The sequence below is a fragment of the Imperialibacter sp. genome (assembly GCF_040222385.1).
GTDB lineage: Bacteria > Bacteroidota > Bacteroidia > Cytophagales > Cyclobacteriaceae > Imperialibacter.
In genome coordinates this window covers 1-57,671 of record NZ_JAVKDF010000067.1, presented here as the reverse complement: position 1 = coordinate 57,671, position 57,671 = coordinate 1, and the positions used below count along the sequence as shown (strand labels likewise).

The following is a 57,671-nucleotide window of genomic DNA, read 5'->3' as shown; positions in this document are numbered from 1 at the left end:
ACTTGATGGTGACCTTAACACTATCAAAGGAGTAGCATTTGATCATAAGTCGGAAACACCAGGGCTTGGCGCCAGAATCACAACCCCGGAGATTCAGGGACGCTACGTTGGAAAGGAAATATTTGAAAATGGCGATTTGGTGTCTGTTACTATGGTGAAGGGAGAAAGTGGCAAGCCACAGGATGCCCACCATGTAGATGGAATGTCGGGTGCAACACTAACAGGAAAAGGAGTGAATGCGATGCTCGAAAATTACCTTTCGTCTTACACTGCATTTATTAAAAAGCAAAAGTCAGCTAGCGGGCAATCTGCAATGGCTTTTTGATTAGAAGAGATTAATAAACACTAAAATCAGTTTGCGATGAGCACTGAAACGCTAGAAAAACCAGTAGTTAAAGAAGCGGAACCTTTATTTTCAAAGAGGCGGAAGAAGTTTGTTACTGATCCTCTGAACGACGATAATCCGGTTACTGTTCAGGTGTTGGGTATTTGCTCGGCATTGGCAGTGACGGTGAAAATGCAGCCTACTCTTGTGATGGCGATTGCCGTTACGCTTGTAATTGTATTTTCTAACCTTCTTATTTCGCTCATGCGTACCCTTATCCCCAACAGGGTGCGAATCATCGTGCAGCTAGCAGTAGTGGCAACGCTTGTTACATTGGTAAGTGAGGTGCTAAAGGCCTATGCTTTCGATATGTACAAGGTGTTGGGAGCTTACGTCGGCCTGATCATCACTAATTGTATTGTGATGGGCCGTCTTGAGGCGTTTGCCCTGGCTAACAAGCCTTATGATTCAATGCTTGACGGTTTGGGCAGTGGCTTGGGTTATTCATGGATTATCCTTGCCGTGGCTTTCTTTAGAGAGCTTTTTGGATCGGCTTCTATATTTGACTTCAAAGTATTTGCCGCCATGGGACTGGACTTTCCGACCAACGGATTGATGGTTGACCCAATCGGAGCATTTATGATACTTGGGTTGATCATTTGGGTACAAAGAACTAAAAACGGTTACGTAGAACACTAAGAACATGGATGCATTAAATATATTCATTAAGAGCGCATTTATCGACAACATGATATTTGCCTATTTTCTTGGCATGTGTTCATTCCTTGCCGTTTCCAAGAAAGTGAGTACGGCAATTGGTTTGGGTGCTGCAGTAATTTTCGTTTTGGGTATTACCGTGCCGATCAACTGGGTGATGCAAACTTTTATACTGAATGAAGGTGCACTTAGCTGGCTTGGGGCTAGTTTTGAAACGATAGACCTTAGCTTCCTTACCTTTATCATGTTTATTGCTATCATCGCTGCTATTGTGCAGTTGGTGGAAATGATCATTGAAAAAGCTTCTCCTGCGCTTTATGGCTCTTTGGGTATTTTCCTTCCTTTGATTGCTGTAAACTGCGCAATACTAGGTGCTTCTCTTTTCATGATTCAGAGAGACTACACCATCGTGGAGGCAACAGCTTACGGTCTTGGTTCAGGGGTGGGTTGGATGCTGGCCATCGTGGCACTAGCTGCAGTTAGGGAAAAGCTGAAATATTCCCATGTGCCAGATGGACTTAAAGGTCTTGGTCTTACTATGCTTATCACCGGATTGATGGGCATCGCATTTAAGTCATTTATTGGAATTGCTATTTGATTGCAGCAAAAACGTAACAAAACTTCTATAACACAGAGGGCTTTGCATTAACTTGCAAAGCCTTTTTTATTGCATATGAGTAGAGTAGTAAGTTATTTCTTAAAGGGATTGGTGTTTGTGGTGCCCCTTGCGCTCACCGTTTATGTGAGTGTGGGGGTGGTGCGATGGCTTGATGGGCTGATTCCAATCGACATTCCTGGCTTGGGCATCCTGGCGATACTAGCAGGTACGCTGCTGATAGGTTACCTGGCCACTTACTTTATCACTAAACCTTTTTTTGAGTATTTTGAGAAGATCCTGAAAAGGCTGCCGCTGGTCAATATGATCTATTCGTCGTTTAACGACCTGATGACGGCTTTTGTAGGTGACAAGAGAAAATTTGACAAAGCGGTAGTGGTCAATATGGATGCGCACGGCATACTTCAAAGAATTGGTTTTATAACTAATGAGGATCTTAAAGCAATCAATTTACCAGGGAAGGTGGCCGTATATTTTCCCATATCTTACAGCATTGCAGGCGACTTGTATATTGTGGACAGGGCGAATATCACACCGTTAGATATTCCTGCGATGGAGATCATGACCTTTCTCGTGTCAGGAGGAATGACTGACTCTTTCGGGAAATACAAAAAGAAATTTCGGGATACTACCAAAAAATGAAACAATTGCTTGTATTGATTCGTTGACCGACATACATTTGTGCCCATAATTACTAAACAGTTGTTTACAATACTTACATATTGTCCTTCAGTAAACAATTTTAGGCCAAGTACTCCGAGGCCATAGGCCTTGCTATACCCCAGTGGTACCTACGTGGTATCCTCTTCTCCCCCAGTCTGTTTTTTTCTTTTTTTCACAAAACTATTATCCGTAGGGTTTTTGTACAATGACACAATTTTCTGTCAGGGTAGCTACAGCTGCCGACGTTCCGTTTGTTGAAACAATCTGCCAGCAGATCGAGGAAAGTGCTCTTAAAAGGGGCACGGGTATAGCCAAGAGGTCTCCCGAATACATAGCTAAAAAGATGCTGGAAAATAAAGCAATTGTGGCCTTTACTAAAAGTGGGGACTGGGCTGGCTTTTGTTATATCGAAACCTGGAGCCACGGCAAGTTTGCTGCCAACTCCGGTCTTATCGTTCATCCGGATTTTCGCAAGGAGGGGCTCGCCAAGAGAATCAAAGAAAAGGCGTTCGATCATTCACGGAAAATGTTTCCGAATGCGAAGCTGTTTGGTTTAACCACCAGCTTGCCGGTGATGAAGATCAACTCCGATCTTGGATACGAACCCGTAGTCTATTCAGAACTTACCGAAGACGAGGATTTTTGGAAGGGATGTGCTAGCTGCGTGAATTACAGCATTCTGATGAGTAAGAACAGAACCAACTGTATTTGCACGGCTATGCTTTTCGACCCAAAAGAGCAGTCAGAGAAAAGGTGGAATTTCATTAAGAAATCAAAGGTTTATGAGCGGTTGGTAAGGCTCAAGCGGGCAGCTTTTCTTAAATTCACGGGTAAGAAAACTGCTGAGCGGGTAAGCTTACAAAGAGCTTAGAAAATCATCGGGTAGCATCGTACAAAATATTAGTAATGAAGAAGAAAGTCTTATTGGCCTATAGTGGAGGGCTTGATACCTCCTATTGTTTGATCTATTTGCAGTCGTTGGGTTACGAGGTGCACACCGCTCTAGCTGACACGGGAGGATTTACCAAAGAGGAGTTGGATGTATTGGCAACAAAGGCCAACAAACTTGGAGCGGCCAGCCATCAGGTGCTCAATATTGTAGAAGAATATTATCAGGAAGGCATCAGGTTTTTGTTGTATGGCAACGTGCTGAAAAACCAGGCTTACCCGTTGTCTGTAAGTGCTGAGCGGGTTTTCCAGGCCAGGGCCATAGCAAGGCTTGCTAATCAACTGAATGTGGATGCGATTGCTCATGGTTCTACCGGCGCTGGCAACGACCAGGTTCGCTTCGACCTTGTTTTTCAGGCGCTTTGCCCGGGCAAGGAGATCATAGCACCGATAAGGGAGAAAAAACTTAGCCGGGAGGAAGAAATCCAATTCCTGAAAGACCACAAGGTAGAGATGAACTTTGATAAGGCCCTTTACTCAGTAAATCAGGGGCTTTGGGGTACGTCGGTAGGAGGAAAGGAAACGCTTGGCTCTAACGGCTTTTTGCCCGAGGAAGCTTTCCCCAGTAAGGTTACTGAGTCGGCGTCAAAGTCCATTGTCATCGAATTTGAGAAGGGGCAGCCAGTTGGATTGGATGGAAAGAAAATGAAGCCCGTGGAAGTGATCAAGGCGCTCAATGCGCTGGGTGGCAGCTACGGTATAGGAAGAGATATTCACGTGGGCGATACAATACTGGGCATTAAGGGAAGGGTTGGTTTTGAAGCACCGGCACCTGCCATTCTCATCAAAGCCCATCAGGGACTTGAGAAGCATGTGTTGAGTAAATTTCAGCTTCAGATCAAGGAGCAGCAGTCTCTCTGGTACGGGCAGTTGATGCATGAAGGCCTTTGGCTGGATCCGGCTTGCCGCAATTTGGAGGCCTTCCTGGAAAGCTCACAGGCAAGGGTAACGGGTAAAGTCTTTGTGGTGCTGGCTCCTTATCGTTTTCAGGTGCATGGTATCGAGTCGAAGTTTGACTTAATGAATAACCTGTTTGGTAAATATGGAGAAATGAACAGTCTTTGGTCGGCCGACGATGCGAAGGGCTTCGCCAAGATATTTGGAGTGCAACAAATGATCATTCAAAAAGTAGGGGAGCATGCCGGAGAGTAAAGAATTGAAGATAACTGTAGGCATATGGGGTGCGGCGGGCTATACTGCCGGGGAGCTTGTTCGGATACTCCTTAATCATCCCAAAGTGGCGCTGAGCCATTTAGTGAGTGAAAGTCAGGCTGGTTCGCCTATTACGAGTATTCACACCGATTTGTTTGGCGAGACCGACCTGTTGTTTGCTGAGAAGTTTGATGCCTGGCCGGATGTTGTTTTCCTGTGCAAGGGGCATGGCGCTTCGGTCGGTTTTCTAAAAGAGCAGGCCATCCCTGAGTCAACTAAGGTGATAGACCTCAGTCATGACTTCCGGTTATCGTCCAATCCTTTGGGGTTTGTGTATGGACTTCCTGAGCTCAATGCCGATAAGGTGAAGAAAGCAAGACTGATTGCCAATCCGGGTTGTTTCGCTACGGCAATGGAATTGGCTCTGCTGCCAGCTGCTTCTGCCGGGCTTCTTAAGGGTGAAATACACATTTCGGGGATCACAGGGTCTACAGGAGCAGGCCAGTCGCTTAGCCCTACCAGCCATTTTACCTGGAGAGAAGGTAACATGTCTGCCTACAAAGTGATGGAGCACCAGCACCTGGCAGAAGTGGCTGAAACACTTTCTTTTGCCTCGCTGGCGGAGGTTCCACCTATCAATTTTATTCCTTACCGGGGCAACTACACCAGAGGGATTATCACCACGGCTTATTTCGACTATGCTGGTGATGAGGCAAAACTGGTAAAGCAGTACACTGATTTTTACAAGAAAACGCCCTTCACACATGTCTCCTCTGTGAATCCCGATTTGAAGATGGTAGTAAACACCAACAAGTGTGTGGTTTACCCAAAAAAGGCGGGCAGCAAAGCAGTGGTTATTTCTGTGATCGATAACCTGCTGAAAGGTGCGTCGGGTCAAGCGGTTCAAAACATGAATCTTGCTATGGGTTGGGACGAGAGGACCGGCCTCCAGTTGAAGGGAGTGGCTTTCTAGCAAAATAAAAAGCCTTGCAACTTCCCAAAAGTTTGCAAACTTTCGTGACTCATAGTAAACCTACCTAAGCAATGAACAATTTCTTATCCTTAGACGACGTAAGTGACCCGATGGCTTTTGCGAGAGAAGCGATCGAATTGAAGAAGAATCCATTGGCTGATATGCACCTTGGAAGGGGGAAAATGCTGGGGATGGTTTTTTTTAACTCCAGTTTAAGGACAAGAATGAGTGTGCAAAAGGCCGCTTTTAATCTTGGTATTCAAACCATGGTGCTCAACGTGGGGGGCGACTTGTGGACACTCGAAACCCAGGATGGAGCCGTAATGAACGGAAAGGCTGCTGAGCATATCAAAGAAGCTGTGCCGGTAATGGCCAATTATTGTGATATGTTGGCCGTCAGGTGTTTTCCGGGGCTAGAGAACAGAGATGATGATTCCGAAGAAAAAATATTAACTGCTTTCGCTACCAAGTCGGGGAAGCCTGTGGTTAACATGGAATCGGCTACGTTGCACCCACTGCAATCGCTGGCTGACTTGATTACTATACTCGAGCATCAACCAAAGCCGAGGCCAAAGGTTGTGCTTTCGTGGGCACCACACATCAAACCCCTTCCCCATTGCGTTTCCAATTCGTTTTCTCAATGGATGAATAAAGCGGATGTTGAGTTCGTGATTACCCACCCCAAAGGACTTGAGCTTGGGACGAAGTATACTAAAGGTGCGGTAATAGAGCATGACCAAAAGAAGGCGTTTGAAGGGGCAGATTTTATTTATGCTAAAAATTGGTCATCCTATAACGACTATGGCAAATTCATGGATGCACCGGAATGGATCATTGATGCTGAGAAGATGGGGTGGACAAATAAGGCCAGGTTTATGCACTGCCTACCCGTTCGCCGCAATGTAGAAGTGGCCGATGACGTATTGGATGGGCCACATAGTATAGTGGTGAAACAGGCAGCCAACCGGGAATTTGCTACGCAACGAGTTTTGAAGGAACTATTGAAAGAGTTAAAGCATTGATTGTTATTCAATGTATCATTTTCATTTTAATGAAAATGATACTTTTTTAACCTTTTAGGTAATAATTTATCAATATCAGATGTTTTAGGTCTAACCAATTTGCAAAAGTCTAGACTCGTTGGATTTATATTTGGGATTTTTGCATTTAGTAGGTTGAAAATTTCATTTTATACCGATCCGGCGATATTTTTGATATATAACAATGCTCTATTGAAGATCAACACCCACGATCGAAAAAGTAGTTAGGTAGTATATAGTACAGTATAATCCTCTTATCAGATTGGTGATTTAGTGAGCCTAAGCAGTGCACGCTTTTCAGTAGCTCCTGGATCAGGCTCAACACCCGAGCTTTAATACGCAGACATTTTAGCAGCACCCCTCGATCTCACGCCGCATTTGCGGTTCGTGCTTGAATTCTATTGATCTATCTGTAACGAAAACTGTAATCTATGAAAAACAATTCTACGACGTTGATGTTGGCAAGAAGTTTTCTGCTAATGTTATTCATTAAATGCATCTCTGTTTTTCCTGCAAGTGCTCAGGAACGCATTATCAGAGGCAAAGTGACTTCAGAAGAAGACAAGAGCGGTATTCCAGGAGTAAATATTGTGGTCAAAGGAGCTACGACTGGCACCATTTCCGACGGCGATGGCAATTACTCCCTTGGAGTGCCAGCGAACGCTGAAACCCTTGTTTTTTCTTTTATTGGACTTGAAACCCAGGAGGTGGCTATCGGCTCGCAGTCGGTTATCGACTTAGCGATGAGCTCAGATGTAAAGCAGCTTACGGAGGTAGTTGTAACTGCCTTTGGTATGGAGCGTAACAAAGCAGCGCTGGGCTATTCTATACAAAGTGTGGGAGGAGATATTGTTAGCAAAGTACCCAACCAAAACATTGTGAATAACCTCTCGGGCAGGGTGGCTGGCTTGCAAGTGTCGGGCAATAGCGTGCCTGGAGGCAGTCCGGAGTTTATCATTCGTGGCTTTTCCTCGGTAAGCGGTAACAACCAACCGTTAGTTGTCATCGATGGCGTGCCCATTCAACAAACGTCGAATAGTACGTCGACGGAAAGAACTAATAACCAAAGATTTGGAGGCGGTCTTTCGGAAATTGACCCGAACAACATTGCCGAGATCAGCCTTTTGAAGGGGCCAAATGCAGCGGCGCTTTATGGGTCAAGAGCTGCCAATGGGGTTATCCTTGTTACGACCAAGAGCGGGAAGAACAACAAGGGTATTGGTGTTGATGCCAATTTCAGCACCACCTTTGAGAATCCATTGGTTAAACCCAAGTTCCAGAACACCTACGGTGGAGGCTTCGGATACAGATCGTGGTATGCCGACGGGTGGAGCGGTACTGTGGATGGCTTCAAGGGCACCCGTGGTACGGATGAAAGCTGGGGTGCGCCTTTGGACGGCAGACTTGTTCGGCAGTGGTGGACGGGTACAGAAACTGCTCCACTTGTAGCGCAGCCAGACAACTGGGAACAGTGGTGGGAAACCGGCAGAACTACGGTTAGCACAGTGGCTATTTCTGGTGGAAATGATAATGGCAACTTTCGCCTGGCAATTGGCCGCACTGATCAGGATGGAATTGTTCACAACAACAACTTTTGGCGAAACAACTTCAGGCTGAATTCAACCTATAAGTTCACTGATAAACTGTCGATCACAACGATTGGCGAGTATATTAAATCAGGATCTGATAACAGGAACTTCCTGAGTAATCAAACTTTCATTTGGCACCATAGGGATGTTGACTATGATAAGCTTCGCAATTATAAGGACTATGAAGATGTGCATATCCAGAGAGCGGGCAATACCGAGCCACCTAACTGGCAGCACACCTATTTCACCAATCCTTACTTCATCGAAGAGGTGCTTGTGCGGCCCAATGAAAAAGACAGGTTTCTTGGCAATGTTGCATTGAACTATGAGTTCAACGAGTGGCTGAGTTTGATGGTACGGTCAGGGACGGATGTTTGGACTGATACCAGACTGAACATTATTGCCTATGAAAGAACGAGGAACTCGTTTGGAAGAGGCTCTTATAGTGAAGAGGTACTTAGGAGGCAAGAAACCAACTCTGACTTCATCTTTACCTTGAACAAAGATTTGACCCCTGATCTGAAATTGACAGCACAAGCAGGAGGAGTTTCAAGAGTCAACTATTATAAGCGCAACTACTCAGAAGTTCAGCAGCTTACCATTGACGAGGTGTACAACCTTGGAAATAACGCCTCTCCCAATATCGATGCCAGTACGGTAGAGGAATCGCAGGTAAATAGCTTGTTCGGTTCGTTTCAGGTTGGATACAACAACTACCTGTTTCTTGATGTAACAGGCAGAAATGATTGGTCAAGCACCTTGCCAGCCTCTAATAATTCCTTCTTTTACCCTTCTGTATCATTGAGTGGTGTAGTTACTGAGATGCTGGGGATAAAGAACTCAGTACTTTCATTTGGAAAAGTAAGAGCCAGCTGGGCGCAGGTGGGCAACGACGCCGACCCGTATTTACTGCAGCAGGTGTTTAGTCCTACAGGCCTGTGGGATGGAGCTATCCCGAAATTTGCCGAAAGCAAGGAGATTGCCAACTCTAGCCTCAAGCCAGAAATTACCACGGGAATTGAGCTAGGTGCCGATTTGCGCTTTCTTTCCGGCAGGATTGGTCTGGATTTGACCTATTATAATCAAACCACCCGGGATCAGATTCTTGGTGTAGATATTTCAAGAGCTTCGGGATATACCCGCAGAGTTTTGAATGCAGGAGAGATTCAAAACAAAGGTGTGGAGATCCAACTCAACGGAACACTGGTGCAAATTGCCAACAGCCTGAGATGGGATATAGGGGTTAACTTTTCAAAAAACAGAAACGAAGTCGTTGCTCTGGCCGATGGGCTTACCTCTCTGACTTTGTGGTCTGAAAGAGGCGCTTCACTGGAGGCACGTGTCGGCGAGCCTTATGGCAACCTTTATGGTAACAAATTTGCCAGGGCTGATGACGGGCAGTTGCTTTATAAAAATGGCTACCCTTATAACCTCGCCGGACAGCATGTGATAGGCAATATTACGCCTGATTGGCTGGCTGGAGTGTCTAATACATTTAGTTACAAGGGAGTTGCCCTTAGTGTGCTTTTTGACATGAAGAAAGGTGGGGCACTTTACGACATGGGAGTAAGCTTGCAAAGAGTGACTGGTGTGCTGGAAGAAACCGGAGTTGGTCGTGAGGAAGGAGTGATTGGCGCAGGTGTCAAAAATATGGGAACTGAGGAAAGCCCACAGTATGTCACCAACGATGTGGTGGTTCCTGCTCGTAACTTCTACGGGTACTACAGCGGTCGCCAGTACCATGAGGCCGCCGTTTTTGATGGTACTTATGTAAAGCTTAGAGAGGCATCTTTGTCCTATACCCTGCCTGCAAAATGGATGAGCAATAATTTCCTTCAGTCAGTTTCTGTGTCTGTGGTAGGCCGCAATCTTGCTATCCTTTTCAAAAACACGGTTCATGCTGATCCCGAAATTAGCAGTGCAAGCCTGGGCTACAGCTACGGTCAGCTGCCCAGCACAAGGAGCATGGGTTTCAGCGTAAATGTTAAATTCTAAATAGCCATACAATGAAGAAATATATATCAATTACACTGAGTGTTGTGGTGCTGATACTGGCTTCATGCACAGGAGATTTTGAAGAGTTGAACACAAATCCCAACCGGCCTGTAAGCGTAGGTGCGCAGTTTTTGTTACCACAGGCATTGCAAACTACCATCGATAACTACTGGGGAAATAAGACCAGAAACCAAAGGCTCAACTTTGACCATGCGATGTCGTGGGTAGGATACATTTCCAGAAATATCTATGAGAATGAAGGAGACAATTACAATGTGCAACCCTCTGTTAACATCTCTAACTGGGAGGTTTTCTATACGGATGGACTTATCAATTTTCAGAAGATTGTTGAAATAGCAGGCCCTGATGGCGATAAGTACAATCCCAACTACATGGGAATTGGGATTGGTATGAAGGCGTGGATATTTTCTATGTTAACGGATGTATGGGGAGCCATTCCCTATTCCGAGGCAGCCAGAGGTACAGACGCAGAGGCGATTTTCTCTCCGGCCTACGACTCGCAGGAAACTGTGTACGCTGGCATTATTGCTGACCTTGAGGAAGCGAATAGCCTCCTTGACGCTTCAGGGCCAAGCGTTTCCGGAGATATTCTTTTCAATGGAAATGTAGTGATGTGGAAGAAGTTCTTCAATTCGCTCCGCTTTCGACTGTTGAACAGACAAGCGCATATTGTGGCAGGTTCGGGGCCGATAATGCAAGCGATGCTTGATGATCCGGCCACCTATCCGATGATGGAAAGCAATGCTGATATGGCTGCCTTGACTTACGGATCACGTCCGACCAACAACCCCTGGCATGATATCCTCATCCTTCAGGGCAGAACCGACTGGAATATGAGCAGCACACTTGTTGACAAAATGAGCGAAATGGGAGACACAAGGCTGTCAGTTTTTGCGACGCCGGGAGAGTTTGCTGAGGGTGAGATTTTGGGAACGCCCAATGGGCTGCCGGGTTCTGTTGGCTCAAATTACCTGGGCTATAGTGCCATCATTAATCCAGATAATTTTGCTCAGGAAACGTCATCGGTTATCCTTATGAGCTATACCGAACTGCTGTTTTTGAAAGCAGAAGCCGCTTTGGAAGGAGATATCACGGGAGACCCTCAGGTGTATTTTGACCAGGCCGTTCAAGCTTCATTTGACCAATATGATGCAACTATGCCGACGGGATTTGTTGCGTCTTTAGGCCCTGTTTCAAAGGAAAATATTATCACTCAAAAGTGGGTGGCACTATTTGGGCAGGGGATAGAGGCATGGACTGAGCTGAGACGCACCGGTTTTCCAGTGCTTCCTGCGGCCGATCCAAGGGCTTTGTTTCAAAACGACGGTGTGCTTCCTACCAGGTTAGTGTATCCTTCCACTGAGTACTCATTAAATGGGACAAATGTTGAAGCTGGCGCAGCACTCAATGGCGGCCCAGACGACATGAAGACAGCTCTCTGGTGGGTAGAATAATCTGACGTGAAAAAATGATGTTAACTAAATCAAGCGTAGAAAAGATGAAAAATATATATATAGTTGCTCAAATCTTTGTGGTGGCACTTGTTTTTGCAGCCTGTGAAAAAGAGGATGAACTCATTTTGCCAAGGGTAGCGTCGCCAGTGCTGCTGGTGACCGAGGACGGAACGGACAATGTGATGGCGTATTTTTATGAGCTTGACAAGTCCGGTATTTTGAATCAGTCAGTTGGGATTGATACAATTCCGGTAGCCGGGTTGTCGATCGAAGTTTTCGCTGCCGGAGTAGCTTTGGGGAACTTTGAAACGGGAACTGACGGAGCCATTTCGATTGACTTTACAGATACTAAGCCAAATGAATACGCTGGAGAATATAAAGGAATCGCCTTTAGAATCTTCAAATAGCAAAAAAAGAAACTTGTAAACTTTAGCATCCGGGAACCCATGAGTGAAACCTCATGGGTTTTTTTCTGTTTTATTCCTTTTACTACATATAGAAGTATATTTTTGAGGCTGCATTCGAAAGATGATTTTGTAGAGGCCTAAAGAGTAATGAAGAATTTAACGGTAGTGAAAGTTGGTGGTGGGGTGCTGGAAAATGAGGAGTCTTCCAGTCAATTTCTTAAAGCATTTACAGCGCTGGAGGGAAATAAACTGTTGGTACACGGTGGAGGAAGGCTAGCCGACCAGTACCTTCTTAAGCTTGGCCTCAAGCCAAACATGGTGAATGGCAGGCGGGTAACTGATAAAGACACACTTGAAGTGGTGACTATGGTGTATGGTGGCCTGGTGAACAAACAGTTAGTCGCAAACCTGCAAAGCCGCAAGGTGAACGCCATTGGATTGACGGGTGCCGATGGCAACCTGATAGTGAGCGTAAAGCGTCCTTCTGATGATGGAGTTGACTGGGGTTATGTGGGCGATCCTGTCGAGGTAAATGCCGATACCCTGAATGATCTCGTTGAGCAAGGAACGGTTCCGGTGATTGCGCCGCTCACCCACGACGGGAAAGGGACATTGCTTAACACCAACGCCGACACGATGGCAACGGTGGTGTCGGTGGCTTTGGCCCGGCACTATGAAGTGACCCTCATCTTTGCCTTTGATAAGGCCGGAGTGCTCACCGATGTGGATGACGACAATTCTTTGGTTGAAGAGATAGATGAAGCGGGCTTTGCTGAAATGAAAGCCTCCGGACAAATACATTCGGGAATGATACCCAAGCTCGAAAGCGCTTTCGAAGCCCTGAATGAAGGAATAAGGAAAATACGAATTGTGGGCTTCGCTAATATTTCAAATGAAAAGGCGGGCACAACGCTCCAGCTAGAAAAATAGAATACATGACAGTAAAAGAGTTGACCGAAGGGTCAGTCCAGCTATTGAAAGACCTCATTGCTATCCAGTCTTTTAGCAGGGAGGAAGACCGGACCGGTGATGCTATCCAGATTTTTTTTGAGGAGCATGGAGTACCCGTGCAAAGGGTGCAGAATAATATCGTTGTAAAGAACAAGCATTTTGAGCCTGGCAAACCTGCGATCTTGCTCAACTCTCACCATGATACCGTCAAACCCAACAAGGGGTATACCAGGGATCCTTTCCTTCCTCATGTGGAAGAAGGGAAACTATTTGGGCTGGGTAGCAACGACGCTGGCGGGCCTTTGGTCTCGCTCATTGCCACTTTTCTGCATTTCTACTACAAAACTGATTTATCCTACAATGTTTATCTGGTAGCATCTGCAGAAGAAGAAGTGTCGGGCAAGGAAGGGATAGAAATTGCCTTGCCGGTGCTGGAAAATGTGGAAGTAGGGGTAGTGGGTGAGCCCACGGGCATGAATATGGCAGTGGCCGAAAAGGGATTGATGGTGCTTGACTGCGAGGCCACAGGTGTAGCCGGCCATGCAGCAAGAGACATTGGAGAAAATGCTATTTACAAGGCGATAAAAGATATTGACTGGATCAGAGCTCAGAAGCTGCCCAAGACTTCGCAGTGGCTGGGGCCAGTGAAGATGTCGGTGACCGTGATCAACGCCGGGTCGCAGCATAACGTGATTCCAGACTCGTGCAAGTTTGTGGTGGACGTGAGGGTCAACGATTGCTATACTTTGCCTGAGATAGTCGACTTTATAAAGAAGGGTGTTGGTTCGGAAGTGGTTCCCAGGTCGATGAGAATGAACCCATCGACTATTCCCGTTGAGCACCCACTTGTTTTGGCCGCTAAAAACCAAAACATCCATTTATTTGGCTCTGATACCACGTCAGATCAGGCGCTCATGCCATTTAGTACCGTAAAAATGGGGCCTGGACTGTCAGAGCGTTCTCATACTGCCGATGAGTTTATCTACCTTTCAGAAATAGAAGAGGGGATAAAAATATACATTCGTCTTCTGGAAGAAGTGTTAACCAAACCAACGCCTGCTTGACCAGGTGTTTTATCGTACGAAATGAAACTTTGGGATAAGAATATAACCACCAACCAGGCAGTGCATCAGTTCACTGTCGGCAACGATCAGGTGCTGGACATGCAGCTGGCAGCTTTCGATATTTATGGCAACATGGCCCACAGCAGGATGTTGCAATCTATTGGCATTCTTACGGAAGGCGAGTCAAAAGAGCTGCACAATGGGCTGCTGAAATTGTTGGCTGAAGTGGAAGCGGGCACTTTCTCTATTGCGCCCGACACTGAAGACATCCATTCTGAAGTTGAATTTCGGCTCACCGAAATGCTCGGCGATCTTGGCAAAAAGATCCATACTGGGCGCTCAAGAAACGACCAGGTGCTGGTGGATTTGAAAATGTATGTGAGAGCTGAAATTGAGGAGATTGTCCGGCTTATTGAGCAGCTGGTCAGGCTTCTGGGTGAAAAAAGTGAGGCATACAAAGAAGTGCTTCTGCCTGGTTATACCCATTTTCAGGTGGCCATGCCATCTTCAGTGGGTTTGTGGCTTGGGGCTTATGCTGAGTCGCTTACCGACGACCTTGAACTGCTGTTGGGGGCTTACAAGCAGGCTAACAAAAACCCACTTGGTTCTGGTGCGGGCTATGGTTCTTCCTTTCCTTTGGACAGAGACCTTACAACCAGGCTGTTGGGTTTCGATGCTCCCAATGTGAACGTGGTTTATGCCCAAATGACCCGTGGAAAGCTTGAGCGCTCTACACTCTACTCACTGGCAGGGGTGGCACAGTCGCTCGCTAAGCTGGCCTATGACAACTGCTTGTACATGAGCCAAAACTATGGCTTTCTGTCATACCCCGATGAGCTAACAACCGGCTCCAGTATCATGCCCCACAAGAAGAACCCTGATGTGTGGGAGCTGATCCGGGCCAAATGCAACGAAGTGTCTGCGACTCCAACGGTGGTTCAGCAGGTTACCGGGAACCTGCCGTCTGGTTATCACCGTGATTTTCAGGTGCTGAAAGAGTACCTGATGCCATCCATTCAAAAAGTGAAGGACTGCCTGGCGATGACGCACCTTATGGTGTCTAATGTGAAGGTCAAAACGGATTTGGTAGCCAAGCCGGAGTACGATTACCTGTTCACGGTGGAAAAGGTAAATGAATTGGTGCAAGCTGGTGTGCCGTTTCGGGAGGCCTATCGTGAGGTGGCCAGGGAAATAGGTGCAGGCACCTACAAGCCCAACCGGAACATCAAGCACACTCACCTGGGGTCAGTCGGCAGTTTAGGCAACGAAAGAATCAAGGCCATGATGGAAGAGCGGGTAGCTGCTTTCAACTTTGATAAAGTTCATTCGGCATTGGACTCCCTTAAGAACGGGCAGTAGTCTCTGGCGCTAATGTTCACCGGCGCATTATCAGCTTTGCGGAAACCTTTCAATAGTTCATGGTACTTTAATAGAAAGCAAGTACAATGAAATCGATAGGTTTATTCCTCCTTCTTTCTGTTTCTCTGGTTTCCGCTGGCTACGCTCAAAATGCTATGGTAAGTGAGCGCCGGGATTTGAGACCGTTTAGCGCCATTTATGCCAAGGGAGGCATTGATGTGTATATCAAGCAGAATGACTCTACCACCACACTTGTTGAGGGCACCTTGCAAGAGATGAAATACCTTATGACAGAGGTTGTGGAGGATGTTTTGTATATCTACTATTCAGACAAAAGGCTGAAAGATGGGCGAAACCGCAAGGGCCGGGTGTATATTACTATGCCTGCAATAGCCGGAATAAAGAGCAGAGGAGGCTCTGATGTGTATGGAGAAGGCGTTTTTAGATTGGACGCCATAGAACTCATAGCCACTGGAGGAAGCGATATTCGAATGGCAGTAGCAGCGAAGAAGCTTGTTGCCAACTCTTCAGGTGGAGCCGATATTATTCTCAGTGGAGAAACCGATTTCTTTAAGGCTGATGCATCTGGTGGCAGCGACATCAACGCTCATGATTTGAAGGTGAAAAGGGCGGAGCTCCAAGCCGGAGGCGGAGCCGACATACACATATCTTTCGTAGACGAATTGTCAGCAGAAGTTCACGGCGGTGCTGATATTTCTTACAGAGGCACACCTGACAAAGTGTATGTGGTGCAGAAGGGTGGCGGGGATGTAAAGAGAAGGAATTGAAGTTTATCCTACCTTCTTAGGTGCTTGACCTTTATGTTGGCAGCTGAATCCTCAATTAACGTCGCCAGCCTTTTCCTTCGTGTGACTTCCTGCTTGGCACTAATCACCCACCAAATGGCTGGTTTTTTATAAGAAGGAGCCATGTTGTTGAAATTCTGCCTGGCCATTTGGTTTGCTTCAAAAATGGCTTCATACTCCTTTCCTAGTGCAATATTATTCTGCTCAAAGGAATAACCCTCTGACCATTTTTCTTCTCTTTTGCTAAATATTTCAAGACCTGCTGGCAGCATTAATCCCAGTTTTGTAAGCTCTGCAACCTTTTTGATATTCACTGCACTCCAGATGCTCTTCGGTTTTCTGGGTGTGAACCGAATCGAGTATCTCTCTTCGTCTATCGACCTTCTTATGCCATCTATCCAGCCAAAGCAAAGCGCCTGATCAACTGACTCTGGCCAGGTAATGCTCGGCTTGCCTGATGCTTTCTTGTAAAAGCCCACCAGAAGCTCAGTTTCCTGTTGGTGGTTTTTTTCTAGCCATTTTCGAAAATCCGATGGGGTTGGGAAAAAGGTGGGTGACATTTACATACTTTATTTGGTGATGCAATTTAGCGATACTGATCAAGCAAATAAAGTCATGGGAGAATGCGCCCGGCATCCCGTAAGATGGTTCTTCTTACACGGCCCTCATTCTGTTGTTTCTGGGATTGTGCTCAACTTCAGCCAATCCAAGAGCTTCCATCAAAGGCGGCAGGTACATACCAAACCGTCCCCTTAATCCTTTTTTTAACCCATACCATCCGCCCACAGGGTTTTCAGAAGACCTGCCCCAGGCTTCAACTGTGCCATCTTTGGCAGGCTTTTGCTCATCGGCCGAGCCTAAGTCCATCCAGTCGCCGTGCTTTTTGAGCATTTCATGGAGGTCTTTGATGCACCTGAAATCATAGTGCAACACAGTTTTTCCGACTGTGCACACAAGAATTTCCTTACCGTCCTTCACGTCTTTGTGCATTTCGTAGTCCGACGTCAAGGGTGGAGTCTTCAGCTTCCATGGATTTTCTTTGGTTCCTTTGTCAGTAGTCATAATAGGTCATTTTATGGTTGAGATAATTTCTGCTTCTTTCTTTAGATCTGCCGCATATTGTTCGAACGATTCCTTAAAGTCGGGAATGCTTTTCGCTGCCAGAGGAAACATCAGCCCGCTCATGGTTTCCTCCATGGTGAAGTTAACACGTCCGTCGCCCGTGGGGGAGAGAAGATAAGTGCGTGTGCCTTTAAAGAATGGAGCCATTCCATCGGCCCATATCATTTTCCTCTCAGGTTCAAACGCTGTGACCTTTAGCTTAAAAGTGCGTTTTGAGTCAAGCGTTGACTTCAACTTCACCTTTCCACCTTTTTTGATTTCGCCGTGCATCGAGACAATGGTGGAATTCCATCGGGGGAAGTCGGCGGCATTGGTGAGCAGCGCCCAAACCACTTCGTTGGGAGCCTGGATATTGATACTTACACAAGTTGTTCGTTTAAAAGTATTGGAAACTGCTATTGCTTTTCCATTTTGTGCATGTGATTGAAGTGCTGTTGTAGCCGTCATAAATAGCATTGTTTTAATAAGATGCGTCATTCGTTTTTGTTATCCTTTGGACGAATGAGCAACTCAAAACGATAGGCTACAGGTCAGGTTTCTTTCAAATAATTATCCATAACTTTTTTATTATGCTGTAAATGAAGGAGTTGTAACTCAGAGGCGCCGGAGTTAAATGGATCAAGATTTTGCAAGATTTTTGTTCTCATGTCGAAAAGCTCTTCTTTGTCTTTGCTTTGAGCCATACGGGCCATGTCAATCTTCATCACCTCTTCCTGTGCTTTTTGCTTCGGGTTGAAAATACCATTCAACTCTGTACACTGGTGGCAAGCCCCTTCTTTGTTGATGAGTGCGCATTTTTTATCAAAAATGGAAATCATTTTACTGCGGGCCTCATGCAGGTAGTATTTGGCCATGGCCTCAGACACCGAGAGAATCTCTGCAACTTCCTGTACTTTAAACTGATATACTTCCTTCAGCAGCAGGGCAAGTTGTTGCTCTATAGGGAGTGACTTGCCTATGCATGCAAAGCAGAAGGCAATGTGCTCTTTGATTTCGAAGTTGCCTTGCTGCGAGGTCATTCTCACCTGCATCATGTTTTGCAGAAAGTCTCTGTTTCCGAGCGCAGCCTCCCTGCAAATGTCTGTGACTGTCTCAGGCCATCGTTTTTTAGACCTCAGCAGGTCTTTGGCCAGGTTGCTGGCAATAGCGAAAAGCCATGTTTTGAGACTGGATTTTCCTTCGAAAGAGGAAAGCTTCTGATGTGCTTTGATATAGGTTTCCTGTACCAAATCTTCCGTGTCTTCCACACTGGCGGTCATTCTCAAAAGAAACGATTTTAGTTTTGGTCTTTCTTTTTCGAACTCAGTGTTTAACTGCGGCTCCGTATACATGATGTATGGCTTGAGGATGTTTTACAAAACTATAAACAACTCAGATTCCTCAATAACTTATGGCACAGAAAGCAAAGGACGTTTCTTGTCGGGGCGGGGAGCTTTAGATGCTGCCTGCGAGGATTGGAGCGATGATGGTAGTGGATCATCCTCCTTTTTGGGGAGGATGATGGGCTACCGCTAGAGGTTTATCGATTATTTCACCAACTTAACGTTGATGGCATTCGCTCCTTTTGGAGTCATTTCTGTTTCGAAAGTGACTTTATTGTCTTCTTTGATAGGCTCCATTAAGCCTTTGGCATGCACAAAAACGCTTTGTTGAGATTCCAGGTCTTTGATAAATCCGTATCCTTTAGATTCATTGAAGAACGTGACGATACCTGTTCTGGTAGGGTCTATAGGCTCGTTGGAATGTTTGGGAACTCCAATTTCTATATCGCCGGCTTTAGTGACTTTCTTTTTCTTTGGGTCGGGTGGGGTGGAAGTAAAATTACCATCTTCGTCGATATACATCAGCATATCTTCCAGGCTTTGGCCTTTAGATGAGTTGGCTTTTCTTTCTTCTTTCTTTTCTTCTTTTTCCTTCCTCTTCTTTAACTTTTTCTTTTCTTTCTCTTTCTTGTTAAACGTTTCTTGCGATTTACCCATTATAAGTATTTTGGTTTTAGTTGAAATTACCTGAAACAACCCGAGCGGCGATTTTCGGCGTTTTGCAACTCGAATGTAGATCGCAGCGAAAGAAGAAGAGCCCGGGAAAGCAATCCAGCAACCACAGATGTGTGGCTTTTGCAAAGGTAGTGATAAAAGAAATGAACCCCGCCTAATTGGCAGGGTTTATCTGTAGACTGGTTAAGATGCCGCTTACGACTCCGATTTGAGGGTCCTGGCGGGGTTGATGGCAGTCAGCCGGAATACCTGCGTTAACACGATGAAGATTGAAATGATAAGGCAGCAAACAGCAGAAATGGCCACCACCTCAACACTCAGATCGATGTGTAAAGGATAGTCAGAAAGCCAGTTGTCGGTAAACCAATATACCGCTGGCCCTGCGATGAGAACTGCCACGGCAAACAATTTGGCAAAGTCTGAAGATAGCATGTAGGTGAGCTGGAAAACCGAGGCGCCAAGAACTTTTCGAATACTTATTTCCTTGGTTCTGCTTTCAGCCAGGAAGATAATGAGACCAAATACTCCGCAGAGGGCAATGATGATAGCAACGGCCGTGAATGCACTTACGACCCGGAAGAATTGCTGCTCAGATGCGTAGGTACTGGCGAAAGCATCGTCAACAAAGGCCATCTCGAAAGGATCGGTAGAAAACTCTTTCCAGGTAGTTTCTAGCTGTTCCATAAGCCCGGGTAAATTTCCCATCGTTACCCTCATCAACACATTGTCGGGGCTTACCCTGTAACCCGGCCCGTAGACCATGTAGGCCACAGGAGCAATGGTACTGTGAAGCGATGTGTAATGATGATCTTCAACCACGCCGATTATTTTTCTGTTTTTGCCGCCAATCTCCACCACCTCATTGAGAGCTGATATTTTACCCATGAAATCCCTGGCTTTTTCATTGATGACTACCGACCTGCCTGAATCGGCCTCGAAGGGCAACGTAAAGGTAGCGCCTTCGGTCAGGTGAAGGCCAACGACATCGAAATAGTCTTTGTCGACCCCCACAATGTCGATGCCCCTTTCTGTGTCAGGCTCGGCTCCCTGCCAGTAAAATCCCCAGGTGTTTTGCATTCTTGCAGGCAGGGGCTCTCCCGAGGTTGCCGCCTTGTAAACACCCGGGATATTTTTGAACGATTCCTTGAGTACATCTATTCTTTGCTGCAGCCCACGATCATTCACTGCCACGTTGATCAATTGCTTCTGGTCAAACCCCAGGTCGAACGTCTTCATGTATTGAAACTGAAGGTAAACAACAACACTGCCCGTTATAAGGAAAATAGTGATGCAATACTGAATAGTGATCAAGACCTTTCTTGGCAGGCTGCTTGTTTTGCCTGAGGTATGCCCGCTGAGAGCAGCCACTGGCGAATACTTTGTGAGCACAAAAGCAGGGTAGCACCCGGAAAAGGCTCCAATGGTTACTATCCCAATTGCTGACCAAATCACTTCCCTCAGCCCAAAAACAGAGGCGGATAGTTGGAGACTCATCCAACTGTTGAGAAACGGGAGCGCAAGTATGATCAAGGCGATGGCAAATGTCGATGCCACCAATGTGTAAAAAACCGATTCAACGAGGATTTGGGTGATCAAGTCTGCACGCCCGGCACCGATGGTTTTTCTTAACCCAATCTCTTTGGCTCTGGAGAGTGCTCTTGCCGTGGAAAGGTTGACGTAGTTGAGCACAGCTATGAGTAAAATGAAGAAACCTATGGTGGAGAAAATAATGATATTGCCAATGTCTCCGGCGAGCTCATTTCCACCCATATTTTTGCTATGAAGATAAACGTCTTGCATCGGCTGAAAGTCCATCCCCAGCCTCTCCACCATGTCTTTGCCAAGGTATTTCTCAATAATAGCCGGCGTCTGTTCCCTGATGCCCGAATGTGCCAAATCAGGAATGAGGGCATAGGTTCTCACCCAGCTAAACCCCCAATGAGAAGCCAGGGAGGCGTACATTTTCTCAGCAACGGCCATCGAGCCGAGTCCAGAAAACTGGATGTGTGAGTGCTGTGGGGGATCGGCTACCACGCCAGTCACTTTTATGTTCAACTCTTCATTGCTGTCATAGATCTTCACTTTTACGACTTTATTCAATGGGTTCTCCGCACCAAAAAGCTTTTGACTCAGGCTTTGAGTAAGCACAAGCCCGCTGGGATCTGATAAAGCAGTTTTTGGGTCGCCGTGGATCAGTTTGAACGAAAAGAGGTCAAAGAACGTAGAGTCGGTCCAATAGAAATCTTCAACAAGTATTGGGTCGGCATCACCAATTTTTACAGGATCACTTCCCATGCTGCAGACTTTGATACCCGGAAACTCACTGCTAAGCACCTTGCCAAATTGAGAGGAGAGTGCGGCTGTGGGAGGGTCGACGGGGTCGGTTCTCAACACCCGGTAGAGTATGTCTTTCTTTTCATGAAACAGATCATAACTGGTTTCATTCTTAATGTACAACCCAATGTAAAAAACGGAAGCGATGCCGAAGAAGAGGCTGAGCAAGTTTACTGCCGTAAATACCCTGTGCCGGAGTGAATGGCGGAAAGCTATTTTGAAATGATTGATGAGCATAATGTTGATGTTTAGTCCTTTGAGTTTTTTTATCCGATAGAGCCTGACTGACCCCAGTACACCAAAAATGAAAAGCTGCGCTGCTTTTCGTTTGCCATATTGGGCCAGGTTTCTATCGTAGAGCTCGCATAAGTCCCCTTCGAGCTCGTCGATGAAACGAGCGGAACAGTACCAGCGCAGTAGTTTCACTGCCCACCGTGGCGGGGTATTATTCATAGTTGAGTTTTAAGTTGGGCATCAGGCTCCAGAGCTTCTCTCTTTGTTCTTTCACTTCGGCCAGGCTCCGCTCCCCCGAAGCGGTCACTTTGTACAGTCTCTTCTTCCTGCCACCCCGCTCTTGTGTAGCTCCACCAAAGTACGACTCGACAAAGCCTTTTTCTTCTAACCTGTAAAGAGCGGTGTGCACGGTGCTTACCGTCACCTTGCGGTCAATGTTTTTTTCAATTTCATCCATCACAGTGATGCCGTAAGCGTCACCATTCAAAATCGCCACTGTCAATAGTACGAGTTCCTCAAACTCACCAAGGTATGTTCCTTTCATATTTCAATCGTAAATGTAAACCAAATAAAATGATTAGATTCTTAAATGTCAATGAAATAAGAGTAAAGTTTATTGACCCATTGTTCTTGCCATGTTTAGGATTAGAAAAAATAGCTTTCATATCTAGCGGAACTTTCGCTATACTAGTTGTAAAATTCATCGTTATGAAAAGGCTTTCCGTTTGTTTTTTGCTTCTTATTTCTGCTTTCTCATTAAAAGCCCAATCCCTCAAAGCCCTTGTGGGTGGCACACTCATTGATGGTTTTGGAGGCACGCCCATACAAAACAGCGTCATCATAATAGAGGGCGAGAAGATCAAAGCTGTTGGAACGGTGGGCAGCCTGGAGATACCACCCGATGCTGAAGTCATTTCTACTGAAGGTATGAGTGTGCTGCCAGGCCTATGGGACATGCATGTGCATTTAATGATCAATGGCCACTCGGATTATGCTTATTGGGACAAGACATACCCTCCATTATTCAAAGATGTGATCATGCCAGCCTCTGCTCACCAACTGCTGATGGCGGGTGTTACAAGTGCCAGAGACCTGGGAGGCCCGCTTGAAGAAAGCCTTGCTGTGCGGGATGCGATTAACAGCGGAAAAATTACCGGGCCCACCATGTATATGTCAGGCCCATTTTTGCAGCATGCACCCTATCCCGGAACGGAGCAGTTTCGTTGGGGGGTGAGCGGTGAGAAGGATGCCAGAGAGAAGGTGCAGAAGCTGGCCAAGGCAGGTGTGGACTGCATCAAACTGATAGACCAGGATCAAATGACCTTTGCTGAAGTAAAGGCGATTGTGGATGAGGCGCACAAGCACAATTTGACTGTGGTAGCCCATTCGCACAGGCCAGAAGAGATAAGGATCGGTCTCAAAGCTGGTGTCGATTGCTTTGAGCACACAGGGCTCTCTTCAGCACCTGAATATCCGGCCGACATTATGGAAGCGCTTAAAGAACGAACCGCCAATATGAGCGCCGGGCCGCTATTTTGGACGCCGACCATCGAAGGCCTTTGGAATTATGAGTACTTGCGTGACCACCCTGAAAAGCTGGACAACGACTCCTGGCACCTTGGTCTTCCCGATACGGTTATTGCTGACATAAAGGCATCGATAGAATACCCTGGCCGGCTTCCGTACTTTCAGTTGACTCCGATTAGGAAGCCAACTTTGGAGAAAAAGTTCAGACAATTGCAGGAGGCTGGTGTGGTGATGCTGGTGGGTACCGACAGTGGTATTCCTATGAAATTTCATAGCCAAAGTACCTGGAACGAACTCGATATATGGGTGAGAGAGTTGGGGGTTGATCCGCTGCTGGCCATCAAAGGAGCTACCTACTGGCCGTCGGTCATTATGGGAGTAGACAAGCAGGTAGGAACAGTGAGCGAAGGAAAGTACGCCGATATTATTGCTGTTAAAGGCGATGTGCTAAAGTATATCAACCTGCTACAGGACGTTGATTTGGTGGTGAAGAGAGGGCAAAGGGTGAAGTAGCTTCAACCAGTCAAGCTTAGGTAGGTACTTATCGATTCCTCCTTCAAAGGCTTGTTGATATAACCCAATACCTCAAAGCTTTTTGCCCTCTCAAGGTCTCTGGGGTTATCGGATGACGAAAGAATGACCACCCTCATGAAGTCTTTTATTTTGAGATCGGAATTATGTATCTCTTCCAGAAACTCGAAGCCATTCATTACAGGCATTCTTATATCAAGAAGAATCAAATTTGATTTTCTTTTTGAAAGGCCTTCATTTTTAAGGTAGTCGAGCGCCTCTTTGCCGTTTCTGAATGGAATTATTTCTATTTCAGGATCAATTTTTCTAATCAATGAAATGCTAAGAAAATTGCTTATTTCGTCATCATCGACCAGGATTATTCTGTTAACTGGCATAGTTAGAAGCTTTAAAATTTGACTGTGAAAGTTGTTCCCTTATTCTCTTCACTAGCGACACTAATATTACCACCTCTTTTTTCTACCAGCCGCTTGACCATAAAAAGTCCTATACCGCTGCCTTCGACATGGTCGTGGAACCGGGAAAAAATGGAGAACAGCTTGTCCTTGTTTTGATTGAGGTCTATTCCAAGGCCATTATCCTCCACTGAGAGATAGGTGTGATTTTCTTTAGAAAACGTCCTTAGTTGTATTTCAAGATCTCTTTCTGTCGATCGGTATTTTAATGCGTTGGTGACTAAATTGTACATAATACTTTTTAATGTTGTGTGTGAAAAGTGAATCGAGTCGATAGCGAAATCTCGTATGATCTGCGGTTTGGCAGTTGCCACCATGTTCACGTTTTCCTCTAACACTTCCGCCAGCACCTTATCGAAAGACACCTCGCCAACATCTTGTTCTTCAGTTCGCTGTATCTTGACAACGGAGGAGATCTGATCAATCGTGTGCCTGACTTTCGATACTGATTGTTCTATTTTTTGAAAAACCTCATCCGCTAGATCTTTTTTGTCTGTGCTCTTCAACATGGCTATAAGCCCCTCGATATTATTGATTGGCGATTTAAGGTCGTGGGAAGCGGCGTAGACGAAATTATCCAAATCTGAATTAATTTCTCGTAGTTTTTTATTAGACTCCTGTAGCTCGTCGGTTCTCGTCAACACAGTAGCTTCAAGCTCATCAGTGGTTTTTAATTGGAGAGCTTCTGGGAGCACCTTAACTAAACCAATTACGGCAACCCAGGAGATAATTCCGGTAATGAAGAGGACAGCTGCACTGAGATGATAGGCGGGAAACCAAAACAATGTTGCGTCAACGAAATGGGTGGTGCCGCACGCTAGTATGAATAAGATGAAAAGCCAGAATATTTGGACAAAGGGCAGGTTGTTTTTTCTCTTTCGTATGAAATAGAACAAAATGAACGGGATGGTAAAATAGGCAAGGCCGATGGATATGTCAGAAAATATATAAAACCATCCGTGAAGTGAAGTCCACTCGCCACAAACCCACCGTGGCGGCCATTTGTTTGTAGTAAATAGTCCGAAGAAATCATCTCCCATAACTTTTTTCTTTTTAACGAATAAAATAACAGCATAATATGCATGCAGTGCTGTTGACGAGAATGCAAAGAGGTTCCTTAAGGTGCAATGATGATAAGTGATTAAATCTATGTTTTCAATTTAATCATTACCAAAAACAAACAAATGCCTGAGTCCACTTTATTTGCCCGGCATGGCAATAAAGTGCCGACAAGGGAATGAATTCTGGTAATTTTTAACGCCACTGGGTAGGTTTTTAATTTTTCGTCCACTGTAGATTCACTATATTTCGATTCACAGATTGATTCGAGTGAATCTTAAGTTTTTTCTTGAACTACAAAACCAAAAAAAGCATGAATACCATTAAAGGCCCTGCCATTTTTCTGGCGCAGTTCATGGGCGATACAGCGCCTTTCAACAACCTGGAAAGCATTTGCAAATGGGCAGCCAAGCTCGGCTACAGGGGCGTTCAGATTCCTACCTGGGATCCTCGCTGCATTGACCTTAAAAAATGTGCGGAGAGCAAAACTTATGCTGACGAGTTAAAAGAGAAGGTAAAAGCCTGTGGAGTTGAAATTACCGAGCTTTCAACACATTTACAGGGCCAGCTTGTAGCTGTGCACCCTGCTTATGATATTATGTTTGACGGGTTTGCTCCGGCTGAATACCATGGAAACCCAAAGGCAAGACAGGAGTGGGCAGTGCAGCAAGTGAAGTGGGCAGCCAAAGCTTCACAAAACCTGGGAATCAACGTTCACGCCACATTTTCGGGCGCTCTCGCATGGCCTTATTTATACCCATGGCCTCAGCGTCCGGCTGGCCTGGTAGAGGCGGCTTTCAAGGAACTGGCCAACAGATGGAAACCTATTTTGAACTACTTTGACGAGTGTGGAGTAGACGTTTGTTACGAAATTCATCCCGGAGAAGATCTTCACGACGGGGTAACGTATGAGATGTTTCTGGAGGCCACTGGCAATCACTCCAGAGCTAATTTGCTCTACGACCCAAGCCATTTTGTGCTACAGCACCTGGACTATATCCAATACATCGATTTTTATCACGAGCGCATCAAGATGTTCCATGTGAAAGACGCTGAATTTAACCCAACAGGAAAGCAGGGGGTATACAGCGGATTCCAGTCGTGGATCAACCGGGCCGGCAGGTTCCGTTCACTGGGCGACGGGCAGGTAGACTTCAGCTCTATTTTCACTAAACTTTCGCAGTACGGCTTCGACGGTTGGGCGGTGATGGAATGGGAGTGCTGTATCAAAAGCCCTGAGCAGGGAGCCGAAGAGGGGGCGCCTTTCATTCAGAGCCATATCATCAGAGTAACTGAAAAGGCGTTTGATGATTTTGCCTCATCTGGCATGGACGACGAGACCAATAAAAAGATACTTGGTATCAAGTAGTCTATGACGTTACTACCAGTAACCTCCATCGGTTTTTAAAGATCATTTGCAAGGGATGCTAAGACATTCCTTGCATTTTTTTGTTTATAAAGTAGCGTACAGATCTATTGGGGGCTGTGACATTAATCTGACTAAGCTGATGAATAAATAACCATGGGAGATTTTACAGAAGTCCATTCAGGTGGAAGAAGGAAATTTATTCAAACATCAGGCTTGGCGCTGGCGGGGTTGGCGTTGCTTCCCAGCTGCTCGCCATCTAGTCCGGGCAGAAGATACGGGCTGCAGTTGTATACGCTAAGAGAGCAGTTGTCGGCAGATTTGGAGGGTACACTTAAGTCAGTGGCAAAAATAGGCTACAAAGACCTTGAGATTTTCGGTTATGCTGATGGTAAAGTCTTTGGAGTAAATCCTTCGGAGTTGAGGAAGATGGTGGAAGACCTTGGGATGAAACTGGTGAGTGGCCACTACCTGACAGGTAATTTTAATGCTCCCTGGCAAGGCACGTTATCGAACGGATGGGAAAAGGCAGTGGAAGATGCCAATGTTATGGGGCTTAAGTACATGGTCAACGCATTTCTATTTCCCGAAGAGAGGCAGTCAATTGATGACTATAAGAAGTTGACGGACTTGTTGAACGCTTCAGCCAAAGTGGCAAAAAACGCAGGCATCCAATTTGGCTACCATAACCATGATTTTGAATTCCTGGAACTGGAAGGCCAGCTTCCTATGTATGTTATTATGGATGGAACGGACGACGACCTGGTTGTTGCCGAGTTGGATATATACTGGGCAACAAGAGCGGGCTACAGTCCTATCCATTTCTTTAAAAAATACCCAAAAAGAACTGCGCTGTGGCATGTGAAGGATATGGCAGATTCCGATGATAAAGAATTTACCGAAGTGGGTAACGGCGTGATAGACTTTAAAGCAATTTTCGAGAAGTCTATGCTGTCAGGAATGAAATACTTTTTTGTAGAGCAGGATGTGTGTCAGCGGCCTCCTGTCGAAAGTATTGCAATAAGCTACAAGAACTTAATGAAGTGGGGGATTTGAAGACTTTGAACAAGACGATGAAGGGTTGGCTTGGGATAGCAATATTGGTAATGAGTGTCAGCATGAATGTTTCAGCAAGGCAGCTGACCCAAACAGTTAGAGGAACAGTTGTGGACAACACAACAAAAGAGCCTCTGGTAGGTGCTTCGGTAGCGCTTCTTCCATTGGCGGGTGGTGTGGGCACGTCAACAAACGAGTTTGGGGAGTTTGAGATAAAAGATGTGCCCGTCGGTCGGCAGTCCATACAAATTACCTACACAGGTTATAAGTCCGATATTGTAAGAGAGCTACTCGTAGTGTCGGGAAAGCAGAATGTGGTGCATGTGGCATTGGAACAGTCGCCCCTGGAATTGGAAGAGGTGAAGGTATCAGCAGCATCGGACATTCAGGAGTTTGAGCAAATGAGCCAGGTTGACATCACGGCCGAGCAATTTCAACGCATTGCTGCCAACTACCTCGATCCTGCCAGGGTGGTAATGAGCAGTCCCTCTGTGGCGAATACCAACGACCAAAACAACGCTGTTTCTGTCCGGGGGAACTCACCCATTGCCAACACCTGGAGGTTGGAGGGCGTAGAGATTGTAAACCCCAATCACCTGGCCAATGCTGGAACAATAAGTGATCGCCCGACCCAAAATGGTGGTGGTGTGAACGTGCTGAGTACACAAATGCTCGACAAATCTTCTTTCCTGATGGGGTATATGCCGGCAGGATATGGTAATGCCATTGGTGGTATTTTTGACATGAACCTGCGGCGAGGGAATAACCAACAACGGGAGTACACCGCTCAGGCGAGTCTTATAGGTCTCGATTTCGCCGCAGAGGGGCCATTTAAAAAGGGTGGCTCGGCTTCCTACTTAGTGAATTACCGTTATTCGTTTACTGGCGTTCTTGCTTTAATGGGAGTCGACTTTGGAGGAGAAACGATCAAATTTCAAGACCTTTCGTTCAATGTGTCGCTGCCGGAAACGCCTATTGGCAAAGTAACGTTGTTTGGTGTAAACGGATGGAATAGTAATGTGTATCGGAGGCGAAAAGGGAGGGCCACTGTTGATAAAGAATTGTCGGACATCGACTATGCTTCATCTATTTATGCCTATGGTATCACGCACGAGGCTACACTTGGAGGCAAAAACAGTTGGAGGAATGTTTTGGTGTATTCTTCAACGACAACCGAAAGAGACCAAATAACCCATGAATTGAACGACCCATCGCTCACTTTGTCTACTAAGGACAACGAACAGGTAGCAAAGCTATCTTTTGCTTCAAGCGTAATGACCAGATGGGGGGATCGTATAACCTCCAAGGCGGGCGTAAGGGGAACTACCTACCAGTGGGGGATTGACCGATTTGAATGGGATTCTTCCAATCTAACTTTTAATGGCATACCACAACCTGATTTTAACTTAGATATCAAAAGCTTGCTTCTGCAGCCATTTGTAAGTGGTAACTTTGCCATAGGCTCGAAAGTTGACCTTGATCTCGGTTTAAATTCCTCCTGGTTTGGTTACACCAAAGAGTTTTTGCTGGAGCCCAGGGCAGACCTGGAAGTAAGAATGACACCAAAGACTTCCTTCTCTTTCAGAAGCGGTATTTATAGCCAGGTGCTATCACCCTATGCCTACTATACAGCCACCTCTTTTCAACCATCAGGACAGCCAGTCGCCTTATCAGACCGAGGGAACCCTGGTCTTCGATATGTCAAATCGTGGTCAAGCGAAATAGGCTGGACTCAAAAAATAGGTAATTCGGCTACTTTGGGTGCGACTGCGTTTTACCAGTCTTTATATGACCTCCCAAATTCATACGATGGGTATTATGACTACTTCAACTATATGAATTATGATGGTACTTATCCACTTGATGTGCTTGCTTCAGGTGGGAAGGGGAGAATATATGGAGTTAGTCTGGAGCATCGACAGCAAATTGTGAACGGGTTTTACATTTGGTGGGGTGGCTCAATGTATCGCTCCGAGTACCAGGATTTATTTGGGAAATACAGGGCGTCTAATTTTGATGGTAGATACAGCGTTAATGCCACTTTTGGAAAGGAATGGATGGCAACGAAGAAAAACGGCATTGAAAGACTTTTTGGGGTTAATTCGAGAATGCTTTATCAGGGAAGTTTTCTACAGCAGGGGCCTGATGGAATCGGAGGACTCTTTTTCGCAAATCGACTTGGTGATTATTTCAGAGTCGATATGAGAGTGCAGTGGACCAGGTTTAAGAAAGGACACACGCAAATGTTTGCTATAGATATTCAGAACCTGCTGAATATTGAAAACCCGTCATATTATTATTTTGATACGGTTCAAAACAAACAAATCTTAAAATACCAACTAGGAATGATACCAGTATTAGTCTACAGAATAGATTTTTAATCATGACAAAGAAAGTAATTCACGGAATTCTTGCTGCGCTGTTTGTGCTATTCACCTATGTGCAGTTCAACGATCCAGACCCGGAGAGATGGGTAACATTGTACGGCATGGTAGCCGGATTGAGCCTGTTGCATGGTTTTTGGAAGCCATTGCCGTATGTGACCGTGGCGCTGATGGGGCTATGCCTGATATGGGCGCTTACGCTTACCCCTGGCATGCTTGAATGGTTCTCTTCGGACGATAAGTCGGAAATGCTGGGGCACATGATGGACGATAAGCCCTACATAGAGCAAACCAGAGAGTTGGGTGGTTTGTTAATTGCCTCAGCCGCCTTGTTCTACCTTTGGTGGAGCTCAAGAGCTAAAAAGGAAGAGCAAGCCTGATTGCCCCAATTCACCAGCCTGATTTCACAATATAGGGAGCTATGCGGTGCCTGTTTTTTTCAAACAGGTAGTGCATAACGCCGTCTTTCAGTCCCACATCCGGCACTATGATGTATCGGGCGTGGGCTGCTTTCATGGCTCCCAGGTAGATTTCAGAGGCGGGTATAATCACGTCGGCCCGGTCATGATTTAGCTGAAGCTTGAAAATGCGCTCCTCCAGTGTAAGCTGCGATAGTCTTTCAACGACTTCCTGAGCCTTCTCATAACTCAGCTTCTTGCCTTTCTTAATGCCCGACAGCTCAAATATTTTGGATATGTTTCCGCCAGTGCCAAGCGCCGTAATCTTTTGTGAATGAGTCGGGATTTTCTCCTCAATCCAGGCCTTCATTTCCTTCCACACTTCTGGTGAGTCTTTTTTATCGAGTCTCCTAACCCCACCCAGACGGAACGACCTTGATGCTACTTTTTCTCTCTGCAAATAAACGTTCAGTTCTGTACTTCCTCCGCCCACATCGATGTGTAAAAAAGGAGCATCGGTGATGTGAGTGTTGACTGCCCGGTTGACCAGCTCTGCCTCTGTGTCTCCTTCAATAATGGTTATTTCCAGCCCTGTTTCTTCTTTTACTTTTTTCTTCAGTTCTTCACCATTGCTTGCTTCTCTCATCGCCGATGTAGCGCAGGCCATATAATCGTCCACTTCATACAGGTCGATGAAAAGCTTGAAGGCTTTCATCAACTTAATAAACTTGAGGCTGGTTTTCTCACTTATTTGCCCTTGTGAAAAAACGTCGTGACCAAGACGCAATGGAAAGCGGATGTACTCAAGTTTTTTGAAGACCACATCATTGTCATATTCGATGACGTTAGTGACCTGCATTCTAATGGCATTGGAGCCAATATCTACGGCAGCTAGTTTCACGCTGCAAAATTAGAAGAATTACTATTAGGAAGCATTGCCGGGTTAAATTATACCTTCTCTGATGGCAAATTTAACCAAGCCAACTGTGGTAGTGTTCAGCTTGCGGCGGATGTTGTTTTTATGCTTTTCGACTGTCAGGTGGGAGATAAAAAGCTGAGTGGCAATTTCTTCGGCACTGTATTCCATAGCGATAAGGCGCACGATTTCAATTTCTCGTTTGCTAAGTAAAATGCCCTCTCTGTGACCAGATGGCATCTTTAATGTTTGTGCAGGAAAGTATCTTTTGCCGTCTGCAATCAGTGTCACTGCCTGCATGAAATCTTTTACGTCGGCAGTTTTCAAAATATAGCCATCAGCTCCAGCCTCTATCATTCCCGCAATGTCTGCCGGGTCGTCCGACATGCTTAATGCAAGCACTTTAATTGAAGGGAAGTCCTTTTTGATAGATTCAGTCGCCTTTATACCGTCGATGGCAGGCATTTTTACATCCATTAGCACCAGGTCAGGTTGCAGTTCCTCGACTGCCTTCAGCACCTCTAGCCCATTTTTGCAAGTGGCAAGTACCTCGTAGCCGCCCTTTTCGGTCAGAAGAGAACTAATACTTTCTCTGAAAATTTCGTGGTCGTCGGCTATTACTATCCTCATCCTTTGTCTCATTCACGCCAATCACTAACCGTTCACCCGAGTGGGTTGTTTCGTGAGAAATGATTTCAAGTGATGAAGATTGCTGTATTTCTTCAACAACCAAAGAATAAATGGAAGATTCATTCACTCTCATGCCCGAGGTAGTCATCGAGAGTTGAAAGGGAGTTGTAGCCAGCACGAAGAGACTTGTTCGCCCGGCCTCGTTGTGACTGCTGTTACTCACCAACGAATGAACACTCGTTAGAAGTAACAGACTATCTTTAAACGATAAATTGCATTGCCCTTTTATGATGGTTAGTTCTATACTTTTTTTATTCTTGAGATTGAACTGAGTCACATACAGCGATAGGTGGTCGATGAATTTGTCAGTGATAAGCTTGCTAAGAGTTGTTTCCAATGGAGGAAGGGTAATGCCTGGGGTTGGAAGAGAGGGGAGGTCAGGGTTATTTTTATGAGTTGTCAATTGATAAACGTCCTCGACGAAGTTTTTTCTAGGCGGCACTACTGCATGCTGCTTAAGGCTGGGCTGTGAGCTCTTTTTTAAAGATTCAAGCTCTCTTCTTAGCCGTAAGCCGCTTGTTAGCAGGTAAGTGTAGCCGCCAATCAGCAAACCGAACACAGCAATAATCACGAAATTCATACGTGTAATTTTCCGTCAATTACACGCTTTTGGCAAAAGAAATAAATACCCTAAAACGGGTAATTTTAAGTTAGTTGATTGATCACAATTGGCACCTCGATAAAATAAGTGCACCCTCGACCTTTTGACGACTCCACAGAAAGTTTAGCATGCAGTGCTTCTGCCCGATCCCTGATATTGTCGGTGCCAATACCGTTCACTACCTTGTTGGGATCAAATCCGACGCCATCATCTTCGGTGGTGATGTGCATGATGTCAGTCTCCTGATGAATCTGAATATTTAATTCACCAGCCTTTGCATGCTTCAGACAGTTGCTAATAATTTCTTGCAGCATCCTGAACAGGTGCGTTTCTGCTTCTGGGTTCAACATGTATTCATCCCGGTCACAATAGAAGCTTAGCTTTAAGTTTGTGCTTTCTTCTACCTGGCGGCTCATGTCCCTGAGCGCTTCTACTAAACCGTATTTCTGAAGAGCTCCGGCCATCAAATTGTGAGATATCTTCCGAACCTCATCAGCCGATTTTTCTGCGAGCATCACAGCTCGATTATTGGCCGAGCTGCCTTTTGTTTCGCTTTGCAAGCTGATTTTAAGGGCCGCTAGCATGCCACCCAGCCCATCGTGAAGCTCTCTTGCCATTCGCTTCCGTTCTTCTTCCTGGCCCTTTAGTAGTGACTCTATTCGGGTGATTTCAGATTCCTTCAGCAGCTGTTTGATTTTTTGATCGAACACAAGTTTTTCCTTTTCGGCCAGAAAAAGATCTGCCTGGTGTTTCTTTCGCTGGAGGTAAAAGAAGCCAACACCCCAGCCAACGATGAAAATAACGCTAATGATGTAGATGATTCTCTCCGTCTCCGTTTGAGCTATTTTTTGTGCCTGGAGCTCATTGTCTTTGGCCAGCAGGGCTATTTCGTTGTCTTTCTTCTCCGATTCATATTTCTTCTCCAGTTCTTCAATCCTTTTTTTTGTTTCTTCACTTCTCAAAGTGTCTTTCAGGGCTATTAACCTGGTTTGGATGTCGAGGGCAGCTTTGTAGTCTTTTCTGGCCTGGTAGTGATCGAACAATGTTTTAGCGGCCTCTTCCTCCAATACAGGGCTCACGTCTTTAGCCAAATTGTACCCTTTCAGTATGTATTCTTCAGCTTCTGCACGGCCAAGAAGTGACAGTATGGAGCCAGTATTGTAGTAGGCCGAAGGGATGCCGTATTTGTCGTTAGCTTCCAATTTGCTTTGCAGAGCCAATTCATGATAATGAAGTGCGCTATCCAGGTTGCCTAAATCACGGTACACGTTGCCAAGATTATTCTCCGACATTCCGATTTCCATTCGGTTTCCTAGTGTTTTTCTGATATCGAGAGATTTTTTGAAATAAAAAGCAGCGGAGTCGAAGTCTTTTCGCCGGGCTTTGTTGGTGCCGATGTTGTTGTACGCCATTGCCGTGCTTTGCTTGATGCCCATGGCTTCAGACTCTTTGATAGCCCTGTGGTACGATGCTTCCGATTTGTCAAATTGCTCGAGCCTCGAATAAATTACTCCCATGTTGATGTAAGAAGACATCAGGCCTCTCCGGTCGTTTAACTCCTCTTTTATTTTAACCGATTTCAAGTGATACTCCACGGCCTCTTCATATTCGCCTTTTTGCGCCAGCACATTTCCAATATTCATAAGAGCAATTGCCTGAAGTGTGGCGGTATCGGTAACATCGAGAGCTGTTTTGTAAAAGAACAAGGCCGAATCCAACTCTCCAAGGTTTCTTTTGGCGTTGCCTATTCCGTTTATAGCTGAGGCATATTTGCTCGTTTCTCCGGCTTGAGAAAAATAGCTGGATGCCTTTTTGTAAGCGGAGATGGCAGCAGGAAAGTCCCCACTTTGCCTGTTCAGGTTACCGAGGTTCAGGTAGGCACCTCCAAGGCCGCTGAGGTCTTTTGTTTTTTGGTAGGCGAGAATCGTTTGTTCTATAAAATAGCTCGCCGAGTCTAATTTTCCCTGACTGTTATAATATACTGAGAGGTTGTTGAGCCCCTGTGCGAGGCCTTTGTTCAATGATTCTTTTCCGGCTAAGTTGATTTGGAGTTGCGCATAAATTTTTGCCTCATCTGGTGAAAATTTGATGGTTTCTATAAAAAGGGAATTGTACAAGTCCGACTTAACTTCGGCGGAAGAGGCCTGTGATAGAGCTGCCTTTAAAGAATCAAGTGGTGTAAGGGTCTGGCTTTTAGCAGATAGTGAACGGGTTAGCAAAAATGAAATCGAAATAATTAGAATGATCAGCTGGTTGCGCATATCGTCAAAATTTAAGCTCAGTTTAAATATGCAAATATTTTTAGTTATGCCAATTGTGGTATATTTGCACCTCTTATCAAGAAAGACTGAGGGATGGGCCCTTTGAAGTCTTGGCAACCTTCCACCTCCCTGGGGAATAGGTGCCAACTCCCACTTGGAGAATGTAATGTGTAAAGCATTATTTATCCAGGACAGATAAGCGTAGTCCTTCCTTTGGATACCTTTCCTGATAAGAGAATTAATGTGGCTGGTAAAGTGTTCTATGCTTTCGCTGGAATATTTCAAACCAAAACAAAAACACTTTTATGAATATAGAAGAGATCTTAAAGGAAAGAATTCTTGTGCTTGACGGTGCCATGGGTACCATGATTCAGCGCTACAACCTGGAAGAAAAAGATTTCAGGAATGAGGCTCTCAAGGATCATCATATCCCTCTGAAGGGAAACAGTGATTTGCTCAATATCACGAGGCCGGATGTTATCAAGGCGATCCATAAAAAATACTTCGAGGCAGGAGCGGACATAGCCGAAACTAACACCTTTACCGGTACATCCATCGCTCAGGCCGACTATGCTTTGGAGCACCTGGTATATGACATCAACTTCCAGGGAGCAAGGCTTGCCAGGGAAGCTGCCGACGAAGCAACCGCTCTTGATCCCTCAAAACCAAGGTTCGTGGCTGGCTCTATAGGGCCAACCAACAGAACCGCTTCGCTGTCGCCGGATGTAAACAATCCCGGTTACCGAGCCATCGATTTCGATGGACTGAAGGATGCTTACAAAGAGCAGTTGCGTGCATTGATGGACGGCGGCGTTGATATTATTCTCGTAGAAACAATTTTCGATACGCTGAATGCCAAGGCGGCGCTTTTTGCCATCGAAGATGTGTTTGAGGAAAGAGGCGTGAGGCTTCCTATTATGGTGTCCGGCACCATTACTGACGCCAGTGGTCGCACGCTGTCGGGGCAAACAACCGAAGCATTTTTAATTTCGATGGAGCATATGCCACTGATGAGTGTGGGCCTTAATTGCGCACTTGGAGCGTCTCAGCTAAGACCTTATCTGCAGATTATGTCAGAGAAGTCAAATTTCAATGTAAGTGCACACCCTAACGCCGGTTTGCCGAATGAGTTTGGCGAGTACGACCAGACGCCTGAGCAAATGGCTGCGCAAATAGAGGAGTTTTTGAAGGAGGGCATGATCAATGTTATCGGCGGTTGTTGTGGCACCACACCAGATCACATCAAACTGATTTCAGAAACGGCAGCGAAGTATAAGCCAAGGAAGGTGGGCTCGCCATTGGCTGTTAGTAATTAGCTATTGGCTTCAAATTGTAGGAAAGATGAGAAATTTCAGAACCCTTGACATTTGGGTAGACTCCATGAACTTAGCTGAGAAAGAGTATTTATTAGCAGAGAAATTGCCAGGCTCCGAAAGATTTAACCTTTATAGTCAGATAACTCGATGTGCAGTATCTATTCCGTCCAACATAGCCGAGGGGTGTAGTCGCAAGAGCCAACTGGATTTTGCTAGATTTCTTGAAATATCGCTTGGTTCTTCCTTCGAGCTTGAGACTCAACTGCTTTTAATCTTTAGACTGAAATTGCTTACAGGAGAATTCGATATTGACTCTTTGTTCAAAAGCCTTTCTACACTCCAAAGGAGAATCAACAGCCTAATTACAAAGATAAAAGGGTAGTAATATTAAAAATTTACAAAGAAGAAAAAGATAAAAACGTGTCAATATTTAATAGCCAACAGCCAACAGCTAATACCCCTCGCCCCCTCAAGCTCAGTGGACTAGAGCCCCTCATTATTAATAAGGATACAAACTTTGTAAATATTGGCGAGCGTACCAACGTAACCGGTAGCAAGAAATTCGCAAGACTGATCCTGGAGGGTAACTACGAAGAGGCCGTGAGCATAGCCCTGGAGCAAGTACAGAACGGTGCTCAAATCGTTGATATCAATATGGATGAAGGCATGCTTGATGGCGAAAAGGCCATGGTGACCTTCATCAACCTGCTGGCTGCCGAGCCGGAGATTGCCAGAGTGCCCTTCATGATCGACTCGTCTAAGTGGCACATCATCGAAGCCGGGTTAAAATGCTTGCAAGGCAAGGGTATTGTTAACTCCATCAGCTTGAAAGCCGGTGAGGAAGAGTTTCTTGAGCAGGCAAAGAAGGTGAAACGGTATGGTGCCGCCGTGGTGATAATGGCTTTTGATGAGGATGGTCAGGCCGACTCCTACGAGCGCCGCATCGAAATTTGCGAGCGGTGTTACCGCCTTTTGGTCGATAAAATTAATTTTCCGCCTGAAGATATCATTTTCGACCCCAATGTGTTTCCTGTCGCTACCGGCATGGACGAGCACAACAACAATTCCCTCGATTTTTTCAGAGCAACCAAATGGATCAAAGAGAACCTTCCTCATGCGAGAGTGAGCGGTGGTATTAGTAACGTATCCTTCTCATTCAGGGGCAATGACCCCGTAAGGGAGGCCATGCACACAGTCTTTTTGTACTACGGTATCAAACACGGTCTGGACATGGGAATTGTGAATGCCGGCCAAATAGAAGTGTACGACGAAATACAGAAAGACCTTCTGGAAAGAGTGGAGGACGTAATCCTCAATCGGCGACCCGACGCCACGGAACGGTTGCTCGAATTTGCTGAGACTGTAAAGTCTAAAGGCAAGGTAAAGGTGGTCGACGATGCATGGCGCAAAGGGAGTGTAGAAGAAAGGCTGAGCCATGCGCTGGTCAAAGGCATTGTGGAATTTGTAATTGAGGACACGGAAGAGGCCAGAATAAAATACGAAAGTCCTTTGAAGGTGATTGAAGGCCCGTTGATGGCAGGCATGAACATAGTTGGTGACTTGTTCGGCGAAGGTAAGATGTTTCTGCCCCAGGTGGTGAAGAGTGCCCGGGTGATGAAAAAATCAGTCGCCCACCTCATTCCTTTTATGGAAGAAGAGAAAAGAAGAACTGGAAATACCTCCTCCAACGCAAAAATACTTCTTGCAACGGTGAAGGGCGACGTTCATGACATCGGCAAAAACATAGTTGGCGTGGTGCTGGCTTGTAACAACTTTGATATCGTCGACCTGGGTGTGATGGTGCCTGCCGAAAAAATCCTGGAAGCCGCCGTGCGTGAAAAAGCCGATGTGATTGGCCTCAGCGGGTTGATTACACCATCACTCGACGAAATGGTGCATGTAGCCAAAGAGATGGAAAGGCTGGGGATGAAAACACCTTTGCTGATTGGAGGTGCCACCACATCCCGCATTCACACAGCGGTAAAAATAGCCCCGAATTATTCTGGCCCGGTGGTTCACGTGCTCGATGCATCTAAGAGTGTGCCCGTTGCCAGTGAGTTGATCAGTCCTGATACCAGAGAGGCCTTTGCTGCCAGGATTCGCAATGAATACGATGAAGCCAGAATAGACCATGCTGGCAAGCAAAAAGAGAAAAATTACATTTCAATAGCCGAAGCAAGAACGAAAAAGGCACCCGTCAATTGGGACGATTTTACGCCGAAGAAGCCAAATGCACTGGGCGTTAGTGTGTTTAATGACTATTCTCTGGAAGAGATCAGACCCTATATCGACTGGACACCGTTTTTCTCTACCTGGATGTTGAAGGGAAAGTATCCGACTATTTTTGACAATGAAGTAGTAGGTGAGGAGGCCAGAAAGCTTTACAACGATGCCAACGCCATGCTAGACGAGATCATAGCCAGCCGCTCTCTCAAAGCCCATGGTATTGTTGGCTTGTTTCCAGCCTCTGCAGTTGATCATGAAGATGTAAGGATATTAGATGAGTCAGGAAAGGAACTTACCACGTTCCATTTTCTTCGCCAGCAGGGCAAAAAGGCAGCAACGGTGCCTAACCTGAGCCTGGCTGATTTTGTTGCACCGGCAGAAACCGGCAAGCAAGACTATATGGGTGGGTTCGCTGTTACAGCGGGCGACGGGCTCGATGTTATTGTCAAAAAGTACGAAGCCGATCAGGATGACTACAATAGCATCATGGCCAAAGCCCTTGCTGATCGATTGGCTGAGGCTTTTGCAGAATTGCTTCATGAGAAAGTGAGGAAGGAGCTGTGGGGCTATTCACCGGATGAAAAACTTGATACCGAACGGCTCATCAAGGAGGATTATGCTGGCATTCGTCCGGCGCCGGGTTACCCAGCCTGCCCCGACCATACTGAAAAAAGGCTTCTGTTTGATCTGCTCGATGTGGAAAAGAAGACAGGCATCATCCTTACAGAGTCTTTTGCTATGTACCCGGCGGCGGCGGTAAGCGGTTTTTACTTCTCACATCCTGATTCGAAGTACTTTGGTTTGGGTAAAGTAGAAAAGGATCAGGTAGAGGAATATGCACAGCGCAAAGGCTTTTCTTTGGAAGACATGGAAAAATGGTTGGCGCCAAATCTCAATTACAATATTTAATCAAAAACACTTCAGACTAATTCGAAGTGCTGCAATATTCGAAAAATGAAAGTAGTAGACCATATCAACAACGCTAAGAAAACCCTGTTCTCTTTCGAGATTTTGCCTCCGCTAAAAGGGCAGAGCATGCAGGCAATAATCGACACCATAGAACCCTTGATGGAGTTTAAGCCTCCTTTTGTAGATGTAACTTACCACAGGGAGGAGTACATGTACAAAAAACGCCAGGACGGGCTTTTGGAAAAGGTGACGATCAGAAAAAGACCCGGCACTGTCGGCATTTGCGCTGCAATTATTAATAGGTTTAAAATTGACGCAGTTCCTCATATTATTTGTGGAGGTTTCAGTAAAGATGAAACTGAGGACGCACTTATTGACCTTGACTTTCTTGGGATCGATAATGTGTTGGTGCTAAGGGGCGACCCAATTAAGTCGGAGGGAGCTTTTGTAGCCGATCCCAATGGACACAAGTATGCGTCGGAACTGCTGGAGCAGGTCATCAATATGAACAATGGTCGCTATCTGCACGAAGAAACTGAAGGCAACCACACCAATTTTTGTATTGGGGTGGCGGGGTACCCTGAAAAACATTTCGAAGCGCCAAACCTGTCGACGGACATTCGACATCTGAAGCGAAAAGTAGAAATGGGAGCGCAGTATATTGTTACTCAAATGTTTTTTGACAACAACGAGTTTTTTGCTTTTGAGAAAAAGTGCAGAGAGGAGGGCATTACCGTGCCAATTATTCCTGGTCTCAAGCCGATTACCTCTGTCCGTCAAATGACCGCATTGCCGAGGTCGTTTTTCATCAACTTACCCAACGACCTGGTAAATGAGCTTGAAAAATGCAAAGACAATAAAGCCGCTAAAACTGTTGGTATTGAATGGTGTATTAATCAGTCCAAGGAACTGATGGCTGGAGGAGTGCCGGTGCTGCACTACTACACCATGAGCCGTGCGGAGTCGGTGAAGGACATCGCTTCTGCCTTGTTTTAGGATAGGAGGAGAGTGTTGATATGGTTAGATTGCTGCTGAAGAGCCTTTTCTGTTAGGTAGCAGAGGAAATAGCGAAGAAACCATGAAGATTATTGAATGCCCGAGGGATGCTATGCAAGGCTGGGAAAGCTTTATTCCCACGCAAAGCAAGGTTGACTACATCAATCAATTACTGAAGGTAGGCTTTGATACGATAGATTTTGGGAGTTTTGTTTCTCCCAAAGCTATTCCGCAAATGAGGGATACTGTAGAAGTGCTTTCACAACTTGACCTTTCCGAATCCTCGACCAAGTTATTGGCCATCGTTGCCAACCTGAGAGGTGCCGAGGAGGCTTGCCTGCATAAGGAAATAAGCTACCTGGGCTTTCCTCTTTCCCTCTCGGAAACCTTCCAACAGAAAAACACAAATAAGAGCATCGCTGAGGCGCTGGCTATTGTTCAGGGGATTCAAAACCTTTGTGTCAAACACAACAAAGTGTTGGTGGTCTACCTGTCTATGGGCTTTGGCAATCCTTATGGTGACCCTTACGAACCAGCTCTCGTAACTGAGTTTGTGAACAGACTCGATGCGATGGAAATTAAGATTATTTCCTTGTCAGACACTGTAGGTGTTTCTACACCCGCCAATATTATAGCCTTACTTGAAGAGGTCATTCCAGCTTTTCCTCATATCGAGTTTGGCGCTCACTTACATTCTACCAGAGAATCAGCCTGGGAGAAGATAGAAGCTGTGTATCAGGCCGGGTGCAGACGAATGGATGGGGCTATCAATGGCTATGGCGGTTGTCCCATGGCGGAGGATGAGCTCGTAGGGAATATTGCTACTGAACAAATTGTAAGCTTTTGTGGTGACCGCTCTATTCAAACAGGGTTAAAGGAGGATCAGTTTTTGAAATGCTTAAAATTGGCTTCGGTGGTTTTTGCCAACCAATAGTTTTACTGGCAGAATTTTAGCCAGGCATCCTTCCCGCCCTTTGATCCAAGCTTTTCTGCCTCCAAAAAGTCCCGACAGGCAAGCTGGGGGTACTCAGTTTCAAGCAGGGCCATTCCCCTGAGGTAGAAGCCAGTGCCTCTGTCTTTGCTGGAGTATTTGAGAAATGAGTTGAAGTCAAGAACAGCAATATCGAAGTTTTTGAGTTGATAATGACAATAGCCCCGGCCCATAAAGCAGTCAGAATAGTCGGGGTTGATTTCAAGGGCATGGGAGAAGTGCCTTAGGCCACTTTCATAGTCTTGTTTGCCAAATGTGCTGACCTCACCCAGGTAGTAGTAGGCGCTGTCCCAGTTTGGTTGTTTCATCAAAGCGTTGTAAAAAGCGCTGTCAGCCTCATCAAACTTCGATGAATTTTTAAGTGCAATGCCTTTTTTCAGGTAGAAGAAAGCACTGTCTGCTGCCGTTTCGGAATAGCGGAGCCCTTTGCTGATGTGTGGCAAAGAACCATTAAAGAACTTCAGTTTTTCGGAGGACAGAATGGTCGCCATCCTGGCGGTTTCCAGGTTTCGTACGCCAACACTTCTGTAAGCAAAGTCAAGTTGTTTTAATGCCGGGAACCACTTCTTCTCTGCGTAAAGCTCTTTTGCTTCGTTATAGTAATAAATAGACGCATACACCTGCATGGAAAGTGGAATGCAGATCACCAGCCCAATCAAAAGCACCATGAATAAGCTCACCATGATTTTTGTGCGCCGGGAGAAGACCACAGGTTCCGGCGGCTTCCGCGCCCGTGCTTTGTTCCTTTTAAAATAAGGGTCACGATCTCTTGGGGAACTGGATGAGGGTGGTGGTTTTGGTGGGCTGAATTGCTCGTATGTAAACGTAGCTCCAGTGCTTGTGAGTACCTGGTAAGCCTCCACTACTTGCTTAAACCTCTCCTCGGCATCTGGGTTCCCCGGGTTTCTGTCAGGGTGGTATTTGAGTGCCAATCTCCGGTAAGCAGCCTTTATTTGCACTTGCGTGGCACCGTACTGAACACCTAAAACCTGATAATGGTCTGCCATTTTTACCCTGATTACCTGATAAGTTTAAATTGCTTTCCAGGGAGGGACTTCACAAAACCCTCAAACTCCAAATTTAGTAATTCGGAGGCCAATTGATGAATCGGTATTTGCGTGTTCCAGCTCAAAGTGTCCAAATGGATGCCATTGGGCTGTTTCTCCAGCGAATCCCATATTTTGGACGCCATTTCGCTCAGGGCAGGTGGCTTGGTAGCGGTCTTCTTTTTTGTTGATGAAGCAAGGTCCCAATTGAGCAGAGAAGCAAGGCTTTCCGCTGATGTATAGATATGGGCTTTCTGTTGTTCTATAAGTTTATTGCATCCCTCTGAAAAACTATTGCCAAGGTTGCCGGGAATAGCGAGTACTTCCCTGTCGTAGGAATTGGCAATTTCCGCTGTGATGAGTGCACCCCCCCGGCTGGCAGCTTCTACTACTATCACGGCCTCGGCCAGGCCGGCAATGATCCTGTTTCTTGCCGGAAAGAAGGAAGCTTCAGGCTTGGTGCCAGGCGCATATTCTGTCACCAATCCCCCTTTTTCGAGCATTTTGAGTGCTGTGTGTTTATGAACCGAGGGATAAATGACGTCGGTGCCAGAGGCCATTACGCCAAATGTGGGAAGGCCATTGTCAAGCGCTGCCCTGTGAGCTTCTATGTCAATGCCGTAGGCAAGGCCACTTACGATAAGTGGATTGTATGGAATAAGCGACTGAATAATTTCACGGGTAACTTCCCTGCCATAATCGGTGGCGCTTCTTGTGCCAACAATAGCCACTGCCTTCGCCGTGTCAAGTGTTCCAACCCCCTTCTTGAAAATAATCAAGGGGGCATCGTAAATATGCTTCAGTCTTTCAGGATAGGTCTCATCCGTAAAAAATATGGCTTCGGTATCTTGCTTTCCGCAACGCTCCAGTACTTTCTCGGCCTCCTTTAAAAAGTCAGCCTGAATCAGTGCTTCAGCGGTTTTCTCTCCAATACCGTTGATCTTCTTAAGTTTCCCTTTCGGTGTTTTAAAAATAGAAGAGGCTGATCCCAGATGACTGATGAGCATGCGTGCCATGCGGGGCCCAACTCCCGGAACCAATTGGAGGGCTAACTGATATAACTTTTCTTCTGTCAATCTTTCTGTTCTAACTCGCCTCTTAATTTAACGAGGAAAGACCTGACATTCTTCAATCCATCAATCATTTCCAGTGTATCCTTCGCTTTTTTTGCATTTGTTTTCAAAAAATCACGTGCTCCCTGCAGGGTATAGCCCTTTTCTTTTACCAGATGGTAGATAAGTTTTACGTTTTCCAGGTCTTCTTTGGTAAACTGCCTGTTTCCCTTTCGGTTTTTCTTGGGTTTGATGATGTCGAATTCAGTCTCCCAAAACCGAATCAGGGAAGTGGCTACATCCATCATATCAGCCACCTCGCCGATGGTGTAGTATTTTTTCTCGATCTCTTTTTCTTTGTATGGCACGTTAATTATTGATTTTAAAAGTGATCAAACCATCATCTAAAATTTCCAATGCTGTATCAGGAAAGTCCTGTAAGGTTAGCTCTTTTATTTTACGAAGCACTTTCTGATTATCGTCGACAAGCGGCCCTCCAGACCCTAGCTGGTGAGTGGAGTAAATTTGGCCCTGAAGGAAATCACCTTGTCCATTTACCCATAGTTTTACGATGGGAGCGATACCATTAGGACCCTTAAGATTAAACCGGCGATAGGTACAAAAATTGCCCATACTGTAGGCTATAAATTTCCCCTCGTAAAGATCCACTGCCCTGGTTACATGCGGGCCGTGACCAAAAACGATGTCGGCACCAGCATCTATAACCAACCGGGCAAATTCATATACATTGCCTCTGTCCTCGCCCACAAATGATTCCCTTTTCCGGGTAACGTGCTGAAATTCTGGCCCCTCACCACCTGCATGAAACGAAACAATTACTATCTGACACATGGAGTCGAGGTGTTGAACAATCTCTCTGGCCCTGGCGTAGTCGTGAATGCTGATGGTGCCCGTGTTGGGGGCAAAGGCAGCAAAGCCTATTTTAGTTTTTTTAGCTTCAAAGATGGTATAAGGGGTTGATTGAGTGCCCGCTACGGCTATGCCCAACCCTGTGAGCACTTCGATGGAGCTTTTTCGCCCCTCCGGTCCAAAATCACCGGCGTGGTTGTTGGCCAGGCTCATTACATCGAAGCCAGCTTCTTTCAAATGGACTGCATAGTGTTCCGGCGTTTTGAAAAGATAGCAGAGCTTTGGGTTGTTACATTCTTTGGGGGTGCCTTCTTCGTCAATAAGCACTCCTTCGTAGTTACCAAACGTAATATCTGCCTCCTTGAGGATGTGTTCTACATCGCTCAAAAGCATACTACCATTTGCTGGTGGTAAGTATTCCTTCGAAGGGTATTCCGTCCCCAGCATAATGTCGCCAACGCCAATGACGGTCAATGTGTCGGGTACTACCTCAAACACCTCCAGGGCGACCTCTTCTCCTAATTTAATGAGCGTATCGCCTTCCATTGTAATATACACCGGAGCAGGCAGAGGGAGAGCAACAGTGTCTTTCACCACGGGGCTAGGGGTATTGCCGACAGTAGATACCACCCTGCTGGTTTTGCAGGAAAAGGCAGCTAACGACAATAGTAGTATGAACCCTGATTGCTTGAACATGGTTTGGATGGTGTGGCACAAAAATAGAGTATCAAGGTGGAAGTGGCTTTTCAATTCACATGAAATTTATCCACAATTTATTGACACAAAAAAGGCAGCCTTCCAGGAAAGCTGCCTTCATGTTCAGATTCAACTCTTTTTATCCAAGTGATTGGTTTTCAACAGAAGCAAGTCTGAGTATTTCTTCATATTCTTCAGGGGTAACTCCCTGGAAGAAGTAGTGAACAGGGTCGGTGGCCTTGCCATTAATATGCACTTCATAGTGCACATGAGGAGCAGTAGACTTTCCGGTGCTTCCAACAAAACCGATCGTCTCACCTCTTTTGACCTTCTGACCTACTTTCACGTTTTGTAAGTCCATGTGGCCGTATAAGGTTTCGTAGCCAAAGCCATGGTCTATAACCACATACTTGCCGTATCCGCCAAAGTCATATCGTACAGATTTTACTACACCGTCTCCGGTGGCATAAATGGGTGTGCCTCTCTCTGCAGAAAAGTCAACACCTGCGTGCATTTTAGACGTTTTCAGGATGGGATCAATTCTTATTCCATAACCTGAAGCAAGGCGCTTTAACTCTTTGTTGGATATTGGCTGAATAGCAGGCGTGGCAGCCCAAAGTTCTTCTTTATTCTTAGCCAGCTTCATGATTTCATCAAACGACTTGGTTTGAATGTACATCTGCTTCTTCAGCTTGTCGAGTTTTTTAAACGACTCTACAATCAATTCTTCACGCTGAAGGTCAGACTCTATCATGTCCTTGTAACGGTTTGCCCCTCCAACCCCCGCTTCTCTTATCGACGACGGGATAGGCTCTGCTTCAAAAATAACACGGTAAATCTGATCGTCCCTATTTTGAAGTGAGGCGAGCATCTCCTGAGTGTCATTCATGTCCTTCTTGAGAAGCTCATAGTACATATTAAGCTCTTCATTCTCTTTCTTGAGAAGGGCTTCTTTGGGGGAGTCAAAATAGGTGTTGTAGCCCAAAAGAATGCCTATAGCCAAAATGAGGGAGACAGTAAAGAAGCCTAGAAGATTAAGGAAAATATCCCAGGAGCTGACCTTCACACGCTCATATTTGCATGTTTCGGTGTCGTAGTAATATTTTATCCTAGCCATAGGTTGACAGTTAGTCTTTTATTGTAACTTTGCTTCTATATAAGCGAATCTCATCGCTTTTACGGAAAATTCTGAATTCCGTTATAATTCAGGCGCAATATAAGAATTTTTAAACATATTCTGGATATTTCCCAACCTCCGGTAAGTTTGAAAGCAGCATAAACCCCTTTAGTTATTGATAAGTAAACTGTACAATTCTAAGATGCTACAGTTTATCAGACCGTTTTATTCAAATGACAGCAGCAGAGATAAGACAGAAGTTCCTTCAATTTTTTGAAAGCAAAGGCCATAAAGTAGTGCCTTCCGCCCCCATGGTAGTTCAAAACGACCCTACATTGATGTTTACCAATGCGGGTATGAATCAGTTCAAAGACTACTTTCTTGGCAATAAGGAAGCGCAGGTAAAGCGAATAGCTGACACACAGAAATGTCTGAGAGTGTCAGGAAAACACAACGATCTGGAGGAAGTGGGGTTGGATACCTACCACCACACCATGTTCGAAATGCTTGGCAACTGGTCTTTTGGGGATTATTTCAAAAAAGATGCGATTAACTGGGCATGGGAGCTGCTCACGGAAGTGTATAAGCTGCCCAAGGACAGGTTGTATGCGACGGTGTTTGGTGGAGATGAATCAGAAAACTTAGAGAAAGACAATGAGGCATTTGACCTATGGAATGCTCATTTGCCTGCCGATAGGGTGCTGGATGGCTCGAAGAAAGACAATTTCTGGGAAATGGGTGATACAGGCCCTTGCGGCCCTTGTTCTGAATTACACATCGACTTAAGAGATGCCGCTGAAATAGCGAAGGTGCCTGGCAGAGAGATGGTTAATATGGGGCATCCTCAGGTGGTAGAAATCTGGAATCTTGTATTTATTCAGTTCAACAGGGTATCGGACGGAAGCCTTAAGTCGCTGCCAGCCAAGCATGTGGATACCGGCATGGGCTTCGAAAGGCTTGTGATGGCTTTGCAGGGCAAAAAATCAAACTACGATACCGACGTCTTCCAGCCAATGATCGCTGTGCTGTCCGAAAAGGCAGGCGTGGCGTATGGCGACGATGAAAAGACGGACATTGCCATGAGGGTGATTTCCGATCACATCAGGGCTATTTCGTTCGCTATTGCTGACGGGCAGCTGCCTTCTAATGTAAAGGCTGGCTATGTGATAAGAAGAATTTTGAGAAGGGCAGTGCGCTACGGTTATACCTTCCTGAAGTTTAATGAGCCGTTTCTCCATACTTTGGTGCCGGTGCTTTCCGATCAGTTTGCTGGTGTTTTTCCTGAGCTGGTTGGGCAAAAGGATTTTATTGCCAAAGTAATTTTTGAGGAAGAAACATCTTTCCTGCGCACACTTGACAAGGGGCTCAAGCGGATCGAGGTGATTAAGCAGTCGCTGAAGGGGAATGAAATCAGCGGTGCTGTTGCTTTCGAGCTTTACGACACTTACGGGTTTCCACTTGACCTAACGGCATTGATCGCCAGAGAAAATGGATTGACGGTGGATGAAGCTGGTTTCCAAACGGAAATGCAGCAGCAGAAAGACCGGTCGAAGAAATCGTCGAAAGTATCTACAGGCGATTGGGTAGAGGTGAAGCAGGACGAAGAGCTTGGCTTTATTGGCTACGACAACCTGGAATCTACCGCCCAGGTAGTAAAATACAGAGAAATAGAAGACAAAGGAAATAAGTTGTTTCAGCTTGTGCTTGACAACACACCGTTTTATGCCGAAAGTGGCGGACAGGTGGGTGACAAAGGACTGCTTATTTCTGGCGATCAGAAAATAAAGGTGCTGGACACGAAAAAAGAGAATGACCTGATTATCCACTTCGTTTCCGAGCTACCCAAAGACCCATCATTGCCATTACAGGCAAAAGTAGATGGTTATAAGAGAACACTAACGGAGAATAACCACAGTGCAACTCACTTGCTGCATGCAGCACTCAGGCAGGTGCTCGGCACGCATGTGCAGCAGAAAGGATCTTTGGTTTCTCCCGACGTACTTCGGTTCGACTTCTCTCATTTTGCAAAAATGACCGATGAAGAAATCAGGGAAGTGGAGGCCATTACCAACAGAAAAATAAGAGAAAACATAGCGCTGAATGAGCGACGCAATGTGCCCATCGCTGAAGCCAAACAGTTAGGAGCCATGGCGTTGTTTGGTGAGAAATATGGTGAGTTTGTGCGGGTCATTACCTTTGATCCACACTATTCGGTAGAATTGTGTGGAGGCACTCACGTGCGTGCCACTGGCCAGATCGGTTTTCTCAAAATCGTTTCTGAAAGCAGTGTGGCTGCTGGTGTGCGACGCATCGAGGCAGTGACGGCCGATAAGGCGGAGTCTCTAATGATCGAGCAGGACATGCTGGTGAACGAAATGAAGGAATTGCTCAAGAACCCGAAAGACCTGGCCAAGGCTGTGGCGCAGCTACTGGAAGAGAAGCAAAACCTCACAAAGGAGCTTGAAGGATATCGCTTAAAAGCGTCGCAGGGCGTGAAGCAGGACTTGCTTACGGACGTGAAGACAATTGATGGCATCAGCTTGCTGGTGGCGGAGGTGACTTTGCCTGATGCTGATGGCCTGAAAAAGCTGGCATACGAGCTGAGAAATGAGCTGCCATCGCTGGCCATGGTGCTGGCAGCGAATATTGACGGCAAGCCTCAGGTAGCTGTGATGTTCGACGATTCGCTCGTGGAAAAATTTGGATTAAATGCCGGGCTCATCGTGCGTGACCTGGCCAGAGAAATACAAGGTGGTGGAGGCGGACAACCGTTTTTCGCTACTGCAGGAGGAAAAGACATTAACGGATTGCCCAAAGTGGTGGAAAAAGCAAATGATTTACTGGCAAAAGCGCTTAATTTGAGCTCTCTTGCTTAACCGAAGTGCATCTAATGAGTGATTTGAAGGACAAGAATAGCTTTGAGGCCGTTATTGGACTGGAAGTGCATGTGCAACTGCAGACTAAAAGCAAGGTGTTTTCACCGGATGCCAATAAGTTTGGTTCAGAACCCAATCAGCACATCCATGTGATTAGCCTGGGGCATCCGGGCAGCATGCCTAAGCTGAATAAAAAGGCACTGGAGTACGCCATTGAAATGGGGCTCGCCTGCCACAGTGAAATTGGGCGATACAATTTCTTTGACAGAAAGAACTACTTCTACCCCGACCTTCCAAAGGGATACCAGGTGACGCAGGACAAGACACCGATTTGCAAAGGAGGCTACGTAGAAATTGGTTTCGATACCAACACGCCGAAAAAGATCACGCTTCATAAGATCCACATGGAGGAAGATGCGGGCAAATTGATGCACGTCGATGGTAAGGATATTTCGGCCGTGGACTACAACCGGGCTGGTGTGCCTTTGATAGAGATAGTGACTGATCCCATGATTACCTCATCGCAGGATGCCGGTGCCTTTCTTACTGAGATCAGGAAGATGGTGCGTTTCCTGGGTATTTCTGACGGTCATATGGAGGAAGGCTCACTGCGCTGCGATGCCAACGTGTCGATTCGTAAAAAAGGTGTGACCACACTGGGTAACAAAGTAGAAGTAAAAAACCTCAACAGCATCAGGTATGTGCAGAAGGCGATTGAGGTAGAAATTGAAAGGCAGACGAATCTGACACTACAGGGTAAGGCTATCATTTCCGAAACAAGGCTGTTTGACCCTGAGAAGAACCAGACCTACGGCATGCGGATGAAAGAGGAGCTCAACGATTACCGCTACTTCCCGGAGCCTGATCTGGCGCCATTTGTTGTGGACGACACCATGCTTGACGACATCCGCAAAAAGATGGCCAAGCTGCCCCGCCAATACTACGACGACTTTACTCAAAAATACGGTTTGCCTGCTTACGATGCACTGGTGATCACCGAAAAGAGAGACTTCGCTCATCTTTTTGAAGAAACGGTGGCCCATACCACGTGCTATAAGCAAGTGAGTAACTGGCTAATGGGGCCGATTAAGAGTTACCTGAAGGAAAATGGCACATCCCTGCGCAAGCTTTCGCTCACAGGTGCTATGCTGGCCGATCTGGTCAATCTGGTGGAAAAGGGAACGGTGAGCTACACTGTGGCCTGCCAGAATATCTTTCCGGAGGTGATAAAAACGGGCAAGGCACCTCACGACATTGCGCATGACATGAACCTGGTGCAGGAGTCGGACAGCGATGTGCTGATGCCTGTGATAAATGAAGTACTCGCTCAAAATGCTGATAAAGTGGCCATGTACAAAAGTGGGAAAAAGGGACTGCTTGGCATGTTTATGGGTGAGGTGATGAAAAAAACCAATGGAAAGGCTGATCCGAAACTAACTAACCAACTTTTGGTTGAATCATTGGCTTAGAAGTCTTGTTAGAGAAAAAAACAGAAAGATGATAAAGTATCTTGTCGTAGTATTAGCAGGAGTTTTACTTATTACCTCGTGTTCTGAGGGCACAAGTCAGGATGGGTTGAAGATTGCTGGAAAAGTAAAATTCCCACAAGAAACAGGCATCATTCAGCTAGAAATGCTGGGTCTCGAGGGAATTGACCCTATCGATACGCTCACATTGGCAGCCGACAGCACATTTGAGACCTACGTTCAAATCACTGAACCTTCCTTCCTCCGCATCAACTTCTATGGCAAGCAGGTAGTTCCTTTGGTGCTGGACAAAAGCGATGTTTATATAGAGGTGGAAGCTTATTCCCCTCAAGCTCCATTCACTGTGACTGGCTCAAAGGACACGGAATACTTTGAAGCTGCCGGTAAGCTGAATGCCAAGTTTCAGTCGGATGTGCAGATGATTAACAATGATTACAGCCAGGCCATGATGTCGGGTGATATTGAGACGGCTAATAAAATACGGGAGCAGTATATTGACATCGAAGCCAGCTTTAGTAAAAACATGAAAAAGCTAATCTGGTCGATGGATAACTCGGTGTCGGCCATATTTGCCTTGAATTACATGGACGCCGAGGCGCAGTTTCCTTTTTTCGATAGCCTGGCCACCAGGTTTCAGAATGGGCTGCCCGATTCCCGTTTTACCAAAGAGCTGGTGACCAGGGTGGATAATATGAGGGCGTTGGCCGTGGGGGCAATGGCTCCGGAAATTAACCTGCCAAATCCAGATGGCGAATCAATTGCGTTGTCATCGCTAAGAGGAAAATACGTGCTGGTAGATTTTTGGGCTGCCTGGTGCAAGCCCTGCCGCCAGGAAAACCCTAATGTGGTGGCTTCTTATAACAGGTACAAGGACAAGGGCTTCGAAATACTGGGCGTTTCACTGGACAGAAGGAAGGATGCGTGGCTAAAGGCAATTGAAGACGATGGCCTCACCTGGAAGCACGTATCTGACCTGAACTACTTTAATTCGGAAGCCGCTGCCACCTATCAAATCAATGCTATTCCTGCTACTTATTTGATTGGCCCTGACGGAACGATCATTGCCAAAAACTTAAGAGGGGAGTCGCTGGAGCGGAAGCTTGAGGAGATTTTTGGGTGATTGCGAAGTTCATGCTTTGCTTTCAAGGAACTCAAGCCGCCGATTCATGATGGCCAGTTCTTCCATTCTTAATTTTCTATCCTCGTTCAAAGCATTCATGAAACGCTCGTTTTGAGCATCCAATTCAGCTTGTCTTTGCTTTCGCTCGTTTTCCAACTCGGACTTCCTGTTCTTTTCCTCTTTTTCCATTCTTAAAAGCACCTTGTCCATTCTTTCGCCCCGATCGTCGAGCTTTTTGAAGATTCCATTTACCACCTTTTTATTTTCAACGGCGTAGTCTTTCAATGCGTCAATATCAGCGGTAAGCTTATCAATGGCTTTCAAGGTGTTACTCAACTGTTCTTCTATTTGATTGACTCGCATGTTTAGTCTTTCATTATCCACTCAGTATAAAAATAACTTTTTTTTTGCCATTTGTTTCAAACTGGCCTTTCATAACACACCAATGAGCTTATTTTTTGCCAGACGGATCATTCAAGGTCGCCTCTTTTCCAACTCCCGAATCACATCACTGGCAATCCACTTGCTGGTCTTGTCATCTGTGGCCTGGAGCTTCCTTGCCAATTCAATCACCTCGGCAGTTAGGTAAGGCCTTTTCTTCCCCACCTGCCTCATTGCCCAGCTTATTGCTTTTTTTATGAAATTCCGGGGGTCGTTGGCTACCGCAGCTGCCTTTTGGAGCATCAAGCGCAGCTCGTCGTCGGTTACGTTGTTCTTTTGGTGCATGGTGGCTTCGGCTATTAGCACAATGCCTGCCCTTCGGGTAAATTCATGCTCGGAGGGAATCCATTCGTTCACTTTGCTCTTCCAGAAAGGAGTATATACGAATAGGTTGCCGCAGCACTGGTCGCACAGATCCCAGGAATACATGTCTGCCACCCATGCATCCATTTGTTCCGTAGTCATTTGTTTCGGGTCGCCAACCATGCTGGCCAGCACTTTTGCTTCATGAATGTCGGTTTGCCAAAGCTGCATGGCAAGGCTGTGGTTCTTTTTGATGGTTTTGGCTATTTTGCGGAGCTCAGGTGTTTTGATGCCCAGCGCTTTTTCGGATGGGATGCCAAACCGCTCAACACCTTTCTTTATCCCCTCGTTTGCCAGATATTTCAAACCACTAATAACACTTTCTACCGTCTCCATAAATTGATGTTACTGTTTCTGGTTAAACTTACTACTTTGGCAAAATAACCTTTTATCAAACCAATGACTCGACCTACAAACTTAAATTTAGCACTGCTTTTTACCCTTTTAACAACGGCAGTATTTGCTCAACCAGACAGGTGGCAGCAGCGTGTAGAGTACACCATGGACATTGACATGGATGTATCTGCCCATCAGTTCAAGGGTAAGCAAAAGCTCGTTTATTACAACAACTCTCCTGACACCCTCACGAAAGTCTTTTATCACCTTTACTTCAATGCTTTTCAGCCGGGAAGTTCGATGGACGTTCGCTCCCGCACAATCGCCGACCCGGACAGGCGGGTAATGGATAGAATTTACCATTTGAAAGATGATCAGATTGGCTATCAGAAGATCAACAGCCTGAAGCAGGATGGCAAAGTGCTTTCGTATGCTGTAGAAGGCACTGTGCTGGAAGTGAACCTTGCCAAACCCATTCTTCCAAAAAGCAAGGTGACTTTTGATATGGAGTTTGACGGGCAGGTGCCTTTGCAGATCCGCAGAAGTGGCTGGAATAACAGGGAAGGCGTGGAATACTCGATGGCTCAATGGTACCCTAAGATGGCCGAATATGACTACGAGGGCTGGCATGCCGATCCGTACGTAGGCAGAGAGTTTTACGCTCCATGGGGCGATTTTAATGTAAACATCACGATTGATTCCGCCTACATGATTGGCGGTTCTGGCTACCTGCAGAACCCTGAGCAAATAGGTAAGGGCTATCCAAAACCTGGCACTGCGATCAAAAGACCGAAGGGCAACAAGCTGACCTGGCAGTTCAAAGCACAGAACGTTCATGACTTTATGTGGGCTGCCGACCCTGACTATCTGCATGATGTGGCTCAGGTGCCTGGTGGGCCAGCCTTGCATTTCTTTTATCAGGGCGATACGCTCGTTGAAAACTGGAAAGAATTACAAGGCATTGCTGCAAAGGCATTCGACTTTCTGAACAAGAACTTTGGCAAATATCCCTATGATAAATTTGCTGTGGTGCAGGGAGGTGACGGCGGCATGGAGTACCCAATGTCAACGTTGATTACAGGGCACAGATCAGTTCGCAGTCTTGTGGGCGTGACCGTGCATGAAGCCCTGCACAGCTGGTACCAGGGCGTGTTGGGTACCAATGAGTCGCTGTACCCATGGATGGATGAAGGCTTTACCGACTACGCCACGCAGATCACTATGCACTATCTTTTCGACGGGCCAAACGGTGGCAATTACATCAATCCGCTGGAGGGCTCGTATCGTTCTTACTTCTCACTGGCACAAAGCGGCCTGGAGGAGCCTATGTCGACACATTCTGACCATTACAATACCAACAGGGCTTATGGTTCTGCGGCTTACTCGAAGGGGGCTGTTTCGCAGCATCAGTTGAGCTATGTGATTGGTCACGAAACGTTTATGCGGGGCCTGCGCAGGTATTTTGACACCTGGAAGATGAAGCACCCCAATATGAATGACTATGTTCGGATTCAGGAAAAAAACTCCGGCCTGGAGCTGGATTGGTATTATGAGTACTTCGTGAATTCCACCAAGACCATTGACTATGGCATTAAGTCGGTGGAGGAGCAGGGAGAGCAAACAAACGTTACCCTGGAGAGGATTGAAAAAATGCCGATGCCAATAGAGCTGTATGTGGAGTATGCCGATGGCAGCAAGGAGCTGTTTTATATTCCGTTGGATTTGATGAGGGGTGTGAAGGAGCATGATGACCCGAGCATTCCACGCACCATCCTTACCGACTGGCCCTGGACCCATCCGTACTATACCTTCAGCATTCCAAAGAAGCCGAAGGACATCAGGTACATGGAGATAGATCCAACGCAGCGCATGGCCGACACTGACCGAACGAATCAGAGCTACCCCTGGCGCTCGGCTGTGGAGGCAGAAGGGGAGAAGGTTAATAAGTAGGACAATCGAGTGGCCGGTAATCAGTGTTCTATAGAAGGCGTTGCTGAAATTCCCGAATTTTCAAACTGATTAAATACCTGTGGCAATCTGCTTAGTAGGAACAACGCTTACTAAACAGATTGCCACTTTTACCAGGTATTGAGTCCGCCTAAGGGGCTACGGCGAATATGTAAAAGCTGAGCCACCTTTTCACCGGAAATTTCGTATATTAAAGAAGGAAGATTTCGCCATTCGTTCCTTTCTGTATCAAATACCCCCTTTTCTTTGCAGCGCAGCTTTGTCCTGCTTGCTGCGCAGCAAACATCTGACTGAAGCGCAGTAAAAACCAATTTGCTGCGCAGCAAATGCTCCGCACATAGCTATGTTGCACCTCCAGGATAGCCTTAATGAAGCTCCAATATAGCCACATCTAACCCTCAATGTAGCCACATTTACTTTCCAATGAAGCCTTTATGTGTTCTGGGGCTGCTTATGGCCAGCAAGTGATACAGGAAGGGTTTTCAATGGGCTGTTTAACTTGCATGAAATAGCCATAAGGGATGCCATACCCAACGGAACCGGCGTGGAACGATGAATAAAGTCGGCAGACAGACAAAATATCCCTTCCGTAATGGTAGAAGCTATTCCCGCTTCGGCGGACCGATCTGGCCGCTGAAAAATAATTTTATACAGATGAAATTCTATTATTTTCCAGGCATTTGGGTAGTATATTGAAGCCATCAAATAAAACGCTATGCTAAAAATACCATACTACGTGACTACTAAGGGCGAAGCCGGAAAAGCTGGTGGCGGGCAGTACAGGTTCTACCCGGCGTTGCTGCCCAGGCGCAAAGCCACTGAGGAAGATGTGATGACCCATATGGAAAGAGAGTACAATGTCCGTCGATCAACGGTGAAGCAGGTGATCATCGCCCTACAGGGAACGATTGTGGATATGCTGGAGACGCACAACCACGTTGACCTCGGGGAGTTGGGTTTTGTGCGGCTGGAGATCAAATGCAGCGGGGAAGACGACCCGACCAAGGTCACCCGCCACCACATCAAAAAGCCCACACTGCATATTCGGTTAAGCGGCACTATGAAGCAAGCACTTAAATACTTTAGGTTCGAAAAGGCCACCGCCTCTGAGCTGAAAAATGCCGGGGTGGCCAATGCCAAGAAGAAGTGAGGGAGCTTGGCTATTTCAAAACCAGCACAAGAGGGCCGTGCATCAGGTCTTTACCAGAAGGCTGGTGCTGACCACCGCCTGAAGACCAAGGGTTATGCACTGGCCCCTACACGGCTCCATGGGTCGAATGGTTTCGTCGTCATGTACTCCTGCCATTGGATGATCAACACTTTTTGGATAGTCCCACGCTCAATAATGGGCATAAACCCATAGTCGTATGAAAAGTAATAAGTGCCCGATTGGGTAGGGTAAATGGTGGTGAAAAGTTTGAAATCGAATTTCAGCTGGTCAAGAATGTCTTTTCTCACGGTGGCCTTGCCGGTTGGGCACAACGTATAAAGAATTTTTCTATTCCGGCGGATAAGCTTATTGGCTACCTGAATGTTTTTCTCCAGGGCTCCTTTATGACGGTTGTGGTAGGCATTTCGGCACTGGGCATCGCAAAATCGTTTGTCCCACCTGCCTACCAGTGCTTCTCCACAGTGCTGACAGTTATTACTTAACATAATAAGTGTTTTTATAAATACTTATAAACGTATATAAATGCTTACAAACATACTTAAGGTAGAAATATTCTCTCTATTTAGGTCTATGAAAACTGAACAAACTATCGTTTACAATCCGGCAGCCCACGGCAGCACGCCACCTGCCCGGCTGGCCGATCCGGTGGTAAAGGAATACCAGGAGGCGTTAGCCCTGTTCAGACAAAAGCTGGTCATACGCCGGTACAGTGCATCGACGCTGAGCACGTATTTTTATATGTTTCGGGAGTTTTTAAAAGCCATGTACCCGATGCCGATCAGGCAGCTAAGGAAGGAAGACATACTTGCCTATCAGGCAATGCTGGTAAAAGAAAGAAATGTATCCTCTTCTTATCAGAACCAAAGCATCAATGCGATCAAGTTTTACTTTGAAAAAGTGATGGGCATGCCCGCCGGGTATTATGACCTTGAGCGCCCCCTGAAAGAGCAGAAGCTACCGACTGTATTCAGCAAAAAAGAAGTGGCAGCTATTTTGAGTAATTGCCACAATATCAAGCATGAAGCAATCCTGACTCTTATTTACTCGGCTGGACTGAGAATTTCTGAAGCGATAGATATAGAAATCAAAGACATTGATTCGGATAATATGCGGATCTGGATAAGGGGAGCCAAAGGCAAGAAGGACAGGCTCAGCGTGCTTTCGCCTAAAATGCTGGACTTGCTACGCAACTACTACCGGAAAGAAAGGCCAAAGCAATACCTTTTTGAAGGGCCTGCTCATGCGAAATACTCAGTGACCAGCATCAGGAATGTGTTTCACCGGGCCAAAAAGAAGGCGGGCGTAACAGCGCCCGGAACAGTACACACACTGAGGCATTCATTTGCCACTCACCTGCTGGAAAATGGCACCAACCTCAGGTATATTCAGCAGCTACTTGGGCACGGCAGCAGCAAAACTACCGAGATTTACACCCACGTATGCAACACCAACCTGACGAACATCAGTAGCCCGCTTGATTCGTTATAAAAATGGGATTAACTTAAATACGAAATAAAGACAATTGTGCTTGCACAGTTGTTAAGTTCGATTGCTTCTTTCTGAGCGTAAAATCAGCAGTATTTCAAGGTTTCGGGGGTAAGGTCTGTCCTTGTCAGATTAGCAGCCATTTGTGGCATGAAATGAAACTTCAAGTCTTAGCGGTGAGACCGTGCAAGTAA

General features: G+C 46.0%; 52 protein-coding genes and 1 riboswitch (1 of these 53 running past the window's edge). Of the genes, 31 read left to right on the top strand and 21 right to left on the bottom strand.

The features are described 5' to 3' along the window. From nqrC to RIG68_RS28650, 15 genes are all read left to right on the top strand, one after another. Nucleotides 1–325, top strand: partial view of an NADH:ubiquinone reductase (Na(+)-transporting) subunit C gene (gene nqrC, locus RIG68_RS28720; protein ID WP_350091479.1) — the 3' portion only. It extends 395 nt beyond the left edge of the window; only the last 325 of its 720 coding nucleotides appear in the window; its start codon lies off the left edge, out of view; the stop codon is at nt 323–325. Between the two features lie 36 nt (nt 326–361). Next, nucleotides 362–1,024, top strand: a complete 663-nt coding sequence (locus tag RIG68_RS28715; protein ID WP_152000432.1) for an NADH:ubiquinone reductase (Na(+)-transporting) subunit D — start codon at nt 362–364, stop codon at nt 1,022–1,024. Nucleotides 1,025–1,028: 4 nt separating this feature from the next. After that, nucleotides 1,029–1,640: an NADH:ubiquinone reductase (Na(+)-transporting) subunit E gene (gene nqrE / locus RIG68_RS28710; protein ID WP_350130471.1), complete on the top strand. Its 612-nt coding sequence runs from the start codon at nt 1,029–1,031 to the stop codon at nt 1,638–1,640. 75 nt (nt 1,641–1,715) lie between these two features. Continuing rightward, a complete protein-coding gene (locus RIG68_RS28705) occupies nt 1,716–2,300 on the top strand; it encodes a DUF502 domain-containing protein (protein ID WP_350130469.1) in 585 nt (194 codons plus the stop codon). Between the two features lie 226 nt (nt 2,301–2,526). Beyond that, on the top strand, nt 2,527–3,192 hold the full coding sequence (locus tag RIG68_RS28700; protein ID WP_350130467.1) for a GNAT family N-acetyltransferase: 666 nt from the start codon (nt 2,527–2,529) through the stop codon (nt 3,190–3,192). Nucleotides 3,193–3,227: 35 nt separating this feature from the next. Then, nucleotides 3,228–4,421, top strand: a complete 1,194-nt coding sequence (gene argG / locus RIG68_RS28695) for an argininosuccinate synthase (RefSeq protein WP_350130465.1) — start codon at nt 3,228–3,230, stop codon at nt 4,419–4,421. Further along, nucleotides 4,408–5,394, top strand: coding sequence for an N-acetyl-gamma-glutamyl-phosphate reductase (gene argC / locus RIG68_RS28690; protein ID WP_350130463.1), 987 nt, complete (start codon nt 4,408–4,410; stop codon nt 5,392–5,394). The genes argG and argC overlap by 14 nt, the downstream gene beginning before the upstream one ends. A 71-nt stretch (nt 5,395–5,465) precedes the next feature. After that, complete coding sequence (locus RIG68_RS28685; protein ID WP_350130461.1) at nt 5,466–6,416, top strand: N-acetylornithine carbamoyltransferase; 951 nt, start codon at nt 5,466–5,468, stop codon at nt 6,414–6,416. Between the two features lie 449 nt (nt 6,417–6,865). After that, a complete protein-coding gene (locus RIG68_RS28680) occupies nt 6,866–10,018 on the top strand; it encodes a SusC/RagA family TonB-linked outer membrane protein (RefSeq protein ID WP_350130459.1) in 3,153 nt (1,050 codons plus the stop codon). An 11-nt stretch (nt 10,019–10,029) separates the two neighbouring features. Beyond that, a complete protein-coding gene (locus RIG68_RS28675) occupies nt 10,030–11,493 on the top strand; it encodes a SusD/RagB family nutrient-binding outer membrane lipoprotein (protein WP_350130457.1) in 1,464 nt (487 codons plus the stop codon). 44 nt (nt 11,494–11,537) lie between these two features. Further along, nucleotides 11,538–11,900, top strand: a complete 363-nt coding sequence (locus RIG68_RS28670) for a hypothetical protein (RefSeq protein ID WP_350130455.1) — start codon at nt 11,538–11,540, stop codon at nt 11,898–11,900. A gap of 147 nt (nt 11,901–12,047) precedes the next feature. Next, nucleotides 12,048–12,830 carry an acetylglutamate kinase gene (argB, locus tag RIG68_RS28665; protein WP_350130453.1) on the top strand — a complete coding sequence of 261 codons (783 nt, stop codon included), beginning with the start codon at nt 12,048–12,050 and terminating at the stop codon, nt 12,828–12,830. 5 nt (nt 12,831–12,835) lie between these two features. Continuing rightward, the gene (locus RIG68_RS28660; protein ID WP_350130451.1) at nt 12,836–13,915 is read left to right on the top strand and encodes a M20 family metallo-hydrolase; all 1,080 of its coding nucleotides are present in this window, start codon (nt 12,836–12,838) and stop codon (nt 13,913–13,915) included. 21 nt (nt 13,916–13,936) lie between these two features. Then, on the top strand, nt 13,937–15,274 hold the full coding sequence (argH, locus tag RIG68_RS28655; protein ID WP_350130449.1) for an argininosuccinate lyase: 1,338 nt from the start codon (nt 13,937–13,939) through the stop codon (nt 15,272–15,274). 86 nt (nt 15,275–15,360) lie between these two features. Beyond that, nucleotides 15,361–16,062, top strand: a complete 702-nt coding sequence (locus RIG68_RS28650; RefSeq protein WP_350130447.1) for a head GIN domain-containing protein — start codon at nt 15,361–15,363, stop codon at nt 16,060–16,062. A gap of 8 nt (nt 16,063–16,070) precedes the next feature. Here the strand turns inward: RIG68_RS28650 and RIG68_RS28645 are convergent, their stop codons facing one another. From RIG68_RS28645 to RIG68_RS28615, 7 genes are all read right to left on the bottom strand, one after another. Beyond that, complete coding sequence (locus tag RIG68_RS28645; RefSeq protein ID WP_350130445.1) at nt 16,071–16,640, bottom strand: YdeI/OmpD-associated family protein; 570 nt, start codon at nt 16,638–16,640, stop codon at nt 16,071–16,073. A 94-nt stretch (nt 16,641–16,734) separates the two neighbouring features. After that, nucleotides 16,735–17,142 (bottom strand): DUF6855 family protein, encoded by a 408-nt coding sequence (locus tag RIG68_RS28640; protein ID WP_350130443.1) that lies wholly within the window; start codon nt 17,140–17,142, stop codon nt 16,735–16,737. A gap of 6 nt (nt 17,143–17,148) precedes the next feature. Next, nucleotides 17,149–17,649, bottom strand: coding sequence for an SRPBCC family protein (locus tag RIG68_RS28635; RefSeq protein ID WP_350130441.1), 501 nt, complete (start codon nt 17,647–17,649; stop codon nt 17,149–17,151). An 83-nt stretch (nt 17,650–17,732) separates the two neighbouring features. Further along, entirely contained in the window at nt 17,733–18,533 is an 801-nt protein-coding gene (locus tag RIG68_RS28630) for an RNA polymerase sigma factor (RefSeq protein WP_350130439.1), read from the bottom strand. Nucleotides 18,534–18,728: 195 nt separating this feature from the next. Continuing rightward, nucleotides 18,729–19,181 carry a cold-shock protein gene (locus RIG68_RS28625; protein WP_152000448.1) on the bottom strand — a complete coding sequence of 151 codons (453 nt, stop codon included), beginning with the start codon at nt 19,179–19,181 and terminating at the stop codon, nt 18,729–18,731. A gap of 213 nt (nt 19,182–19,394) precedes the next feature. Continuing rightward, a complete protein-coding gene (locus tag RIG68_RS28620; protein ID WP_350130437.1) occupies nt 19,395–21,986 on the bottom strand; it encodes an ABC transporter permease in 2,592 nt (863 codons plus the stop codon). After that, nucleotides 21,979–22,311, bottom strand: coding sequence for a PadR family transcriptional regulator (locus RIG68_RS28615; protein ID WP_350130435.1), 333 nt, complete (start codon nt 22,309–22,311; stop codon nt 21,979–21,981). The genes RIG68_RS28620 and RIG68_RS28615 overlap by 8 nt, the downstream gene beginning before the upstream one ends. 164 nt (nt 22,312–22,475) lie before the next feature. On the opposite strand from RIG68_RS28615, the gene RIG68_RS28610 reads away from it, so the two are divergent. Beyond that, a complete protein-coding gene (locus RIG68_RS28610) occupies nt 22,476–23,807 on the top strand; it encodes an amidohydrolase family protein (protein WP_350130433.1) in 1,332 nt (443 codons plus the stop codon). Between the two features lie 2 nt (nt 23,808–23,809). On the opposite strand, the gene RIG68_RS28605 is transcribed toward RIG68_RS28610, so the two are convergent. Beyond that, nucleotides 23,810–24,202, bottom strand: a complete 393-nt coding sequence (locus RIG68_RS28605; protein ID WP_350130431.1) for a response regulator — start codon at nt 24,200–24,202, stop codon at nt 23,810–23,812. Nucleotides 24,203–24,213: 11 nt separating this feature from the next. Further along, nucleotides 24,214–25,320, bottom strand: coding sequence for a sensor histidine kinase (locus tag RIG68_RS28600; RefSeq protein ID WP_350130429.1), 1,107 nt, complete (start codon nt 25,318–25,320; stop codon nt 24,214–24,216). A 332-nt stretch (nt 25,321–25,652) separates the two neighbouring features. On the opposite strand from RIG68_RS28600, the gene RIG68_RS28595 reads away from it, so the two are divergent. From RIG68_RS28595 to RIG68_RS28580, 4 genes are all read left to right on the top strand, one after another. Continuing rightward, on the top strand, nt 25,653–26,708 hold the full coding sequence (locus RIG68_RS28595) for a sugar phosphate isomerase/epimerase family protein (RefSeq protein WP_350130427.1): 1,056 nt from the start codon (nt 25,653–25,655) through the stop codon (nt 26,706–26,708). A gap of 153 nt (nt 26,709–26,861) precedes the next feature. Beyond that, complete coding sequence (locus RIG68_RS28590; protein ID WP_350130425.1) at nt 26,862–27,761, top strand: sugar phosphate isomerase/epimerase family protein; 900 nt, start codon at nt 26,862–26,864, stop codon at nt 27,759–27,761. Beyond that, on the top strand, nt 27,758–30,142 hold the full coding sequence (locus tag RIG68_RS28585; protein ID WP_350130423.1) for a TonB-dependent receptor: 2,385 nt from the start codon (nt 27,758–27,760) through the stop codon (nt 30,140–30,142). Before RIG68_RS28590 ends, RIG68_RS28585 begins: the two co-directional genes overlap by 4 nt. A 2-nt stretch (nt 30,143–30,144) precedes the next feature. After that, entirely contained in the window at nt 30,145–30,525 is a 381-nt protein-coding gene (locus RIG68_RS28580) for a transmembrane 220 family protein (RefSeq protein WP_350130421.1), read from the top strand. 10 nt (nt 30,526–30,535) lie between these two features. Here the strand turns inward: RIG68_RS28580 and RIG68_RS28575 are convergent, their stop codons facing one another. The 4 genes from RIG68_RS28575 to RIG68_RS28560 form a co-directional block, all read right to left on the bottom strand. Beyond that, on the bottom strand, nt 30,536–31,444 hold the full coding sequence (locus tag RIG68_RS28575; protein WP_350130419.1) for a Ppx/GppA phosphatase family protein: 909 nt from the start codon (nt 31,442–31,444) through the stop codon (nt 30,536–30,538). A gap of 42 nt (nt 31,445–31,486) precedes the next feature. Further along, nucleotides 31,487–32,089, bottom strand: a complete 603-nt coding sequence (locus tag RIG68_RS28570) for a response regulator (RefSeq protein WP_350130417.1) — start codon at nt 32,087–32,089, stop codon at nt 31,487–31,489. After that, nucleotides 32,040–32,729, bottom strand: coding sequence for a hypothetical protein (locus RIG68_RS28565; RefSeq protein ID WP_350130415.1), 690 nt, complete (start codon nt 32,727–32,729; stop codon nt 32,040–32,042). The genes RIG68_RS28570 and RIG68_RS28565 overlap by 50 nt, the downstream gene beginning before the upstream one ends. Before the next feature lie 65 nt (nt 32,730–32,794). Next, entirely contained in the window at nt 32,795–35,011 is a 2,217-nt protein-coding gene (locus tag RIG68_RS28560; RefSeq protein WP_350130413.1) for a tetratricopeptide repeat-containing sensor histidine kinase, read from the bottom strand. Nucleotides 35,012–35,081: 70 nt separating this feature from the next. Next, nucleotides 35,082–35,213, top strand: a riboswitch (SAM riboswitch). Nucleotides 35,214–35,316: 103 nt separating this feature from the next. Here RIG68_RS28560 and RIG68_RS28555 point away from each other — a divergent pair. The 5 genes from RIG68_RS28555 (at nt 35,317) to RIG68_RS28535 (ending at nt 41,392) form a co-directional block, all read left to right on the top strand. Then, entirely contained in the window at nt 35,317–36,327 is a 1,011-nt protein-coding gene (locus RIG68_RS28555; RefSeq protein ID WP_350130411.1) for a homocysteine S-methyltransferase family protein, read from the top strand. Between the two features lie 25 nt (nt 36,328–36,352). Next, nucleotides 36,353–36,709 carry a four helix bundle protein gene (locus tag RIG68_RS28550; protein ID WP_350130409.1) on the top strand — a complete coding sequence of 119 codons (357 nt, stop codon included), beginning with the start codon at nt 36,353–36,355 and terminating at the stop codon, nt 36,707–36,709. 38 nt (nt 36,710–36,747) lie between these two features. Continuing rightward, nucleotides 36,748–39,462, top strand: coding sequence for a methionine synthase (gene metH / locus RIG68_RS28545; RefSeq protein ID WP_350130407.1), 2,715 nt, complete (start codon nt 36,748–36,750; stop codon nt 39,460–39,462). 45 nt (nt 39,463–39,507) lie between these two features. Beyond that, nucleotides 39,508–40,458 carry a methylenetetrahydrofolate reductase [NAD(P)H] gene (metF, locus tag RIG68_RS28540; protein WP_350072376.1) on the top strand — a complete coding sequence of 317 codons (951 nt, stop codon included), beginning with the start codon at nt 39,508–39,510 and terminating at the stop codon, nt 40,456–40,458. 82 nt (nt 40,459–40,540) lie between these two features. Next, a complete protein-coding gene (locus tag RIG68_RS28535; RefSeq protein ID WP_350130405.1) occupies nt 40,541–41,392 on the top strand; it encodes a hydroxymethylglutaryl-CoA lyase in 852 nt (283 codons plus the stop codon). A 2-nt stretch (nt 41,393–41,394) separates the two neighbouring features. Here the strand turns inward: RIG68_RS28535 and RIG68_RS28530 are convergent, their stop codons facing one another. From RIG68_RS28530 to RIG68_RS28510, 5 genes are all read right to left on the bottom strand, one after another. Continuing rightward, a complete protein-coding gene (locus RIG68_RS28530; protein WP_350130404.1) occupies nt 41,395–42,456 on the bottom strand; it encodes a DnaJ domain-containing protein in 1,062 nt (353 codons plus the stop codon). Nucleotides 42,457–42,467: 11 nt separating this feature from the next. Beyond that, a complete protein-coding gene (gene dprA / locus RIG68_RS28525; RefSeq protein WP_350130402.1) occupies nt 42,468–43,571 on the bottom strand; it encodes a DNA-processing protein DprA in 1,104 nt (367 codons plus the stop codon). Next, the gene (locus RIG68_RS28520; RefSeq protein WP_152000468.1) at nt 43,568–43,915 is read right to left on the bottom strand and encodes a MerR family transcriptional regulator; all 348 of its coding nucleotides are present in this window, start codon (nt 43,913–43,915) and stop codon (nt 43,568–43,570) included. The genes dprA and RIG68_RS28520 overlap by 4 nt, the downstream gene beginning before the upstream one ends. Nucleotide 43,916: 1 nt before the next feature. Next, nucleotides 43,917–45,113, bottom strand: coding sequence for a CapA family protein (locus RIG68_RS28515; protein WP_350130400.1), 1,197 nt, complete (start codon nt 45,111–45,113; stop codon nt 43,917–43,919). A 139-nt stretch (nt 45,114–45,252) separates the two neighbouring features. After that, nucleotides 45,253–46,230: a M23 family metallopeptidase gene (locus RIG68_RS28510; RefSeq protein WP_152000470.1), complete on the bottom strand. Its 978-nt coding sequence runs from the start codon at nt 46,228–46,230 to the stop codon at nt 45,253–45,255. A gap of 233 nt (nt 46,231–46,463) precedes the next feature. Between RIG68_RS28510 and alaS the strand changes: the two genes are divergently transcribed. From alaS to RIG68_RS28495, 3 genes are read left to right on the top strand one after another with little or no spacing between them, the layout of a single operon-like run. Further along, nucleotides 46,464–49,106 (top strand): alanine--tRNA ligase, encoded by a 2,643-nt coding sequence (gene alaS / locus RIG68_RS28505; protein ID WP_350130398.1) that lies wholly within the window; start codon nt 46,464–46,466, stop codon nt 49,104–49,106. Nucleotides 49,107–49,120: 14 nt separating this feature from the next. Further along, complete coding sequence (gene gatB, locus RIG68_RS28500; protein ID WP_350130396.1) at nt 49,121–50,575, top strand: Asp-tRNA(Asn)/Glu-tRNA(Gln) amidotransferase subunit GatB; 1,455 nt, start codon at nt 49,121–49,123, stop codon at nt 50,573–50,575. Nucleotides 50,576–50,603: 28 nt separating this feature from the next. Continuing rightward, on the top strand, nt 50,604–51,713 hold the full coding sequence (locus RIG68_RS28495) for a peroxiredoxin family protein (protein WP_350130394.1): 1,110 nt from the start codon (nt 50,604–50,606) through the stop codon (nt 51,711–51,713). A 9-nt stretch (nt 51,714–51,722) separates the two neighbouring features. Here RIG68_RS28495 and RIG68_RS28490 read toward each other — a convergent pair whose 3' ends face one another. Together RIG68_RS28490 and RIG68_RS28485 are read right to left on the bottom strand one after the other, a co-directional pair. Continuing rightward, on the bottom strand, nt 51,723–52,076 hold the full coding sequence (locus tag RIG68_RS28490; RefSeq protein WP_350130392.1) for a hypothetical protein: 354 nt from the start codon (nt 52,074–52,076) through the stop codon (nt 51,723–51,725). A 111-nt stretch (nt 52,077–52,187) separates the two neighbouring features. Beyond that, a complete protein-coding gene (locus RIG68_RS28485; RefSeq protein ID WP_350130390.1) occupies nt 52,188–52,853 on the bottom strand; it encodes a DNA alkylation repair protein in 666 nt (221 codons plus the stop codon). A gap of 63 nt (nt 52,854–52,916) precedes the next feature. On the opposite strand from RIG68_RS28485, the gene RIG68_RS28480 reads away from it, so the two are divergent. Both RIG68_RS28480 and RIG68_RS28475 read left to right on the top strand, forming a co-directional pair. Further along, nucleotides 52,917–54,803, top strand: coding sequence for a M1 family metallopeptidase (locus RIG68_RS28480; protein ID WP_350130388.1), 1,887 nt, complete (start codon nt 52,917–52,919; stop codon nt 54,801–54,803). 733 nt (nt 54,804–55,536) lie between these two features. Beyond that, on the top strand, nt 55,537–55,971 hold the full coding sequence (locus tag RIG68_RS28475) for an HU family DNA-binding protein (RefSeq protein WP_350130386.1): 435 nt from the start codon (nt 55,537–55,539) through the stop codon (nt 55,969–55,971). Between the two features lie 92 nt (nt 55,972–56,063). Here the strand turns inward: RIG68_RS28475 and RIG68_RS28470 are convergent, their stop codons facing one another. Next, complete coding sequence (locus RIG68_RS28470; RefSeq protein WP_350072389.1) at nt 56,064–56,477, bottom strand: hypothetical protein; 414 nt, start codon at nt 56,475–56,477, stop codon at nt 56,064–56,066. Nucleotides 56,478–56,514: 37 nt separating this feature from the next. Here RIG68_RS28470 and RIG68_RS28465 point away from each other — a divergent pair, with 37 nt between their 5' ends. Further along, nucleotides 56,515–57,480 carry a tyrosine-type recombinase/integrase gene (locus RIG68_RS28465; protein ID WP_350130384.1) on the top strand — a complete coding sequence of 322 codons (966 nt, stop codon included), beginning with the start codon at nt 56,515–56,517 and terminating at the stop codon, nt 57,478–57,480. Nucleotides 57,481–57,671 lie beyond the last annotated feature (191 nt).

What these genes read in the sequence shown, in the direction of transcription:
- RIG68_RS28715 (WP_152000432.1), top strand. Translation starts at nt 362, where the DNA reads ATGAGCACTGAAACGCTAGAAAAACCAGTAGTTAAAGAAGCGGAACCT.
- nqrE (WP_350130471.1), top strand. Translation starts at nt 1,029, where the DNA reads ATGGATGCATTAAATATATTCATTAAGAGCGCATTTATCGACAACATG.
- RIG68_RS28705 (WP_350130469.1), top strand. Translation starts at nt 1,716, where the DNA reads ATGAGTAGAGTAGTAAGTTATTTCTTAAAGGGATTGGTGTTTGTGGTG.
- RIG68_RS28700 (WP_350130467.1), top strand. Translation starts at nt 2,527, where the DNA reads ATGACACAATTTTCTGTCAGGGTAGCTACAGCTGCCGACGTTCCGTTT.
- argG (WP_350130465.1), top strand. Translation starts at nt 3,228, where the DNA reads ATGAAGAAGAAAGTCTTATTGGCCTATAGTGGAGGGCTTGATACCTCC.
- argC (WP_350130463.1), top strand. Translation starts at nt 4,408, where the DNA reads ATGCCGGAGAGTAAAGAATTGAAGATAACTGTAGGCATATGGGGTGCG.
- RIG68_RS28685 (WP_350130461.1), top strand. Translation starts at nt 5,466, where the DNA reads ATGAACAATTTCTTATCCTTAGACGACGTAAGTGACCCGATGGCTTTT.
- RIG68_RS28680 (WP_350130459.1), top strand. Translation starts at nt 6,866, where the DNA reads ATGAAAAACAATTCTACGACGTTGATGTTGGCAAGAAGTTTTCTGCTA.
- RIG68_RS28675 (WP_350130457.1), top strand. Translation starts at nt 10,030, where the DNA reads ATGAAGAAATATATATCAATTACACTGAGTGTTGTGGTGCTGATACTG.
- RIG68_RS28670 (WP_350130455.1), top strand. Translation starts at nt 11,538, where the DNA reads ATGAAAAATATATATATAGTTGCTCAAATCTTTGTGGTGGCACTTGTT.
- argB (WP_350130453.1), top strand. Translation starts at nt 12,048, where the DNA reads ATGAAGAATTTAACGGTAGTGAAAGTTGGTGGTGGGGTGCTGGAAAAT.
- RIG68_RS28660 (WP_350130451.1), top strand. Translation starts at nt 12,836, where the DNA reads ATGACAGTAAAAGAGTTGACCGAAGGGTCAGTCCAGCTATTGAAAGAC.
- argH (WP_350130449.1), top strand. Translation starts at nt 13,937, where the DNA reads ATGAAACTTTGGGATAAGAATATAACCACCAACCAGGCAGTGCATCAG.
- RIG68_RS28650 (WP_350130447.1), top strand. Translation starts at nt 15,361, where the DNA reads ATGAAATCGATAGGTTTATTCCTCCTTCTTTCTGTTTCTCTGGTTTCC.
- RIG68_RS28645 (WP_350130445.1), bottom strand. Translation starts at nt 16,640, where the DNA reads ATGTCACCCACCTTTTTCCCAACCCCATCGGATTTTCGAAAATGGCTA.
- RIG68_RS28640 (WP_350130443.1), bottom strand. Translation starts at nt 17,142, where the DNA reads ATGACTACTGACAAAGGAACCAAAGAAAATCCATGGAAGCTGAAGACT.
- RIG68_RS28635 (WP_350130441.1), bottom strand. Translation starts at nt 17,649, where the DNA reads ATGACGGCTACAACAGCACTTCAATCACATGCACAAAATGGAAAAGCA.
- RIG68_RS28630 (WP_350130439.1), bottom strand. Translation starts at nt 18,533, where the DNA reads ATGTATACGGAGCCGCAGTTAAACACTGAGTTCGAAAAAGAAAGACCA.
- RIG68_RS28625 (WP_152000448.1), bottom strand. Translation starts at nt 19,181, where the DNA reads ATGGGTAAATCGCAAGAAACGTTTAACAAGAAAGAGAAAGAAAAGAAA.
- RIG68_RS28620 (WP_350130437.1), bottom strand. Translation starts at nt 21,986, where the DNA reads ATGAATAATACCCCGCCACGGTGGGCAGTGAAACTACTGCGCTGGTAC.
- RIG68_RS28615 (WP_350130435.1), bottom strand. Translation starts at nt 22,311, where the DNA reads ATGAAAGGAACATACCTTGGTGAGTTTGAGGAACTCGTACTATTGACA.
- RIG68_RS28610 (WP_350130433.1), top strand. Translation starts at nt 22,476, where the DNA reads ATGAAAAGGCTTTCCGTTTGTTTTTTGCTTCTTATTTCTGCTTTCTCA.
- RIG68_RS28605 (WP_350130431.1), bottom strand. Translation starts at nt 24,202, where the DNA reads ATGCCAGTTAACAGAATAATCCTGGTCGATGATGACGAAATAAGCAAT.
- RIG68_RS28600 (WP_350130429.1), bottom strand. Translation starts at nt 25,320, where the DNA reads ATGGGAGATGATTTCTTCGGACTATTTACTACAAACAAATGGCCGCCA.
- RIG68_RS28595 (WP_350130427.1), top strand. Translation starts at nt 25,653, where the DNA reads ATGAATACCATTAAAGGCCCTGCCATTTTTCTGGCGCAGTTCATGGGC.
- RIG68_RS28590 (WP_350130425.1), top strand. Translation starts at nt 26,862, where the DNA reads ATGGGAGATTTTACAGAAGTCCATTCAGGTGGAAGAAGGAAATTTATT.
- RIG68_RS28580 (WP_350130421.1), top strand. Translation starts at nt 30,145, where the DNA reads ATGACAAAGAAAGTAATTCACGGAATTCTTGCTGCGCTGTTTGTGCTA.
- RIG68_RS28570 (WP_350130417.1), bottom strand. Translation starts at nt 32,089, where the DNA reads ATGAGGATAGTAATAGCCGACGACCACGAAATTTTCAGAGAAAGTATT.
- RIG68_RS28565 (WP_350130415.1), bottom strand. Translation starts at nt 32,729, where the DNA reads ATGAATTTCGTGATTATTGCTGTGTTCGGTTTGCTGATTGGCGGCTAC.
- RIG68_RS28560 (WP_350130413.1), bottom strand. Translation starts at nt 35,011, where the DNA reads ATGCGCAACCAGCTGATCATTCTAATTATTTCGATTTCATTTTTGCTA.
- RIG68_RS28555 (WP_350130411.1), top strand. Translation starts at nt 35,317, where the DNA reads ATGAATATAGAAGAGATCTTAAAGGAAAGAATTCTTGTGCTTGACGGT.
- RIG68_RS28550 (WP_350130409.1), top strand. Translation starts at nt 36,353, where the DNA reads ATGAGAAATTTCAGAACCCTTGACATTTGGGTAGACTCCATGAACTTA.
- metF (WP_350072376.1), top strand. Translation starts at nt 39,508, where the DNA reads ATGAAAGTAGTAGACCATATCAACAACGCTAAGAAAACCCTGTTCTCT.
- RIG68_RS28535 (WP_350130405.1), top strand. Translation starts at nt 40,541, where the DNA reads ATGAAGATTATTGAATGCCCGAGGGATGCTATGCAAGGCTGGGAAAGC.
- RIG68_RS28530 (WP_350130404.1), bottom strand. Translation starts at nt 42,456, where the DNA reads ATGGCAGACCATTATCAGGTTTTAGGTGTTCAGTACGGTGCCACGCAA.
- RIG68_RS28515 (WP_350130400.1), bottom strand. Translation starts at nt 45,113, where the DNA reads ATGTTCAAGCAATCAGGGTTCATACTACTATTGTCGTTAGCTGCCTTT.
- RIG68_RS28510 (WP_152000470.1), bottom strand. Translation starts at nt 46,230, where the DNA reads ATGGCTAGGATAAAATATTACTACGACACCGAAACATGCAAATATGAG.
- alaS (WP_350130398.1), top strand. Translation starts at nt 46,464, where the DNA reads ATGACAGCAGCAGAGATAAGACAGAAGTTCCTTCAATTTTTTGAAAGC.
- gatB (WP_350130396.1), top strand. Translation starts at nt 49,121, where the DNA reads ATGAGTGATTTGAAGGACAAGAATAGCTTTGAGGCCGTTATTGGACTG.
- RIG68_RS28495 (WP_350130394.1), top strand. Translation starts at nt 50,604, where the DNA reads ATGATAAAGTATCTTGTCGTAGTATTAGCAGGAGTTTTACTTATTACC.
- RIG68_RS28490 (WP_350130392.1), bottom strand. Translation starts at nt 52,076, where the DNA reads ATGCGAGTCAATCAAATAGAAGAACAGTTGAGTAACACCTTGAAAGCC.
- RIG68_RS28485 (WP_350130390.1), bottom strand. Translation starts at nt 52,853, where the DNA reads ATGGAGACGGTAGAAAGTGTTATTAGTGGTTTGAAATATCTGGCAAAC.
- RIG68_RS28480 (WP_350130388.1), top strand. Translation starts at nt 52,917, where the DNA reads ATGACTCGACCTACAAACTTAAATTTAGCACTGCTTTTTACCCTTTTA.
- RIG68_RS28475 (WP_350130386.1), top strand. Translation starts at nt 55,537, where the DNA reads ATGCTAAAAATACCATACTACGTGACTACTAAGGGCGAAGCCGGAAAA.
- RIG68_RS28470 (WP_350072389.1), bottom strand. Translation starts at nt 56,477, where the DNA reads ATGTTAAGTAATAACTGTCAGCACTGTGGAGAAGCACTGGTAGGCAGG.
- RIG68_RS28465 (WP_350130384.1), top strand. Translation starts at nt 56,515, where the DNA reads ATGCTTACAAACATACTTAAGGTAGAAATATTCTCTCTATTTAGGTCT.